This is a genomic window from Armatimonadota bacterium (assembly GCA_035527535.1).
Classification (GTDB): Bacteria; Armatimonadota; Hebobacteria.
In genome coordinates this window covers 1-46,916 of sequence record DATLAK010000179.1, presented here as the reverse complement: position 1 = coordinate 46,916, position 46,916 = coordinate 1, and the positions used below count along the sequence as shown (strand labels likewise).

Below are 46,916 nucleotides of genomic sequence, written 5' to 3'. Positions count from 1 at the left end.
TAGGGGCAAGGCATGCCTTGCCCCTACGAGGTCGTGCCCGGCGCGTCGCCCAACCATCCCCACTGGAATCGGTCACATCCGGCGCGGCTGCGAGTGGCCCACGGCGGGATGAACATCGAACAGGACTTCTGGCGGATGTTGCCGAACGACAAGCCGGACCGCAATCACATACGCCAGCACGGCGGGGGAGGAAACGTGCGATGCGCGGATGCTTGTGCGCCGGGTTCAGTGTAGTTCTGATGTTGGCCCTCACAGGCGGGGCGCATGCCCTGCAACTACGTTCCGGGGATACCATCGTCGTCGAGAAGGGCGTGACGATTGACGATGACCTGGTGGTGGCGGGCCAAGATGTAAGGATTGAGGGCACGGTCAACGGCAACCTGGTGGTGGCAGCGCAGACGCTCTCGATCCCTGGCGAGGTGGGCGGCAGTGTGGTTGCGATCGGGCAGAAGGTGTCCTGCTCGGGCCCGGTTGGCGGGAGTTTCCAGGGCGCGGGGCAGATGGTCACCCTCGATTCCTCGGTACGCCACAACTTCATAGCCGCCGGGCAGCGGGTCGTCCTGGGCGATAACGCAGTGGTGCGCCGCGACGCGCTGGCGGCGTGCAAGTCCCTGGCGACTTCAGGGGTGATCGGCGGCAACCTCAAGGCCGCGGGGGGGACCGCCACCGTGGCTGGGGGCGTCGGTGACAACGCATACCTGTGGGTCGAACGATTGCGCCTGGCTGAGGGCGCCAAGATCATGGGGAACCTGGTCTACGAGAGCGCGCGGCCCGCAATCGTGGCCACTGGCGCCAAGGTCATGGGAGACGTCGTTCATCGCTTGCCGCGACCGCGCCTGCGGACCCCGCGCCAGCCGGCGTCACCGTGGATCTGGCGATCTATCACGCTCGTATGGCTGGTGCTCTTCACCCTGGGGTTGACCGCCCTCCTGCCGCGTCATATGCACCACGCCGCCGATCGCATCCGGAGTTCCCCGCTGTGGAGTCTGCTCGTCGGCTTCCTGGCGATAGTCATCGGGCCGCTCGTGGTCTTGGTGCTGCTGGGCCCGGTGCTGCCTGCGGCGCTGATCGTGGCCGGAATCTGGGTTGCGTTTCTGTACACGGCAAAGGCAGTGTTCGGCGTGTTCCTGGGCTCGTGGCTGTTCAGGGGGTTCGCGGGGCGCGAGGTGGTTCGGCCGGTTATCGCCGGACTGGTCGGGGTCGTGATTCTGTGGGCGCTCATGCTGGCGCCGTATTTCGGGTTCATCTTGCGGATGGCAGTGACTCTCCTCGGCTTCGGGGCGATCACCATGTTCGTCGGCAGCCGCATCGCGGCAGGCTACCGGCGGGACGACCAGTCGCGCGCCGCCGGCTCCGGGACGTAGCGCGAATGGCGATCGTCGTGAGACGCTCTGTTGCAAACATATGGTTGCTGCATTGACGGCCTGGGCGCGCCCGCTCCAGATGGAAGGCCGCCGTCTCGGCATCCGAATCACCGACGGCCAGCTAAGGGCCTTCGATGCATACCTTCGAGCCCTATTGGAATCGAACCGTCGCGTCAACCTGACCTCTATCACCGACCCGCAGCAGGTTGCGACCACGCACTTCCTCGATTCTCTCACCTGCCTGCTCGCGGCTCCCTTTCCGCACGCCGCAGCCGTCGCGGACGTCGGCTCCGGAGCCGGCCTGCCCGGCATTCCGCTTGCCATCGCCAGGCCCGATCTCCGCGTGACGCTGATCGAGTCCACGGGAAAGAAGTGCCGCTTCCTCGAGCGCGTTGTTGGCATCCTCGGTCTCGGCAAGGCCGGGGTCGCGTGCGCGCGGGCGGAGGCCGTCGGACATGACCCCGAGCACCGGGAATCATATGACGTCGTCGTCGCGCGGGCGCTGGCGGAGGCGGCGGTGGCGGCTGAACTGTGCCTCCCGCTGGCGAAGGTTGGCGGGGCGGTGATGCTCATGAAGGGGCCGCACGCGGCGGAGGAGATTGACCGGGCGGGAGCGGCCATTTCGATCCTGGGTGGCGAGGTGGAGGCGGCGCGGAGGTTCACCATCAATGCTCCCGGGGAGGCGCTCTCGCGGACGATCATTGTTGTGCGCAAGAACCGGCCGACGCCGGATGCTTACCCCCGCGCGCCGGGCAGGCCGGGGAAACGCCCTCTGGGCATTGACACGCGCAGACGCGAAGGATAGAATACCCGCAGGTTCCCGCGCGGGGCGGTCCGTTGTCTTGACGGTTGAGCGTCATTGTGCAGTGTGCCGGCGCTTGGCCCCGCGCCGCGCGGGATCGGCACTTGGAGTCTGCAGCGGATGGCGACGGCTCAGGTAACGGCTATCCTCAACCAGAAGGGGGGCGTAGGCAAGACCACTACCGCCATCAACCTCGGCGCCTGTCTGGCAGCCGCCGGCAGGCGAGTGCTGGTGGTGGATATGGATCCCCAGGCCAACTGCACGAGCGGCCTGGGGATGGGGAGCGCTGACGGCAAGACGATTTATGACGTGCTGGTTGACGGAGTGGACATGGCGGAGGCGGTGCGGCCGACCCGGGTGGAGGGCCTGGCGGCGGTGCCGTCAACTATAGACCTGGCCGGGGCCGAGGTCGAACTGGTGACGGCGATCGCGAGGGAATCGCGCTTGCGCGAGGCATTGCGGGGGGTGAGCGACCGCTTCGACTACATCCTGCTGGACACGCCGCCGTCACTTGGGCTGCTGACGGTTAACTGCCTGACAGGGGCGCGGTGGGTGCTGATACCCATCCAGTGTGAATACTACGCGCTGGAGGGGCTGGCGCAATTGGGGCGGACGGTGGGGCTGGTGGAAAAGCACCTGAACCCCGGGCTGCGGCTGATGGGGGTGGTGCTGACGATGTTCGACGGGCGCACGAAGCTTTCGCGGGAGGTGGCAGAGCGGGTGCGAGAGCGGTTTGGGGCGCGGGTGTTCGAGGCGGTGATTCCGCGGTCGGTGCGGCTGTCCGAGTCGCCCAGCTACGGACAGCCGATCATCGTGTACGATCCGAGATCGAAGGGTGCCGAGGCTTACACAGAACTTGCGAAGGAAGTGATGAGGATTGGAGACGAAACACAGGGGACTGGGGTCGCTGATCCCGCAGATTGACGAAGCGTGGCCGGAGGCGGCGGAGGGAGTGCAGCAGGCCCGGGTGGACGACATCGCGCCAAACCCGTACCAGCCGCGTCAGCAGTACGATCCGGAGAAGATGGCGGAGCTGGCGGAATCGGTGCGGGAGCATGGAGTGATTCAGCCGCTGGTGGCGCGCAGGTGCGCGACTGGATATGAGCTCATAGCGGGGGAGCGGCGGCTGCAGGCGGCGCGGCAGGCTGGTTTGGTGCAGGTGCCGGTGGTGGTGCGGGAGTGCGGCGACCGGCAGATGCTGGAGTTGGCGCTGGTGGAGAACCTCCAGCGCGAGGACATCAACTGCGTGGAGGCGGGGAGAGCGTTCCAGCGGTTGATGGATGATTTTGGGTTGACACAGGAGCAGGTGGCTGAGCGCGTGGGAAAGAGCCGGTCAGCGGTGGCGAACACGCTGCGGCTGTTGGGGCTCCCGGAGGAGGTGCTGGATAGCCTGGGTGGGGGGCGAATCACTGAGGGTCATGGTCGGGCGCTACTCGCGTTTGGTGACGAGGAGACGATGGTCGTTGTCTGCCGCCGCATCGAGCGCGATGGGATGTCAGTCCGCCAGGTGGAGAGCCTCGCGCAGCGCGCAAAGGCGGCGCCCGTTGTTTCACGTGAAACGAATCACAGAGAGCAGGCACTTGACGCAAACCTCCGTTTGCTACAGGACCGTCTGCGCCACGCCCTGGAGACCAAGGTCACGCTCAAACCTCGTGGCGATGGCGGATCCATCGAGATCGAGTACTACTCGGACGAGGACCTCGACCGCATCGCCGCTCAAGTTCTGGGCGAAGAGGTATGCCAACCGGACGAACTGTCGTCATAGCGTTACATGGCGGGTCGCTGATAGCACATCGATGTATAGCCATGGCTACAGCCGTAGTGGGTCTTAAGCACATCGGTGACATAGAAGAGATGTTTCCACTGAGGGGTCGTTATCCCCATCGGCTCGGGGCATGTGAGGAGGCGAATAGGATTGGATAAGTCAACCTGGAGAACCAAAGTCGGCCTGGCGGAAATGCTCAAGGGCGGCGTCATCATGGACGTCACCAATGCCGAGCAGGCCAAAATCGCCGAGGAGGCGGGCGCGGTCGCGGTCATGGCCCTGGAACGCGTCCCGGCGGACATCCGCGCTCAGGGCGGGGTCGCGCGCATGGCCGACCCCGAGAAGATCAAGGACATCATGGCAACGGTCACCATCCCGGTCATGGCCAAGTGCCGCATCGGGCACTTCACGGAGGCGCGGGTGCTGGAGGCGCTGGGGGTGGACTTCGTTGACGAGAGCGAGGTGCTCACCCCCGCCGACGAGCAGTTCCACGTCGAGAAGCACCAGTTCCGCGTGCCCTTCGTGTGCGGCTGCCGCGACCTCGGCGAGGCGCTGCGCCGCATCGGCGAGGGCGCGGCCATGATCCGCACCAAGGGCGAGGCCGGCAGCGGCAATGTCGTCGAGGCGGTGCGCCACATGCGCCTGGTGATGACCGGGGTCCGACGCCTGACGACTCTGCGCCCCGAGGAGCTGATGACCGAGGCGAAAAACCTGGGCGCACCCTACGACCTGGTGGCCGAAATCGCCGGCACCGGCAAGCTCCCCGTGCCCAATTTCGCCGCCGGCGGCATCGCCACCCCCGCCGACGCCGCCCTGATGATGCATCTGGGCGCGGAGGCGGTGTTCGTCGGCTCCGGCATCTTCAAGTCCAAGGACCCCAAGTCCCGCGCGCGCGCCATCGTGGACGCCACCGCGCACTACGACGACCCCAAGCTGATCGCGGACGCCTGCGCCGGTCTGGGCGAGGCGATGCCGGGGCTGGAGATGAGCAAGCTCGCCGAGGGCGACCTGCTCCAGACAAGGGGCTGGTAGGTTGAGAATCGGCGTCTTGGCCCTGCAGGGGGCGGTGGGGGCGCACGTCGAGTGCCTGCGGCGCCTCGGCGTCGAGCCGCGGGAGGTGCGGACGCCCAGCGAGCTCGAGGGGTGCGCGGGCATCATCCTGCCGGGGGGCGAGAGCACGACCCTGGGCAAGCTGATGGCGCGCATCGGGCTGGACGCGGCGCTGCGCGAGTTCGCGACGGCGGAGGCGCCGATGCTGGGCACCTGCGCGGGGATGATCCTGATGGCGCGCGAGCTCGACGGCGATGAGCAGCCGCTGCTGGGGCTAATGAACATCGTGGTGCGGCGCAACGCCTTCGGCCGCCAGGTGGACAGCTTCGAGCACGATCTCGAGGTGGCGGGGCTGAACGGCGAGAAGTTCCGCGGGGTGTTCATCCGCGCGCCCTACGTGTGCGCGGTGGGCGAGGAGGTGGCGGTCATGGCCCGGGTCGAGAATCATCCGGTGCTGGTGCGCCAGGGCAAGCTGCTGGCGGCCGCCTTCCATCCCGAGCTGACCGACGACCTGCGGGTGCACCGGCTGTTGGTGGAGATGGCGGAACGGAGCAGCTAACCGCCGATTCACGCCGATGGACGCCGATGGGAGGAATGCGGCCCGATTGGACGGTCGCGCAAGCGCGCGTTGCTTCGCGGGGAGGCCGGCGGAGGAGCGAGATGCGGATTGAATACGATTCCGAGGTAGATGCTCTGTATATCCAGTTCCGCCCGGCGGCGCCCGGCACGGTGGAGAACCGGCGCGTTTCCGAGGATGTCACCGCTGACTACGGCCTCGACGGGAAGATCGTGGGGTTGGAGATTCTGGACGCGAGCGCCGTACTAGGCGAGGACGCGGGGCGCGTAGTCGTCGAGGTGGCGGGCGGCAAGATGGGCGTGGGCGCGGGCTAGCGCTCTTGCCGCGTCATGAGAAGGGCTTGCGGGGGACATGCTCAGGTGTCTTCGGTTTTCTCCAAGCCACTCGCAGAGATAACGCTTGAAGACCTGAATGGTCTGATAGAGGTCGAGGAATCGGATCGGCTCGACTTCAAGGGCAAGGCCTATCGGCACGACGACGAAGAGACCCGCGAGATGCTCCGGGACATCACGGCGTTAGCAAACGCCGTAGGTGGGCACTTGCTCATCGGGATTGAGGAGGACGGCGAGGACAAGGCCGCGCGGATCGTGGGCATCGCTAACGCCGAGGAAGAAGCGGCTCGCATGATGTCCTGCTGCCTGGCCAGCATTGGAGAGCGAATCCTCGGACTCAATTTCGCGGTGGTCCCCGCGACTGAAGGCAAGCAGGTGATTGTCTGGTTTGTCCCCAGGAGCACCCGCGCGCCACACATGATTACCTTCAAGGGCCTGTACCAATGCTGGAGGAGACAGGGCCGCCAGAAGCATAAGATGAGCATCGATGAGATACGGGAGGCATGCACCCGCACAGAGAACATCCGCCGCAGCCTTGAGGACTTCCTGGCGGAGCGGCGCGGCAAGATCATGGCGCAGATCGGAGATCAGCCACACCTCGTAGTGACGGCAACGCCGCTGATTGTCAAGGACGAAATCATAGACACCGCCTACCCGGCGGTGAGGAACTTGATGACCGGACCGGGACCGCTGGACCCTCTTGGAGATGATTGGACGATATGGTTCGAGGCGCAACACGTGCTGCCTTCCCTATATGGGTTGGTGGCTGAGTGCGAAGGCTGGCATAGGCTGGACGTGTTCCGCAACGGTCATGCAGAGTTCCGCGCCCGCATCTCCCGTGAGACCCGCTTCCTGGACAAGATGACTGGAGAGGACGAGCGAGAGTACACAACCATCAACCGCTGGCCACTCGTCCGATATCCGGCCAGCTTCTTGCGCTTCGTTGGGGCGCTCGCCGACCATGCGGGGTTAACGGAGCCCATCGTCGTCGGACTGAGCATATTCAATGCGCGGGGCCTACGGCTGCAGAACGGACGCCCAGACAGCGGCCGAAGGATGACGCCGCCGCATCGCCGTCGCTTCACTGCGTGGGAGCACGAACAGCATCTTGAGATTCCGCCGATGCAGTTCCCTTATCCGCTGCAAGTGGGCGCGGCCGCGAAGACCTTGTCCGATAGGCTCTGGATGGCGTTTCACTACGACTGTTGCCCGTTGCTCAACGAGGACGGCCAGCCGCCGCCCGACTCGTAGTGTTGCGAGAGAACGCGATGGATGTGAGACATTCCTTGAAGACATGGAGCATAGGCGCCCTCGCCTGTGCGGGCGGCCACACGGCCGGGGCGGCCATGTTCCGTGAAGTTCTCCTGGCGCCGGGAAGGTTGCTTGGCGATTGCTGCAACTTTACGTTAACTGAGCGCTGAGTCAGAGAGCAGTGGTGAGTAATTGACGACCGCGATCACATCATTGGGGCGGGCGGTAATCGAGGGGCTGCGCTGGCTAGGGGAGGCGCAGCTCCTGCTGCTGGCGGCGTTGGGCAACATCGCGCGGGGGCGCGTGCGCCGCGCGGAGACGACGGAACAGATGGCGGTGTTGGGGTTTGACTCGCTGCCCATCGTCGTCATCACCATGCTGGCGGTGGGCATGGTGGTCTCGCTCAACACCGCCCGGCAGATGGCCGGCATCGGGCTTTCGCAGTTTGCGGGGGGCGCGGTGGCGATCACGGTCGCGCGGGAGGCGGGGCCGGTGCTGGCGGCGGTGGTGGTGGCGGCGCGCGTGGGGTCGGCGATCGCGGCGGAGCTGGGCTCGATGAAGGTCACCGAGCAGGTGGACGCGCTGCGGGCGCTGGCGGTAAGCCCGGTGGAGTACCTGGTGGTGCCGCGGCTGGTGGCGGCGGTGGTGATGCTGCCGGTGCTGGTGGTGCTGGCGGATGCGAGCGGCGGGCTGGGGGCCTACCTGGTGGGGATGACGCAGGGGATCACCCCCGAGGAGTTCCTCTACAGCGTGCAGCGCTTCCTCACCGCCTCCGATCTCCTCGGCGGTCTCGCCAAGTCCGCGGTCTTCGGGTGCATCATCGGCCTGGTGGCATGTCACGTCGGTCTGCGCGCGCGCGGCGGCGCCGAGGGGGTGGGGCGAGCGACCACCTCCGCGGTCGTCATCAGCATCGTGCTGATCTATGTGAGCGACTACCCCATGACCTGGATCATGCTGTCGCTGATCGGGCATTGACATGACCGAGCAGGATGCAGCCATACGCCTGGAGCAAGTGGTGTACGAGATCGGGGGTCGGCGCATCCTCGACCGCGTGAGCTTGCGGGTGGAGCGCGGGGAAATCAAGGCGGTGATCGGCCTCTCCGGCTCGGGCAAGACGACGCTCCTGCGCAGCGTGATAGGGCTGGTGCGGCCGACGGCGGGGGCGGTTTACCTGGAGGGAGTGGAGATCACGCAGCTGGGGGAGGCGCGGTTGGACCAGATGCGCTGCCGCACCGGGTTCGTGTTCCAGGGAGCGGCGCTGTTCGACTCGTTGAACGTATTCGAGAACGTGGCGTTCGGGCCCCGCCATCACCGGCGGCTGTCGCGGCAGGAGTTGGAGCGGCTGGTGGGGGAGAAGCTGGAGCTGGTAGGGCTGCGAGGGATCGAGGAGCAGATGCCGTCGGAGCTGTCGGGGGGCATGCGCAAGCGGGTGGCGATCGCGCGGGCGCTGGCGATGGAGCCGGCGGTGATGCTGTTTGACGAGCCGACGGCGGGGCTGGATCCGATCACCTCGCGGGTGATCGAGAACCTGATTGCGCGGCTGCGGTCGCAGTTGGGGATGAGCTGCCTGGTGGTGTCGCACGACGTCGAGGGGCTGTTCCACTTTGTGGACCGGGCGGCGCTGCTGTACGAGGGGCGGATCGCGGCGACCGGGCGGCCGGCGGACCTGCGGTCGAGCGCGGATGAGATGGTGCGGCAATTCGTGACGGGGTCGGTGGAGGGGCCGATCCACGTGGTATGACACCCCGCGACGCGCTCACATCGCGCGCGGGGTGGATCTGAAAGGAGAAAGTGGAAAGGTGATGGCAGGCTCGTCGGCAGCAGTGCTTTTCACCTATCACCTTTCTACTCTCGCCTGCTCCAGCCCTAATCCGGGCTGGCGGAGGGAACGATGAAATCCGGCGCGGAGGTGAAAGTGGGCCTGGTGGTGGTGGCGGCGCTGGTGGTGCTGGCGCTGATCCTGTACTACTTCATCGGCCTCTACGCGGCGCGCGCGGGCTACCCCCTGGACGTCTTGTTCGAGCGCGCGGAGGTGCGGGCGGGCGACGGCGTGACGATGGCGGGGGTGACGGTGGGCCAGGTGGAGTCGGTCGGTCTGACGCCGGGCAATCGGGCATTGGTGCGGCTGCGCATCCGCGACGGGGTGGTGGTGCGCTGGGGCTACGACATCCGCGTCGCGCCGGGGGTGCTGCTGGGGGAGAAGTCGGTGGAGATCACGCCGGTGTCCGACGAGCGGGCGGGCGCGCCGCTGGAGCCGGGGGCGCAGGTGAAGGGTGAGTCCTCGCTGCGGGTCGAGGACTTGCTGGCGGATGCGCAGAGGCTGGTGGGACGGCTGACGGAGGCGGTGGAGTCAGTGACCGCGCTGGTGCAGAACCGGGAGATGCGGCTGTTGGTGGAGCAGTCGCTGGCGAGCCTGGGGCGGGCGGCGCGCGACATGGGGGATCTCGCGCGCACCCTGGGCGGCATGGCGCAGGAGACCCGCCCGCGGGTGCAGGCGACGCTGGCCAACGTCGAGGGGGTGACACGGGACTTGCGCGAAACCTCGCAGGCGGTGGCACGCGCCGCGACCGAGAGCGAGGTGCCCGCGGAGTTGGAGGAAACGGCGCGGCGGCTGCGCAGCGTCGTCGAGCGCGTGGATGACATCGCCGCCCAGTTCCAGGAGCTGGCGGCGGACCCGGAGATGAAGGACTTCGCCAAGGACGCCGCGCGCAGTCTGCGCGACAGTTCGGACCGCATCCGCGAGGCGGCCACCGTCATCGCGGAGGGAGCGCGCCAGGTGCCCGACATCATGTCCAATGCTCGCGCGGCCTCCGAGAACATCCGCGACGCCTCGGCCGAGATCAAGGAGATCACGCACGAGGCGCGCACCGGCTTGTCCCAGGTGACCGGCCGCGCCGCCGAGGCGGCCAAGGCGATCGGCGAGCTCCCCCCCGTCCGGGCCGATCTCAACGCTGGCGCCCAGTACCTGACCCGCGATGGCCGCTGGTGGGTGGATGCCAATGTTGACCTGTCCAGCCGCGATCGCCTGGTGCGCCTGGGAGCGGCCGATCTGGGGGAGACCAACCGCCTCAACTTCCAGATGGGACAGGGCCTGGGGCCGGGGCGGCTGCGCTACGGCCTCGTCGAGTCCGAGATCGGCCTGGGCTATGATTGGCCTGTGACTCCGTGGCTGACCCTGAGCGCCGAGGTCTTCGATCCCAATGACCTGCGGGCCAACGTCTTCGGGCGGTGGGGCCTGGGAGGGAGCCTCGACGGCTGGAGCGCGATCACCGGCTATCGCAAGGTGGGGGGCGACGGCAGCCCCGCCATCGGCATCCGCGCGGAGCGGTAGCAACATGTTGAGCATCCTGTTGGACGCTTTGAAGACGACAGGCGGGGCGGTCGCGGCCGCGGTGACCGTCGTATCGGGGGCCGTGTACCTCTGGCACGTTGCGCGAAAGTACAGGTCCCTCCTCGTGTTTGCGGCTGCATGCGGACTTTCGTATTTTGTATGGGCCATCCGCTGCACGGTATTGTCGCGGGCCCCCACGCAGGAGAACGCTATCCTGCGTTACGCGGCATCCTATTTCGCTATGGCTGTGATCGCCCTGCTACTCGTCGCGGCCCTGTTGGTCGTGTGGGGACTTCGCTCCTCGGACAAAGCGCGTGGTCTATCTGACACTCTTCATGTCGCACGGAGGGAGCACCAGGAGACAACAGCAAGCGCTCGGGAATCGGTGCTCGAGGTTGAACGGCTCGCCGTGCGCGAGGCGCTCCGGCAGTTCGCGGACTCCTTGGGGGCTCACGCTGACACGGCGCTCAAAGGGGTGATGGTGCGTCAGGCATGCGCCGAATGCGACGTGCTCAACTATTATTTCCGCGAGGATGGCTCACTTTGTGCAATACTTCACGCGGGCGAGCAGCATAATGTGAGTCCTGGATCTCTGTTCCGCGTATATCAGCGTCACAGCGTCGCCGGCCTGCCGGAACCCGCTGAGACGGAGGTCGGCCGAGCCGTTGTGGTGCACGTGCAGCACAAGATATCACACGCGGTTTTCGACCCGGAAGCTACGTCCGCGGCGGAAATGGATGCTGCGAGGCGTGCCCCGATTGCGGCTCCCGGCGCTCTGCAGCTGCGCCGCCTATCTCACCGCATAGCGAGGGCTCTGGTGCCAGAGCCGCTGGAGGGCTTGTCTCTTGACGCGCTTGCCGCACTCGTAAGGGTAGCCTCGCAGCTTGGGCAACGACTTGTGGGTGAATCCGAGTTGGATCAGAAGGAGCCAATCGACGATGCCTCTTACAGGTAGGATAGCGCGGATAGTGAGCCCAACGCAGGTTGTGCTGAACATCGGCCGCCAGCAGGGCGTAACGCGAGGGATGGCCTTCATCATCTACGAGGAAGGCGACATGATCAACGATCCCATTACCAACAACGATATCGAGAGGCTCGAGATAGTCAAGGGTAGAGTGGTGGCCGAGGAAGTGCAGGAAAGCCTGACGTTTGCGCTCACCGTCGTCCGAACGTACACGCGGACACAGGCGCCTCCCTTCGCGGCGCTTTCACTGCTTACTTCGCCGCGAGAGGTCAGCGTGCGACGCAGAGATCAGCTGCCCGTAGACGATGATGCTGTGGAGCCTCTGGCTAGCGAGCGGACAAAGGTCCGAAAGGGCGATCTTGTGAGGGAAGAACCGAAGAACGCGTGACGGATCGTCAAGGCCGAGAATTCGTAGGAGGTCGCACCTGGAACCGCCTGCGCGGTTCAGACGCCGATTGGTGTCCGATTCATCGCGTACATGCTCGCGCCGGATAGGGAGAGGTCGGCAGGGAAGCAGGGGATGATTGCAGAGACCCACGAGGAACAGGCGCAGCGGGCGCGGGCGATCCTGAGGAAGCTCAAGCGGCACCGGCCCGATGCGCGCATCGAACTGAACTTCAGCACCCCCCTGGAACTGCTGGTAGCAACGGTGCTGGCGGCGCAGTGCACCGACCAGCGAGTGAATGAGGTCACGCGCTCGCTTTTCACGCGCTACCGCAGCGCGCAGGACTACGCGCAGGCGGATCCGCATACCCTGGAGCGGGAGATCGAGGCCACGGGCTTCTTTCGCCAGAAGGCGAAGGCGCTGATCGGCATCGGCGGGGAGCTGGGGACGAAGCACGGCGGGAAGGTGCCGCAGACCCTGGAGGAGCTGGTGGCGCTGCCGGGGGTGGGGCGCAAGACCGCCAACGTCGTGCTGGGCAGCGCCCTGGGCATTGCCGCCGGGATTGTGGTGGATACCCACGTCCAGCGCGTGGCGCGGCGCACCGCGCTGTCCGCGCAGACCGCGCCGGAGAAGATCGAGGCCGACCTGATGGAGCTGCCGCCGAAGCGGGACTGGATCGCCTTCGGCATGCACTACACGCTGCACGGACGTTACCTGTGCATCGCGCGCAAGCCGCTGTGCAGCCGCTGCCCCATCCTCGACCTGTGCCCGCAATTCGAGGTCAGCAACCCGCAGTAGGACAACAGGGTTGAACCACAAGGGCACAGAGAACACAGAGGCAGGAGAAACAGGGGACTGTCCCCGGTTTCCCGGTTCCCCCGGTTTCCCCGAGGACTACAAGTGCGCCTCAGATACTGTCGTCGGCACGAGGGCGGTTAATAGAGGAACGGAGCGGGCACCACGTGCACCGCGTACCCGGACCGCGTGTCGCGCAGTTTCTCGCATAGCGTCTCCGGATCCGCCTCGGTCGTCTTAAGGTGACGCCGAACGAGGCGTATGGCGTACGCCTCCGCTGCTGCCTCGGCGGCGAACATGGTGGCCCGCGGTGGCGACTCGCTGACCTCCGTCTCTATGACAGCATAGACCGCACATCGTTGCATTCTTCAGCCTCCTGTTGTCTGCTATCATGGTCCGCAGCGGCCCACCGACTTCCTTGGCGGCGAAGGAATACTCGCCTACTCGACCGGTGTTGGTCGCATCCTTAGCAGATCACCTTTCTCGGTCAAGCGATAGCGTCCATAGCGGCCACCTACCCCGCCCTGCCGTTCGAAGAGGTCGTCCCCGCTTTTCCCGACAGTGTGTTCATTTAGCCGCCCGCGAACGCTATTGCGCAAAGTGTCCCACTTGAACTGCAGACGTCGACGTCGGGCCTCGTCTTCCACCCACGCCGCGATGTCTCTGAGATGGACGAACTCCTGCGCATCTCTTCTCAACGTGCGAATTGCCTCGGCAATCAATTGTCTCTGCGTCGGGACGGTCCCTGGCAACGCCTCTTGGCGGCGCTCCAGTTCGCGGCGCAGCCGGACGATCGCGGCGCGACTGGCCCCTGTCCCCCGTGCAGATCGAGACGCCTTGTATAGCTCGCCATACCGAACGACGTATTCCGCGTCGGGCGTGAACAGCGAGTCGTCGTTCCGCACATCGCGATAAAGATGTTCCGCCTCCACTATCGGCGGGTCCCTTGGTGCGCCTGATAGAAGAACGTTCGCCTCCAGGTTCTGGCGGAGCCCCCCGCGAGTAAGGTTTGACGAGCCCACAATCACGTGCGTGAGGACATCTTCGCGGAAGATGTAGAGCTTGGGATGATAGATGCCTTCCTCGCCCGCTTGGCCCAGGAACCCAAAGAAGCGCAGCCCCGGATGCGAGCGCGAGAGGTCCATAAGATCGGTGAGAGCCTCAGGCTCCGTGAACATGTAGTCGAAACCGAATATGCACTCCGCGTGCGTTCCGCGCTCGAGAAACCTCGCCAGAGGCTTCCCGACCATGCGCAAGCCTGAGCGGCGCAGGAAGGCTACAGCGAGGCTCGCAGATTGGGCGCAGCCCAGCCGCTCGCGGATCACGTCGGCCAGCGGGTGACTGACGTTGTCGGGAATCTTGACGTCAGGCATCTGAGATTCGCTCCAGCTACCGTTGCGTCGAGGTGGCACCGCTTGCAGGGCCAGGTGCTGGTGCGCAGTCGAGCAGGTGGACTGCGGACCTCGCCGCCTCACCGGTCTGTGTCACGACGTAAACGCGAAGCGGCCGAGCTTAAGCGCGGGCACGACGCTGCGGTCGCACAGCACCGGCTCGCTGCCGATGAGCTCGACCGTGTCCAGCGCCCCCAGGATGCTCTGGGTGAAGCGCAGGTTGCGCACCGGCTCGCCGAGCTTGCCGTTCTCGATCAGGAAGGTGCCGTCGCGGGTCATGCCGGTGATGACGGTTTCCTTGGGCTGGACGATGTTGGTGTAGTGGAAGCGGGTCACCAGCAGCCCCCGCTTGGTCGCTCGCAGCATGTCATCTCGCGACGCCGTGCCGGCGCCCAGGAGCATGTTCATGGGCAGGGGGCCGTAGGTGTTGGGGGCGGGCAGGGCATGGCCGGTGGATTGCTTGCCCTGCTTGTGGGCGTAGTAGGAGTCATAGACCACCGCGTTGGCGACGCCGTCCTTGATGAGGTCCACGCGCTGCCTGGGTACCCCCTCGAAATCGAACGGCAGCGGCACGCCGCGGGGGTCGAGGCCATCGTCCCAGATCGAGATCTGGCTGCCGGTGATGCGTTGGCCGAAGCGGTCGCACATGAAGGAGCGCCCCTCCTCGACGGCGTTGGCGCCGAAGCCCAGCCATGCCAGGAACATCAGCAGGTCCGCCACCGCCGGGGGCTCGAGGATAACCTCGTAATCGCGGGGATCGGCGGCGGCCGGGCGGCGGCCGAGGATGCACTTCTCGATGGCGGTCCAGGCGACGGCCCGGTGATCGAGGCGCGAGATGTCATGTCCCATCCACTGCCCGTAGCCGCTGGAGGTATCGTCGGAGACGATGACGTTGAGGTGGGCGTGGGTGGCGGGATGGTAAGCGCGGATGCCGAGGGTGCTGCCGACGATGAGCTCGCTGGTCTCGATGGTCAGGGCGCCGGAGGCCAGGCAGTTCTCCTGCCGGGCCATGGCGACGAGGTCGGCCACCAGCGCGGCGCGGGATTCGGGGGTGGAGGCGTCGGTGGTGACGCTGAAGGCGCGCACCGGGGTGATGGGCGCGGGCGCAGGCAATGACACGAAATCCCGATTCTCGGCCTGCATGCGCGCCAGCTCGGCGGAGCGCTCGGCGGTGGCGCGCAGTTGCTCTGATTCGAGGCGGTTGGTCGTCGCCGAGCCGACGCGCCGGCCGACCACCGAGCGCACCGACACGCGGGCCGCGCTCTCGGCCAGGTTCTGGTGGATCATCGAGTTGGCGAAGCGAGTAACGGCGCCGTCCTCGACCATGATGACGACCTCGGCCTGATCCGCCTTGGCGTGGGCGAGGGTCTCCTCCAGCAACTGCGATGCGCGATCTTTTCCGAGCATGTCTGCTCCCTGAGTTCAGCCGTCGAGCGCCGCGGGTTGGGTAGGATCAGCCACGGCAAGCTGGTGCGCGGTCATTTCTCCAGCACGCCGACTTGGACGCCGGCGAAGCGGGCGGGAGCGGAACCGTGGCCGACGTGCATGAGCTGCACCGGCTCGCCCTTGGCGCAGTTGGTGAGGCCCCACATGCGCCACGAATCGCGGTTGCCGATGGCATTGCACGAACCCCAGAACTGCGGGGTGATGCCGTGGTAGGTGGCGTCGCGCAGGACCGCCCCCAGCGACCCGTCCTTGATTTCCCACGCGATCTCGGTGGCGAACTGGAAGTTGAGGCGCTTGTCGTCTATGGACCAGCTCTTGGTGGTCTGCAAGAAGAGGCCGCGCTTGGTGTCCTTGATCATCTCGTCGAGGTCCCAGTCGCCGGGCTCGAGGTTGACGTTGGTCATGCGGACAAGCGGCAGGCGGTTGGCGCCGTCGGCGCGCATGGTGCCGGAGCTGGAGAGGCCCAGACGGCGCGCGGTCTCGCGCGAGCTGAGATAGCCGCAGAAGACGCCGTCCCGCACCAGGAAGGTGCGCTGAGCGGGCACCGCCTCGTCGTCCCAGCCGAAGGTGCCCAGGGCCCCCGGCACCGTGGCGTCGGCGGTGATATTGACCAGGCTGGAGCCGTAGCGCAGGACGCCGAGTTGGTCGGGGGTGAGGAAGGAGGTGCCGGCGTAGCTCGCCTCGGTGCCGAAGACGCGGTCGAGCTCGGCGGGATGGCCGCACGACTCGTGGATCTGCAGCGCCATCTGCGAGCTGTCAATGATGACGGTGGTGCGCTCGCGCGGGCACGCCGGCGCCGCCAGCAGCTCGACCGCCTCGGGGGCGATGGTCTCGGCGCCGCTCTTGAGCTCCATGCCCTCGATGATCTCCCAGCCCCCGGCGGCGTGGAAGCCGTCCAGCGACGACGGGAAGGAGCGCTCCTGCACGCGCGCACCGTCCGCCGCGGTGGCGCTGACCATGCCGCCGGATTCGAGCATGCGCTGGTGGATGTCGTCGCCCTCGGAACTGACGAAGTCCTTCTCCTCCTCGTGGAAGGCAAGGGTGCTGTTGGAGACCTTGATCTCCGGCCGCTGGCGCATGACGCGGTCGGCGTCGAGCAGGAGGCTGATCTTGTCCCCCAGGGGCACGTCGAAGGGGTTGACCTGGAACTGGGACTCCCAGGAGCCGCGCACCGGCGGGCGGGATTCGGGGGCGACGGGCTCTTCGCCCGGCACGGTGGCGGAGGCCTTCGCGACGCGCACCGCCAGTTCGGCCGCGCGCTCGAGGTCGGGGCGCTGCAGGCGGTCGGTGGCGGCAAAGCCCCACGCGCCGCCGGCGATGACGCGGATGCCGGCCGCGAATTGCTCGGAGCTCTCGAGCGCGTCCACGACGCTGTTCTTGACGTGCACCGACTCGCGGCGGCGCCGCGTGATGCGGCAGTCGGCATAGGACGCGCCGGCACGCATGGCGCGGTCCACGGCGAACTTCGCCAGATCGTTCATATTACCCCCCACGGGTATCGGTCCGGTACAACCTATCAGGCGCGCTCACGCCTCGCGCCGGCGACCACGGCGGCAAGGCAAACCATAATATAGCACGGAGCCACCTCCTTCGGCAAGCGATTGCCGCGCGGGCTCCTCACGCTTCGCAGGGAAGCGCCGCTTCGCAGAGTAGCAGGCGTCAGGAGATAACCCAGATGGGACTGGCCCACGCCATCTCGCCGTCGGCCTGGGTGACGCGCAGGTAGTAGAAGGTGAAGGGGCGAGCGGCTAGGCCGCTGGCCGCCGCCCCGGCCGCAGGCCTAGGGGTTGAGAACGGCGCCGGCGGCAGGTTGACCTGCGCCAGCGGCTCCGGGTCCTCCCATTCGAAGGCGAGGTCGGCGCCAGCGGGCCCGCGGCGATGGAGGTCCCGGTTGTTGCGCACGATCTCAATGCACCGGATGTCGTCCGTGCCGTGGACGGTGATGGCCAGCTTCCGCGCCGCGGCCAGCCCGGGGTCGTCGGCGAGAGACACCTGCGCGCCCATGGGATGGTCATTGAGCCGGAAATCAACGACCATCCTGGCGCCCGTCGTTCCATAGCAGCGCCGGTTCCACAGCGCCTCCCAGATGGCCTCGCGCGTGTTGGCCGCCGCCCACACCCCCAGCAGCCCGGCCGGGTACTGCCAGCCCGGCTTGTCGCCCACCACTTGGTCGCCGGGGTGGGCGAGGTGATCGTCGCCGCCGGCGGTGAAGCCTACGCGCCACCCCAGCTCCAGCGCGCGCTGCACGAAGCCCGCCGCCACCTCGCCGGCATCGGGGGGTTCGTCGCCGCTCACAGCTACCGGGCGCACCGGGAAGGGATTGCCCTGGTGCACGCTGCGCTCGGAATTGCCCCACACCGAGTAGATCTCGACCAGGCGCTCCTTCTCCGGGTCGTGGTCCTTCCAATCGCAGTGGTTGCCGACCTCGGCGCTGTGATGGGGGATGATGATGGCGGTTTCGTCCCGCAGCGCCCGGAACAGATCGGGCGGCGTGGGGTGGATGCCGTCCTCCGAACGGTACATCGGCCGGTGGTCGTGGAGGTAGTACACGTTGCGGTCGCCGTCACCGTTCTGCCGCCACTTGGCCCACTCGTAGCCGAGGAAGGTGGTGAAGCGCCCCGGCTGGTTGTACCTGGCCGCCTCCTCCTGGGTCAGGGTCCACATGTCATCGGGCGTCTCGTACACATGGTCGTGATCCCCGGAGGCGGCGAAATCGAGGCGACACTCGTCCCGCATGTAGCCGAAGTAGTGGTCGAGCGAACCCAGGCCGTCCGAGATCTCGGTGTGGCCGTGGATCATGCCCCACCATACCCGCTCCGACGCCGGCCCCGCAGAGCACCGGATGGGATTGGTGACCGCGCTCAGGCCGCGCGCGGTATCCTCGACGCGCAGACGACACACACCTTCATCCGGCACGACGATTCCCTCCAGCATGCAACAGGCGGAATTGGCCACCGCCACCCGCCGGGCCCGCAGCTCGCGGCCGTCAAGGGTTACCACCAGCGGTCCCGGCTCCTGCGAGGCCACGTTTCGGTTCTCGTCCTCGGGGCGAACGAGCAAGGACAACTCGGCGCCCGGCGCAACATGACTGGGGGCGTGGGCCACCAGCCGCGTCACCGCCCCGCCCACGATGTGCATCAGGCACGCGCCGACGATCCGCTCCCGCAGCTCCCCTGTCAGCGAGGGTACCCGCGGCTCCGCCTCCCGGGGCGCCGCCAGCAGCGCGAAGTACCGGTTGGCCAGGGACAGACGGGGAGCCGTCGTCCCCGCTGAGCCACCGAGATGCGCCATCAACTGCTCGCCTTCCTGCAGCCCGCCGGCGGGGACCTCGAAGGCGAACACGCCGCCATCGGCGCCGGCGCCCGCCGGTCGCAGTCGCTCCCCGGATGGCAGCTCCAGGGACACGTGTCCGGGGAGCGATTCATCGTCCGCCTGCAGGCCCGGCCATCGGTTCTTCATGTGGCGCCCGCCGTGGACGTAAAGCCATGCTCGGTCCCGCGGGGGCACCGGCTTGGCCAGGGTGAAGGTGAGAACCCACGCGCCCTTCTCGCCGGCGCGCGCGGTCGCCGGCTCGGCGACGCCGAGCTGAATATGCTCGGGTATCCGCAATGGGCGCTGGAAGTCCATGTCATGTGCCAAGCTCGTGCTCCTGGTCGTGATTCGCTTGGCGGCTAGGTCTGCTCTGCAGACCGCCGTGGCGGGCAAAGCCCTAGCCACACTGGAGAACGGTTCGGGGCCAGGCGCAGCAGCGGCCCGGCCCCGATGACCCTTTCCCTCGCTGCCCGGATGGCTTAGCGCGGGGGGACGATTACTTGCGGCGAACGAATGCGGGTACGTCGAGGTCCTGCGGTTCCTGCGGCTCCTGCGGCAGGTCCTCAGCGAAGGCTTCCACCATTCTCTGGGCGCCCTCCGCGTGCGGTTCGAAGCCGGTGGCGATGACCGTCACTCGCACCGCGTCGCCGATCTCCCGGTCAATGACGACGCCGAAAAGCACGTTGGTGTCGGGGGCGTCGGAGGCGCTGGCGATGATCTGCGCCGCTTCCTCGACCTCGGACAGCGCGAGGTCGGCGCCGCCGGTGATATTGAACAGGATGCGCTTGGCGCCCTCGACCGAGGTTTCGAGCAGGGGGCTGGAGATGGCGGCCTGAGCGGCCTCGGCGGCGCGGTGTTCGCCGGTGGCTTCGCCGATGCCCATGATCGCGGGCCCGGCGCCGGACATGACCGTCTTCACGTCGGCGAAGTCGAGGTTGATGCGGCCGGGAACGGTGATCAGATCCGAGATGCCCTGCACGCCCTGGCGCAGCACCTCATCCGCCTGGGCGAAAGCCTCATCGAGGGTCGCGTGCTTGTCCACGATCCCCAGCAGACGGTCGTTGGGGATGGTGATCAGCGTGTCCACCTGCTCGCGCAGGGATTGAATGCCGCGCTCGGCGATCGCCATGCGGCGGCCGCGCTCGAAGGCAAAGGGCTTGGTGACCACGGCGACGGTAAGCGCGCTCAGCTCCCGCGCGACCGCCGCCACCACCGGGCAGCCGCCGGTGCCGGTGCCGCCGCCCATGCCCGCGGCGACGAACACCATGTCCGCCCCTTCGAGCGCGTTCTTCAGCTCCTGGCGGCTCTCCTCCGCCGCGCGCAGACCGAGCTCGGCATCCCCCCCCGCACCCAGACCACGGGTGACCTCCTTGCCCAGCTGCAGCTTGCGTTCCGCCGCGCACAGGTTCAGCGCTTGGACGTCGGTGTTGGCGGCGATGAACTCCACTCCGCGCAGGTCGGCGGCGATCATGCGATCCACGGCATTGCTGCCGGCGCCGCCCATGCCGATCACCTTAATCTTGGCAAAACTCCCGCCCTCGTCCATCTGTTTCGTCCCCTCCTGGATGGCGAACAGAGTCGCCTCCGCGTCCGCTGCGTCAGGTCGCTCAAGGGTTGCTTCGAGCCGCGCCTGCTGCTGATCGGCGCCGATGTCCATGGAAACTGCGTTATTATAGGCAGCCGGCCGGAGGGTGTCAAGCACAACCGGACGGGGATCCCCCTGGGCACGCCCCGACGAGTCGGAGCGCGGATGTAGGGGCAAGGCATGCCTTGCCCCTACGAGGTCGCGCCCGGGTGTGCGCCCAGCCATCCCAACGAGAAACGGTCACGCTCCGGGCAGGCGACGCCGGGTGGCAGCCGCGCCTACTCGCCGCGCACCTCGCCCTCCAGCGCGCCGGGGGCGCGTTCCCCGGCGCGCCCAGCCGCCTGCGACGCCTGCTCGGCGGCATTGTAGCGATACAGCGCTTCCGTCACCTCGTAGCTCGCGCGCTCGAGTTCCGCGATCACCTGCCGCAGTCGCCCCAGGGAGGTCCCCGCGTCGGTCTCCCGCGCCCGACTCACGACATCGGCCAGCGGCTGGGTCGTCGCCTGCGGCAGCTTGCCGGCGGCATCGCTGAGCACGCGATCGGCGCTCGCCAGCAGATCATCCACGCGCAGGCGTAGTTGGGCGGCCTCTCGCTTGCGCCGGTCGCGATCGCGGTTGGCGTCGGCGTCGGCGATGAGGCGCTCGACTTGCGCCGGGCTCAGGCCGGAGGCGGGGGTTATCTCGACCTCGCGGCGACCTCCGGTGGCGACATCGCGCGCGGAGACGTGGAGGATGCCGTTGACGTCAATGTCGAAGGTGACCTGGATGCGGGGCACGCCCTTGGGCGCGGGGCGCAGGCCGCCGAGCTGGAAGCGGCCGAGGCTGATGTTGTCGGCGGCCATCTCGCGCTCGCCCTGCAGCACGTGGAGGTCCACCGCGGACTGGTTGTCAGCGGCGGTGGTGAAGGTCTCGGTCGTGCGCACGGGCATGGTGGTGTTGCGCATGATCAGGCGCTGGAAGACCCCGCCCGCGGTCTCGATGCCCATTGACAGCGGGGTCACGTCGAGCAGGACGATGTCGCGCACCTCCCCCGCCAGCACCGCCGCCTGGATGGCGGCGCCCACCGCGACCGCCTCATCCGGGTTGATCTCGCAATGGGGCGGCTGGCCGAAGAGCTGCGTCACCAGCGCTACCACCGCCGGCATGCGCGTGAGGCCGCCGACCAGGATGATGCGGTCGAGGTCCTCCGGGGTGACGCGGGCGTCGGCCATGGCAGTGCGGGTGGGTACCACCACGCGCTCGAGCAGGTCGGCGCTCAGGTGCTCGAAATGGGCGCGGGTGAGCTCGCGCTCGAGGTGCCTGGGGGCGGGTCCGGAGGCGCTGATGAAGGGCAGGCTGATGCGCGTGGCGACCAGGGTCGAGAGCTCGATCTTGGCGCGCTCCGCCGCCTCGCGCAGGCGCTGCATGGCGGTCGCGTCCGCGCGCAGGTCGAGGCCGTGCTCGGCCTTGAACTCGTCCGCCAGCCAGCCGACGATGCGCTCGTCCCAGTCATCGCCGCCGAGGTGGGTATCACCGCTGGTGGCCTTGACCTCGAAGACGCCGTCTCCCAGCTCCAGCACCGACACGTCGAAGGTGCCCCCGCCGAGATCCCACACCAGCACGGTGTGGAGGTCCTGCGCTTGCAGGCCGTAAGCGAGGGCGGCGGCGGTGGGTTCATTGATGATGCGCGCGACGTCGAGGCCGGCGATACGGCCGGCGTCACGGGTCGCCTGGCGCTGGGCGTCGGAGAAGTAGGCGGGGACGGTGATGACGGCGCGAGCGACCGCCTCGCCCAGGAAGGCCTCGGCGTCGGCGCGCAGCTTCTCCAGGATGGCGGCGGACACCTCGGGAGCGCTGTAGGGCTTGCCGTCAATGTTGATGCTCCAGTCGGTGCCCATCCGCCGCTTGGCGGAGCAGATAGTGCGCGCGGCGTTGGTCACGCACTGGCGCTTGGCGATCTCGCCGACGAGGCGCTCGCCGGCGGCGGTGAAGGCGACCACCGACGGGCACAGGCGCTCGCCCTCGGCGGTGGGGATGATGACGGGCTCCCCGCCGTGCATGGCGGCGACGGCGGAATTGGTGGTGCCCAGGTCAATGCCGATGATCTGCGCCAACTATGACTCCTCGCGGCGCGGGCGCGGGGGGTGACCATCATCCGCCGCCGGCGGCGCCGCCACGATCACCCGCGCCGGGCGCAGCACGCGATCGCCATGCAGGTAGCCCTTTTGCACCTCGACCACGACCGTACCTTCCGGCTGCTCGGCCGTCGGCACCTGGCCTACCGCGTCGTGGTAGCGGGGATCGAACTGCTTGCCCGCGGCGGCGATTGGACGCACTCCCTTGCGCGCCAGCGCCGCGTGCAGTTGGTCGTAGCTCATCTTGACGCCGTCCATCAGCGCCTGCGCGTCGTTGGCGTCCCGCGCCGCCGCCATCGCGCGCGCGAAGTTGTCGAGCACCGGCAGCACCTCCAGCAGAATCGCGGCCTCGCCATCGCGCACCGCATTGCCGCGCTCGTGGCGCGCGCGGCGACGGAAGTTGTCGAGGTCGGCGAGGGCGCGCAGGTACTTGTCATGCAGCTCCTGCGCCGCCGCTTGCGCCGCCGCCAACTCCTGCTGCAGGTGCGCCACGCGCTCCGGCGCCGGCTCGACGAGGGCGCCCTCCTGCGCGCCCTCCGGGCCCGCGCCTTCGGCGGGCGCCGCCGCGGCCGCGGGCGTTATCTCGAGCTTGTGTCGCTTGGGCATGGAACCACCTATTGGGTATTCCGCAATCGCCGCCGACGCCTCATGCCGGCGGCGGCTGGTCGGCGTCGCGCCGGCGGATGATGGTGCTGATGCGCAGCACGGCCTGGGCCACCTCCCCGGCGGCGCGCAGGGCGTGCACCTTGACCGCGGTCGGATCCACCACCCCCAAGCTTAGCATGTCCGCGACCTCGCCGGTGTCACAGTCTATCGCCAGCGCGTCGCTCCCGGCGCTGGCGGTTTCCGCCATCAGGTTGCCCATCTTCTCCAGCGGGTTGAAGCCGGCGTTGGCGATGATCTGCGCCAGCGGGCGCCGCAGCGCCTCGACCACGCACTCGGCGCCGTAGGCCGCCATGCCGCGCATCGAGGCGCGCAGCCGCTGCACCTCGACCGCGGCCGCCGCCTCGGCCGCGCCGCCGCCGGGGACCACCCCGCTCAGGAGCGCTTGCTGGGCGCCGCTCGCGGCGTCCTGGGCGATGCGCCGGCGCTCGTCGCGGACCTCAGCCGTGGCCGCCCCCACCAGGATCGTCGCCGCGCGTCGCCCGCCGCCGCCCTCAAAGCGAACGTGGCCCAGCCGCTCGTCTTGCGCCACCAGGCGGGCGCGGCCCAGGCAGCGCGCGAGGTCATCCGCCGCCCGCGCCAGGCCGGTGCGCTTGACCGGGCGCGCGCCGGTGTGTTCGGCGATGCGCGCGAGGTCGCGCGCTGACACCCGCCGCAGCACCATCGCGCCCGCCGCCGTCAGCGCCTCCTCGGCATCGTCGCTGACCCCGCGCTCCGCCACCACCACGTTGACGCCGAGTCCCGCCACCCGCTCCAGCGCCTCGGCGAAGCGGCGCTTGAGCTCCAGGTAGCGGGCGAACCCCGCCTCCGTCGCCAGCGCCTGCTCCCCCAGCTGCTCCGGCTCCAGCGCGTCATCGAGCAGCAGCACCCGCGCGCGCCGCACCTGCCGCGGCATGCGGCGGTTCATCCGCTCCTTGTCAATGATGAGGCCGGCCACGACCTCGTTGTCCGCTCCCTCCCGCGCGATGATCCATTCGCTCAGCCGGAACCCCGGCTCAGCCAGAGCCGCGCGCCCGATCAGCCGCGCCGCCTCGACGACGAGATCGGCGACCTGCGCGTCCCCGCGGCCGGCGATGAGGGCCGCCCGCGCCAGCAGGGGATCGTCGAATCCCTCGATCTCCCGGCGATGTCCTTCGATCACCTCGACGGCGCGCGCCAGCGCCGCGCGCATGCCTTCGATGAGCCGGGTCACCGGCACCCCCCTGGCCGCGCGGTTGACCGCCTCTGTCACCAACGTGCTCGCCAGGATCGTGGCGGTGGTGGTGCCGTCGCCGACCTGGCGATCCTGCGCCTGGGCGGTGTTGATCAGCATGCGGGCGGCGGGGTGGGCAACGTCTATCTGGTCGAGAATGGCGAATCCGTCGTTGGTGATGGTGACACCGCCGAAGCGGTCCACCAGCATGCAGTCGAGCCCCTTGGGCCCGAGCGTGCCTTCGACCGCCGCCGCCACGGTGCGGATGGCGCTGGCGTTGCTGACGAGCGCGGACAGGCGCTCGTCAGCGGCGCCTTGCTTGTTCTCGCCCTCGACCTCGGGCATGGCTAGCCTCGCCTGCCTCAGAATAGGGAACCGACGGCAACCGGCGCCCCGACCGATCGGGGCGAGATGACCCCCCCTTGGGCGGCTAACCCGATGGGCCGCTGGCTAGGCGGCTAGGTCTGCTCTGCAGACCGCCGTGGCGGGCCGATGCGTCGGCCCTAGCCACCTAAAGGCCGCCATCCCGGTCACTGACCTAGGGACGTGGCGGGCCGGCTCGTCGGCCCTAGCCCACTTCGCTCGGAACAGGGACTTCAGCGAAGTCGCGCCCGGGCTCAGCCGGCGGCCGTGCTACTTGCGGGCCTTGCTCGCGAACGCCGCCCCCAAGGCGCGCGCGGCCAGCAGCAGCGCCGACATCACCGATCCGTACGGCATGCGCTTGGGGCCCAGCACCCCGAGGCAGCCGCAGGCGCCTCCCGGCGCCTGGTAGGTGGCCGACACCAGCGCGCAGTGACGCAAGGCGGGATGGCCGGTGTCGTCGCCGATCATCACCGACACGCCGGGGCGCTGGCGCGCCAGCAGCTCACTCAGATAGGAACGCTCTTCGATCACGCCGAACACCTCGCGCGCGACTTCCGCTTGCTGGAACTCCTGTGTCTCCAGCAGGCGGCTGCCGCCCTCAATCACCAGGGGGCTGCCCGCGGTCACCGGCAGGCTGGCGGACAGCAACTCGACCGCTTGGTCGGCAAAGGGCGTGCGCGACCACAGCTCGCGCACCGCGCGCAGCAGCCGATCGCGATCGAGCTCGACCAGCGCGACCCCGCGCAAGCGATCGCTGATGACCGCCCCCAGCGCCCGCAATTGCCCGGTGCTGGGCAGGCGGTTGAACTCGAGCAGGGCATGGTGCACGCGCCCGGTCTCGGTCACCACCACCACCAGCACGCGGCGCGGGTTGAGCCGCGAAAGCTGCAGGTAGCGCAGCTTCTCATGGCGCCAACTCGGCGGCTGCGCCAGCGACAGGAAACGCGTCAGGCGCGCCAGCGCGCGACAGGTTGCCTCCAGCGCCGTCTCCGCTTCTTGGCTGCACTCCAGATCCGCAAACGGACCCGGGTCGGCGCCGGGTTGCGCTCGGGACACCACGCTCTCGGCGTAAACGCGATAGCCGCGATCGGTCGGCACCCGCCCGGCCGAGGTATGGGGGTGACCCAGGTAGCCCGCCCGTTCGAGCTCGGACATCTCATTGCGCACCGTCGCCGAGCATACCGCGAGGTCCCCGCAACCCACGACCCACGCCGACCCCACCGGTTCTCCGGTGGCGATGTAGCGCTCGACCACCACTCCGAGAATCGCGCGCTTGCGCTCGTCCAGCGTCCGCGCCACCGTTGCACCTCTCATGCAAGAACTACCATCGGCGCGCCGGTTTGTCAAGCCTTCTACTCTTTGACCGTTACCCAGTTTCCGGCGAGGTGACACCGAGATGCTTCACTGCGCGTGCCGACGCGGTCGCGCAAGCACGCTTCGTTCTGCATGACCGGAGCCGCGACGTATCATCCAGAGCGTCAGCGAAGAATCTCGCCTTCGCGACGAGCAAAGTGGGTAAGCGTCAGTTCTACTCTGCGAACAGGGGATCCGTCTTTACCGAGCTTTCCTCGAAACGCAGTGATTTGCCGCGGTTCGCCCGGCAACCCCTCCCCCTTCAAGAGCCTGCCCTACTGTCGAATGGGGGAGGTTGGGTGAGGCTTGTCCGCCGTAGGCGGGGTGCATTGGTAGGGCAGGCGTCTCGCCTGCCAATCGTCTCGCAGCCGAGACGGCATGGACGCAATCTGGTACGCCCAACACCTCACCTTCGTCATCCGACTCGTTTTCTACCCACGTGCGCCGGGCCGCCCACCTCAGCGCGACGCCACGCCACACCCCGGCGCGTTATCAGCGCAGGAAGAAGGAGGGTAATGGCGAATATACGAGTCAAGAGGCATTGTCTGGGCCAAGGGGGAACTCCTATGCGCGCTGCAGCCGCATCGGTTACGTTCGTCATCCTGTATGTTGCCGCTATGGTGACCGCCCCGGCACCAATGGCCTGGGCCGCAGCTAGTCCGGAGCAGGCTGTCCCTCTTCCGGCAGCCTCCGCAGGAGGACCGGTTCCACCGCCGTTTCCGTTCTGGCAGACGCCAGCGGTCATCGCCGCGACCTACGGCGCGGGCCTTTTCTCGGATCGCTATCGAACGGAGGTGAATGGCCTCAAGATCGAGGTGCACGTTTCGTATCTTGAGCTCGTGGATACCAGCCAGTCGAGGCTTGACCCCGTTCGTACCCTTAGGGCCAATTGCATCAGGATCTTATTGGATCGACCGGTTCCGTTATCCGTTCTTCCGGCGTACTTTCCACGGCTGAAGTATGATGCAAGTCAGGAAAGATCTATCTGGCGCTTCCGATTCCCTCCACGATATAGCCCAGTAGGAGGCGACCAGGAGTGGAAACACGAGCAGTACGCATCTGATTTTGGGATTAACCGGACGCTTGTCGTTGGCGACTCCCGTGTGGGTTATGTCGCGTATGGGCTAGAAGCTGCCCAGCCGGGGGATCGCGGAGAGTATCTGTATGAGATCTCGTTCGTTGCGGAGGACCCAACTCAAGATGCCCATGGCGACCGCACCCTTGGCCTCTATACGCCTCGGGCAAAGCCTTCGGGTAATGCTCCAGTTGCGTGGCTGATAATCCGGGCCCCAGAGAGCTGCTTCAAGAGCAACAATAATCTTCCGCCCCAGTGGGATCCCTGGCAAGTCAAGGCAGGCGGAAAGTCGGCCAGGCAATAGCCGAAGCGTTTGGCATACCACATGCTTCAGATCGGTTAACGTGGTGCCCCTCGCGAGGAGATGCAAGCTATCAACCGCCGTCTGGTAGAGAGGATACTATGCTTGTCGGTGACAAGTCTCTTGGCCATGCCATGGCAGCACCCGGCACTGCCTGAGGTCCACCAGCATTTGATCCCCCGGCAATGCCGTTCTGGAGATCATGAGCACATAGCTGACAAAGTATACGGGCACCTCCTCTCCCAACGTGCCCAGGTGCAAGCAAGCGGCACCGTGCCGTGGGACAGTGAGTACCTCACAAGTGTCGTCCGCGAGATGCCCCGCGTCTTCCGCCCCTACTGATGTATTGATATTAGAGGAGGGCTGGGAATCAGTCGAAACACGGGAAAAACAGGCGATTTGCAGCCCTCCGCTAATGCCAGGAAGTCAGTGAACACGTGACCAGTTTCCCGCTATAGTGAAACCGGGGCAACTGGGGGCAGTCCCCCATTTCCAGATGTCGTTCGCAGCCGAGCATCGTGAGGCACTCCTACGAGTTCCACCAGAACGCCGTCGCGTCCGCAGCGCCCTCTTCACCGCCACAAGACCGGTACAAAGCCATCGCCGCTTCATTTGACCTGCTCGTGGGCACGAAAACCTTCCCGCACGCATCGGCCCTGGCGAGACGCTTGAGCTCTTCGACGAGAGCGCGCCCGATGCCGTGCCTACGATGGTGTTCTGCCACGGCGACCTCATAGAAGAAGAACATCACGGGATTCCTACCGTCGAGACGGCTGCGCTACCATACTTACCGTCACCTTCATCCTCCCCCTGGAAGGGGGAGGAGTTTTTTCCCAGTCCCCACGCTCCGCGAACATACCCAATCCTACGGTTGCCTCGACTTGCCCGCGGCGCGGTGATATACTGGACCCATGCAAGCGGTGCTGCCCGCGCTCGGGCAGTGGCAAAGATTCGAGGAGCTTCTTCACAACCTTCGCCGCGACGGTTTTCATGGCGCCGTAGAGGGCCTGACCGGCGCCGCCAAGAGCTGCGTCATCGCCGGCCTGGCGGCCCGCCTCGGGCAGCCGCTGCTCATCGTGACCCACAGCAACGAGCAGGCGGAGCAACTGTACGACGACATCGTTTCCTTCACCGACTCGGCGCCGGATCAACACGCCTGCCCTGAGCGGCTAGGTCGCGCCGCGACCGCCACCCCGGCCCAGCGGGCTCAGGGGCCTGCCGAACGGGTCTCCTTCCTGCCGTCGCTGGAGATCCTGCTCTACGAGGACTTCTCCCCCGACTTCGACATCATCCGCGACCGCCTCAACTCCCTGCGCCGCCTGCTGCGCGGGGAGGCGGTGACCGTCGTCGCCACCGCCGCCGCCGTCCTCCACCAGACGGTGCCCCCCGGGGTGCTGGCGCGCGCGCACCTCTCTCTGCGCAAGGGGCAGCCGCTCGACCTGGGCCGCCTCGCCGCCCACCTGGTGAGCCTGGGCTATGTCCGCGAGGAGATGGTCGAGCATCCCGGCCAGTTCAGCATCCGCGGCGACATCATTGACATCTATCCCTCCACCGCCCTGCAGCCCCTGCGCCTGGAGCTCTTCGGCGACGAGGTCGAGCGCCTGGCCGCGCTCGATATCGAGACCCAGCGCTCGGGCGCGGCGCTGCTGGAGTTCGATCTCATGCCCGCGCAGGAGCTGGTGCTTCCCGGCGCGCATGATCCGGGAGCCGTGCTCGCTGGCTTCGCCGACCGCGAGCGCGTCATGCGCGCGGCGCTGGCGGAGCAGGCCGCCATCCTCGATCAGCAGGGCAGACCCGAGGCGGCGCGCCGCCTGCGCCGCAAGCTCGAGCACGACCTCGAGCGCATGTCCCAGGGCGTCTACTTCCAGGGCATCGAGTATTACCTGCCGTTTATGCACGACGGCACCTATACCGCCCTCGATTACCTTGCCGTGGGCGGCGCCGTCATCCTCGACGAGCCGGCCCTCATCGCCGAGCACTACCAGCGCTTCGAGCAGGAGATCGCGGACGCCTACCGCATGCGCGTGCAGGAGGGATCGCTGCTGCCGCTGTCCGACGCGCTCTACCTGCCACTGGAGGAAGGGCGGCGGCGGCTGCAGGAGCGGGCGACCCTGAGCTTTCAGGTGCTGGAGCCGGGAACTGAAGGCTTCGCCCCGGGGCCGCCCGAGAGCACGGTCGCCGCGGAGGTGCCGCCGCCACCGCGCTTCGGAGAGCGGGGGGACGACCTGGCGCGGGCGCTGCGGGGTTGGCAGGAAGAGAAGCAGCTCGTCATCATCTCGACCATGCAGGGGGCGCGGCTGGTCGAGCTGCTGGAGGAGGCCGGGGTGCGCGGCGTCGTGCGCGCCGACGATGGCGGCGCCGGACGCGGGCAGATCCTCATCACCTCGCGCAAGCTGTCCGCGGGCTTCACCTTGCCTGAGGCCCGGCTGGTATGCCTGACCGACCAGGAGGTCTTCGGCTGGCAGAAGATCCGCTGGTCGCTGCGGCGGCGCCACACCGAGGGCGCGCCCCTCAGCTCCGTCACCGAGCTGGCGCCGGGGGACTACGTGGTGCACATCAACCACGGCGTCGGCGTCTTTGAGGGGCTGGTGCGACGGCAGGTGGACGCTGCCGAGCGCGAGTACATGGCGGTGCGCTATGCGGCGGAGGACCGCCTGTACGTGCCGATTGACCAGCTCGACCGGGTGCAGAAGTACATTGGCGACGAGGACGCGGCGCCGCCGGTGCACCGCCTGGGGGGCAGCGAGTGGGAGCGCGCACGGCGGCGGGCGGCGAAGTCGGCGCGAGAGCTGGCGCAGGAGCTGGTGGCGCTGCACGCGGCGCGCCAATCGCACCCGGGGCACGCCTTCAGCCCCGACACGCCGTGGCAGCAGGAGATGGAGGCGGGCTTCCCCTACGAGGAGACCGCGGATCAGCTGCAGGCGATCGCCGACGTCAAAGCGGACATGGAGCAGCCGCCGCCGATGGACCGGCTGGTGTGCGGCGACGTCGGCTACGGCAAGACCGAGGTTGCCATCCGCGCCTGCTTCAAGGCGGTGATGGAGGCGCGGCAGGCGGCGGTGCTGGTGCCGACGACGGTGCTGGCGCAGCAGCACTTCGCGACCTTCAGCGAGCGCCTCAAGCCCTACCCGCTGCGGGTGGAGATGCTGAGCCGTTTTCGCTCGCGGGCGGAGCAGGCGCAGGTCGCGCAGGGCCTGGCCGACGGCACGGTGGATATCGTCATCGGCACCCACCGCCTGCTGTCGCGCGACGTCAAGTTCAAGGCCCTGGGCCTGGTGGTGGTGGACGAGGAACACCGCTTCGGCGTGCGCCACAAGGAGCGCCTCAAGCAACTGCGCACGACGGTGGACGTGCTGACGCTGACGGCGACGCCCATCCCGCGCACCCTGCACATGGCGCTGTCCGGCCTGCGCGACATGAGCGTCATCAACCAGCCGCCGGAGGGGCGCCTGCCCATCCGCACTCGCGCCCTGCAAAAGGACGACGAGGTCGTCCGCGAAGCCCTGCTGCGCGAGCTCGACCGCGGGGGGCAGATCTATTTCGTGCACAACCGGGTGGAGTCCATCGCCCACGTCGCCGAGCACGTGCGCCAGCTCGTCCCCCACGCCCGCATCGCCATCGGCCACGGCCAGCTGCGCGAGGGCGAGCTGGAAAAGGTCATGTTCGACTTCTACGCCGGCGACTACGACGTCCTGGTGTGCACCACCATCATCGAGAGCGGGCTCGACCTCCCCAACGTCAACACCATGGTGGTGGACCGGGCGGACCTGCTCGGCCTGGCGCAGCTCTATCAACTGCGGGGGCGCGTCGGGCGCTCCGACCGCCAGGCCTACGCCTATCTCACGTGGACCCCGCACAAGCGCCTCACCGACCGCGCGCACAAGCGCATCGCCGCCATCAAGGAGTTCTCGCACCTGGGCTCGGGCTTCCGCATCGCCTTGCGCGACCTCGAGATCCGCGGCGCCGGCAACCTGCTGGGGCCGGAGCAGCACGGGTTCATGGTGACGGTGGGGTTCGAGCTCTACACGCAGATGCTGGCGCAGGCGGTGCAGGAGGTCAAGGGCGAAACCGCCGCCCCCGAACGCCAGGTTTCCCTCGACCTGCCGGTGGACGCTTACCTGCCGGAGCAGTATGTGCCGAGCCTCAACCAGCGCATAGATTTCTACCGCCGCATGGCCGCCGTGCGGCGCCCGGCACAGATGGCGGAGCTGCGGGCGGAGCTGCTCGACCGCTTCGGCGCGCCGCTGCCGGAGCCAACGGAGAACCTGTTCGAGCTGATCCAGCTCAAGCTCGACTGCCTGGCGGCCGGCGTCGCCAGCGTCACCAGCGAGCGGCTCCAGCTCCGCATCCGCTTTGCCGACGACCGCCGCCTGCAGCCAGCCCAGATGCGCAAGCTCCAGGCCCAGTTCTCCGCCGTGCGCGATCCCGAGTTTCGCCGGGCGAGCCCGGTGGTCAGCCACGACCGCATCCAACTGCTGACCCTGGGCCTGAGCCCGCGGCGCCTGCCCTCCCTGGTCGGCGAGATCGTGCGCCATGTGGGGGAAATGCTATCGCGCGGCGAAGTCTCATAGGTCGCAGGATCGGCACGGAGGCCAAGCGATGTCCGCGTCGAACACAGTAGGCATGGAGCAGCACGTGGCACAGCCGCCCTCGGCTGTGATGATTCATAATGCGCTGAGGATAGATTCATGCCAACCGCAGTCGGTGTGACGTTTCGCTCCGCCGGGCAGGTGCACTACTACGATCCCGGGGAGCTGGAGCTGAAGGAGGGCGACGCGGTGATCGCCCCCACCCCGCACGGCATCGAAATCGGTCAGGTCATGACCGAGCCGCGCGAGCTCGAGGCCGACCATCCCGACCAGCCTCTGCGCCCCGTCACGCGCAAGGCCACCGCCGATGACCTGCGCCGCGAGCAGGAGAATCGCGAGCGCGAGCGGCGCGCCTTCGACACCTGCGCCGAGCGCATCCAGCAGCACGGCCTGCCGATGAAGTTGATCGAGGCGCACTACACCTTCGACCGCAGCCGCGCCATCTTCTACTTCAGCGCCGAGGGGCGGGTGGATTTTCGCTGCCTGGTGCGCGATCTCGCCCGGGAGTTGCGCGCGCGGGTGGAGCTCCATCAGGTCGGGGTGCGCGACGAGGCCAAGCTCATCGGCGGCTTCGGCCCCTGCGGGCGCCCGCTGTGCTGCGCGACCTTCCTCTCGCGCCTGCAGCCGGTCGCCATCAAGATGGCCAAAGAGCAGAACCTCGCCCTCAACCCCTTGAAGATCTCGGGCGTGTGCGGCCGCCTCATGTGTTGCCTGAGCTACGAGTACGAGGGCTACCGCCGCGCCAAGGCCGAGCTCCCGCGCGTGGGCTCCCGGATCACGCTGCCGCAGGGCGCGGGCAAGGTGACGGAGGTCAACATCATCAAGGGCACGCTCAGCGTCGCCCTCGAAGACGGCACTCGCGTCGAGGTCGCGGCTCACCAGTGCGCGTGTGGAGCGGAGCGCCCGTGCGCGCCCCCGGCGCCGCCGGCCGAGGGCGAAATCGGCGGCGGCGAGGTGGCGCCCGTAGCCGGTGGCGACCCCGCCGCGCCGCCGCGCCCGACGGCCTCGGACCAGCAGGCGCCCCCGCGCCCCCGCCGGCGGCGCTCGCGCCGCGGCGGCTCGCGCAAGCCCAAGCCGGACGCGCCGCAGCAGGGGTAGGGGCAAGGCATGCCTTGCCCCTACCGAGGACACCCCCACGGGATTCCCCGTGCCGGGCGCGGCTTGTGTGCCCGCGGCACCATCGCCGCCAAAGGAAAGACCCCCGCGTGCCGAAACTATCCCGCGCCCGATGGTCAATCACTCGCGCAGGAGGACGATTATGCCCAACCCGGTAGTGCACTTCGAGATTCCGGCGGACGACATGGAGCGGCTCATGCGGTTCTACACCGACCTGTTCGGGTGGAAGATGGAGGCCGCGCCCGGCATGGATGATTTCGCGATGGTTACGACCATGACCGACGGCGCGGGCATCAACGGCGCGATCATGAAGAAGCGCGTGCCCGAGCAGACCATCATCAACTACGTGATGGTGGCCTCCGTCGCCGATTTCGCCGACAAGCTTCAGAAGCTGGGGGGAATGATGGTAGTGCCCAAGACCGCGGTGCCGGGGATGGGCTACTTCGCCGTCGGCCTCGACCCCGATCACAACCCCGTCGGCCTCTGGGAAACCGACGCCAACGCGGGGTAGTGGCGACGGCCAACCACTTGCCTCAGTCCAGCCGGTAATGGCAGCCGCGGCTTTCGGGGTTGCGGCGGGCGGCCTCGGTCACCATGAGCGCGACCTGGATGGCGTTGCGCAGGCCGACGATGGCGTCGGAGAGCTTGGTCTCGCGGTAGAATTGCTCGATGCGGTGGGCGAGGTAGCTGAGGTCGGCCTGCGCGCGATCGAGGCGCCGGCGCGAGCGCACGATGCCGGCGTAGTTCCACATCGTGGTCTTGATGGAGGACCAGTCCTGGATGACCAGCGCCGGGTCGAGCTCGTCGGTGAGGCCGACGTCATGCCACCCGGCGACGTGGTCGTAGGGCGGCTGATCGGCGGCGAGCTCGCGGCGGGCGACGTCTTGCCCCGCGCGCCGCCCCCACACCAGCGCCTCCAGCAGGCTGGTGCTGGCCAGGCGGTTGGCGCCGTGCAGGCCGGTGCAGCTCACTTCCCCCACCGCGTAGAGGCGCTCGATGTCGGTGCGCCCCGACAGGTCAACCTTCACCCCCCCGCACCCGTAATGGGCGGCCGGCACCACCGGGATCGCCTGGCGGGTGATGTCAACGCCGAAGCGCGCGCAGGTCTCGTAGATGGTCGGGAAGCGCTCGCGCGGGTCCACGTGCACGTCGCTCAGGTCGAGCAGGACATAGGCGTCGCCGCGCTTCAGCATCTCCTGGTGGATGGCGCGCGCGACGACGTCGCGCGGGGCGAGGTCGGCCAGCGGGTGGTACTGGCGCATGAACAGCTCGCCGCGCCGGGTGCGCAGCACCGCCCCCTCGCCGCGCAGGGACTCGGAGATGAGGAAGCCCTCGGCGTCGCGGTGGTAGAGGGCGGTGGGGTGGAACTGGACGTATTCGAGGTTGAGCACCTGCGCCCCCGCGCGCGCGGCCATGGCGATGCCGTCGCCGCGCACGACGCGGGGGTTGGTGGTGTGCAGGTAGATCTGGCCGAAGCCGCCGGTGGCAAGCACGGTGGCGGCGGCGAAGATGCGGCCGATGACGCCGCGCGCCCCGTCAAGCACGTAAGCGCCCAGGCAGCGATTGGGGCCGTAGCGATCAAGGGGCTCCAGGGAATGGTGGGGGATGGTGATGAGGTCCACCGCGGTGCGCGCGGCGAGCAGGCTCACCCCCGGGTGCGCGCGCACCGCGGCGATCAGCGGCCCGGCGATGGCGCGGCCGGTGGCGTCGTCGGCGTGCAAGATGCGGCGGGTGGAATGCGCGGCCTCCTGGGTCAGGTCGAGGTCGCCGCGTTCGTTGCGCGAGAACTCGACGCCCAGGCGCTGCACCAACAGCTCCTCCACCAGCGGCGGCCCCTCCCGCGCGAGCACCGCCACCGCCGCTGGCTCGCACAGGCCGTCGCCGGTGGCGAGGATGTCGCGCGCCAGCAGCTCGGGAGAATCGTCGAGGCCGTGGCCGATGATGCCGCCCTGGGCCTGGGCGGTGCCGGAGTCGAAGAAGTCCGCGGCGCCGCTGATGACGATGACCTTGAGGCCCGCGTCGGCGGCGGCGAGCGCCGCCGCGCAGCCCCCCGCGCCGGCACCGATGACCAGCAAATCCGCTGCGAAGTCCTCTGACACAACCGCTCCTCTCCGCCGCAGGCGGACAAGTAGACGCTGCGGCGGACCCGCTGACAGGTCCGCCGGCGCCATCGGCTGTGGTTTTCGGCGGCGGGCGCATCGTTTCCTGCGGGGGCCCGTCGCAGGGGCGGCCATCCCCCACGGCGAACAGAAACCGCGGAGGACATCCGGGGCGTGGCAATGGAAAGTCCTGCGGTCTGGCCGCCGCCGCTGACGACCTACGTGACACAGCGACTGCAGTGCGCCCCCGAGGCGCTGACGGAACCGGGGGTGCATTTCGTGGTCGCGCGCGAGCGGCGGCTGCGGGTATGGCGCTACGTGATCCCGCTGTGGCTTATGGTCTTCGACCGGGCGGCCGTGGTGTCGAGCGCGCCCGAGCTGGCGCGGTCGGTCGAGGAATTGCTGCAGGCGGCGACGCTGGCGGACCTGCTGACCGAGGGCACGAAAGCGACGCTGGAGCGAGTCATCGTCGAGTCGGGTCCGCGGGAGTGGTTTCGGCGCGCGCTGTGGCTCTACTGCACGCGGGAGATGTTCGCGCCGCGCGCAGCCGCGAAGGTGCTGCCGGTGCCGCCGGATCACCCGGAGGGACGCGCCCTGCGCGAGCGCCACCGGGGCGAAGTTTTCGGCGTGTTTCGGGGACGCGAGCTGATCTCGCGCTCGAGCATCAAGACCGAGAGCGACGTCGCTTGGGAGGTTGCGGTCGCCACCGCCGAGCGCCATCGCCGCCGCGGGCTGGGGGCGAGCGTGGTTTCGCGCGCCACCGAGTTCATCCTCGACCACGGCCGGCTCGCGCTCTATCACTGCGAGGACACCAACGAGGCCTCGCGCCGCCTGGCGGAGTCGCTCGGCTACCGGGTATTCGCGCGCGAGCTGGCGTGGTCGGTGGACGCGATGTGGGTGCCGTGGTTCTGGGAGGGCGCGCCCTCGAGCTAGCAGCGGGGAGCGCGTGCCGCGGTTGGGGCGGACGGGCAGGACCCAACCTGCAGCGAGAGGATGTCCGGTGAAGCCAGGATGGTTACGGGTAGGGGCGCTTGCAGGTGCGGCCGTGCTGCTGGCGGCGGGCTGCGCCAAGGGGCCGTCACGCGGCCCCGGCGGGAGCGGTCAGGTCACCCTGACCGGGGCGGGGGCGACGTTCCCCTACCCGCTGTATTCGAAGTGGTTCGATGAGTATGAGTTCGCGGCCGGGGTGCGCATCAACTACCAATCCATCGGCAGCGGCGGCGGCATTCAGCAGCTCAAGGCCGGCACCGTGGACTTCGGCGGCAGCGACACCCCGCTGTCGGACCAGGAGGCCGCCGCCATGCCCGGCCCGGTGGTGCACATCCCCACCGTCGCGGGGGCGGTGGTCATCGCGCACAATCTGCCCAAGGTGACGGAGTTGCGCCTGAGCGGCGAGACCATCGCCGACATCTACCTCGGCGAAATCAGGCGCTGGAACGACTCGCGCATCGCCGAGCTCAATCCCGGCGTGCGCTTCCCCGACGCGCCGATTGCGGTCGTCTATCGCTCCGACGGCAGCGGCACCACCTCCATCTTCACCCACTACCTGGCCGCCGTCAGCCGGCCTTGGGCCGGCCGCGTCGGCGCCGGCAAGTCGGTCAACTGGCCGGTCGGCATCGGCGGCAAGGGCAATGAGGGCGTCGCCGGCGTGGTCAAGCAGACCCCCGCCAGCATCGGCTACGTCGAGCTGGCATACGCGGAACACAACCGACTGCCCTACGCCCGCGTGCGCAACGCCGCCGGCAGCTTCGTCGCGCCCACCATCGAGGCCACCGCCGCCGCCGCGGCCGGCGCCGCCGCGGCCATGAAGCAGGACCTGCGTGTGAGCATCGTCAATTCGCCCGCCCCCAACGCCTACCCCATCGCCGGCTTCACCTACCTGCTGGTCTATCGCGACCAGCGCGACCGGGCCAAGGGCGAGGCGCTGGCGAAGTTCCTGGACTGGGCGCTTGACGACGGCCAGGCCTTCGCCGAACCGCTGCTCTACGCGCCCCTGCCGGCCGCCGCGGTCGAGCTCACCCGGGCTGCCCTGCGCACTTTGACCTTCCGGGGCAAGCCGCTGCTCGCGGAGAAATGAGAGATGGCCGCCCCCTCCGCGCCCCAGACCTCCGTGCGGCGCCGCGGGCTGTTCGGCGCTAACGCGGGGGATCGCGCCTTCCGCTGGGGGACGCTGCTGGTTGCGAGCAGCGTGCTGGCGCTCATCGGGGTGCTGGCCTACGAGTTGACGACCGCCTCGCTGCCCGCGATGCGTCAGTTCGGCTGGCGGTTCCTCACTACCTCGACCTGGGATCCGGTGCATCGCGTCTTCGGCGCGCTGCCATTCATCTACGGGACGCTCGTGTCATCTTTTCTGGCGCTGCTGCTGGCGGTGCCGGTGAGCCTGGGGGCGGCATTGTTCCTGGCCGAGCTGGTGCCCCGTTGGCTGCGCGGCCCGGTGTCCTTCCTGGTCGAATTGCTGGCGGCGGTGCCGAGCGTGGTGTACGGACTGTGGGGCATCTTCGTGCTGGTGCCGCTGCTGCGCCCCGCCCAGGCCTGGTTGGGGCAACACCTGGGGTTTCTGCCGTTGTTCCAGGGGCCGCCTTATGGCATCGGCATGTTGGCTGGCGGCTTGATTCTGGCGATCATGATCACCCCCATTATCACCGCCGTCTCGCGCGAGGTGCTGCAGGCGGTGCCGGTCTCCCAGCGCGAGGCCGCCTACGCGCTGGGCTCCACGCGCTGGGAGGCGATCCGCGGCCCGGTGTGGCGCTACGCCCGCGCCGGCATCTTGGGTGCGATCATCCTCGGCTTCGGTCGCGCCGCCGGCGAAACCATGGCCGTGACCATGGTCATCGGCAACCGACCGGAGATCTCCGCCTCGCTCTTCAGCCCCGGCTACACCCTTGCCAGCGCGCTCGCCAACGAATTCCTGGAGGCGACGCAAACGCTCCACACCGCGGCGCTGCTGGAGCTGGCCCTCATCCTGTTCGCCATCACCATCATCATCAACGCGCTCGCGCGCCTGCTGCTGTGGAGCACGGCGCAAGGGATGGCGCGCGGAGTGCGCGAATGAGCCGCCGCCAGTCGCTATCCCGCAGCCGCGCCCGCGAGGCCCGGCGGGCGGCCGCTAACGGCCTGATGTGGGCATTCGCGGCGTTGGCGACCATCGCCGCCCTGGTGCCGCTGGGGATGGTGCTCTACTACATCGTCATCCAGGGGCTGCCGGCCCTCAACCTGGCCTTTTTCACTCATCTGGCCCGGCCCGTGGGAGAGCCCGGCGGAGGCATGGCCAACGCCATCGTCGGCACCCTCATCCTCATCGGGCTGGCGAGCGCGGTGGGGCTGCCCGTCGGCATCCTGGGCGGCATCTACCTCGCCGAGTTCGGCAACCACCGCTTCGGCGCGGGGGTGCGCTTCGCCGCCGACGTTCTCGCCGGCGTGCCCTCGATCGTCGTCGGCATCCTGGTGTGGGTGATCGTCGTCGTCCCCATGCAAGGCTTCTCCGCGCTGGCGGGGGGGCTAGCGCTGGGTATCATGATGATCCCCACCGTCATCCGCACCACCGAGGAGCTGGTGCGCCTGGTGCCGGTGTCCCAGCGCGAGGCGGCGTTGTCCCTGGGCGCTACTCACTGGCGCACCGTCTTCAAGGTCGTGCTGGTGGCGGCGCGGGGCGGCGTCATCACCGGCGTGCTGCTGGCGGTCGCCCGCATCGCCGGCGAGACCGCGCCGCTGCTGTTCACCGCGTTCGGCAATCGCTTCTGGAGCGCGCGCCTCGACCAACCCATCGCCAGCCTGCCGGTGCAGATCTACTACTATGCGATCGCCCCCTATGACGACTGGCACGCCCAGGCGTGGGCGGGGGCGCTGGTGCTGGTGCTCATCATCCTGATTCTGAGCGCGGCCGCGCGCTATGCCACCCGCGGGCGCCTGCGCGCCATTCGCTGAGGTACAATGTCCGACACCATCAGACGAGACATGTCCCCCGCGACGCCCGCCGCCGGCGCCGCCAAGGTTGAGGTGCAGGGGCTACACTTCTACTACGGTCATTTCCACGCCCTGCGCGGGCTCGACCTGGTGATCCGCGAGCGCGAAATCACCGCCTTCATCGGGCCCTCCGGCTGCGGCAAGTCCACCTTCCTGCGCGCCATCAACCGCATGAACGACATCATCGAGGGCGCCCGCACGCGCGGGCGCGTGCTGCTCGACGGCGAAGACATCTACCGCCCGGAAGTGGACGTGGTGGCGCTGCGCAAGCGGGTGGGCATGGTCTTTCAGCGGCCCAACCCCTTTCCCATGTCGGTCTTCGATAACATCGCCTTCGGGCCGCGCATTCACCGCCTCGCCCGCGGCGCCGGCCTGGAGGCGCTGGTGGAGCGCAGCCTGCGCCGGGCGGCGCTGTGGGACGAGGTCAAGGACCAGCTGCGCCAGTCCGCGTTCTCGCTCTCCGGCGGACAGCAGCAGCGCCTGTGCATCGCCCGCCTGCTGGCGGTGGACCCCGAGGTCGTGCTCATGGACGAGCCGTGCTCGGCACTGGATCCCATCTCGACGCTGCGCATCGAGGAGCTGATGGTCGAGCTCAAGCAGGACTACACCATCGTCATCGTCACCCACAATATGCAGCAGGCGGCGCGCGTATCCGACCGCACCGGCTTCTTCTTGAGCGGCGAGCTGATCGAGTTCGATGTCAGCGAGAAGGTCTTCACGCGCCCCGCGGACAAGCGCACCGAGGACTACGTGACGGGCCGCTTCGGGTAGGGCGGGGACTGACTGTACCCGCCCGGAAGGGGACCGTGCCCATTCGTAAGGGGACAGTCCCCATTCGGGGACCGTCCCTATTCGGGGACCGTCCCTGGCGCGGGCGCCGAAAGGAGAGCCGATGGAGCACTTGCGCAAAGGCTTCGATGAGCAGCTTCAGGAGCTCCAGCAGGAGGTGGTGCGCATGGGTTCGCTGGCGGGCCAGGCGCTGGGCGTCGCCATGCGCATCTTGGTCGAGCGCGCGCCCGCGCTGGAGCGCGAGGTCTTCGATTACGAGAACCAGGTGGACGCCCTCAACCTCGACATCGAGCGCCGCGGGGTGCAGCTCCTGGCGACGCAGCAGCCGATGGCGCGCGACCTGCGCACCCTGGCCGCCGTGCTCAAGATCATCAGCGACCTCGAGCGCATCGGCGACTACAGCGTAGATCTCGCCCACCAGGCGGTGGAGCTGTCGGCGCGGCCGCTGTTCAAGCCGCTGATTGACCTGCCGCAGATGGCCGACATCGCCCAGGAGATGCTGCGGCAGGTGCTGGCGGCGTTCGTCGCGCGCGACATCGAAGCGGCGGTGGCGACCATCGAGCGCGACCACGAGGTGGATCGCCTCTACCGGCTGCTGCACACCGAGATCGTGGAGTACCTGGAGCGCGACCCCCAGGTCGCCTTCCAGGCGGTGCGCCTGATTATGATCGGCACCTACCTGGAGCGCATCGCCGACCACATCACCAACGTCGGCGAGCGCATCTGGTACATGGAGACGGGCGAGCTCAAGGAGCTGCACGAGTAGGGCGGGCGGGGACTGTCCCTACGTGGACTGGGGCGGGCGGGGACTGTCCCTACGTGGACTGTACCCGCCCGGAAGGGGACCGTCCCTGGGCGCAGGACGGCGGGTGCGCCGCAGCAGGAACTTGCGCCGCCCCAGTACCGTCACCATCCGCTGGGCGAGATCGCCCGCCTCGGCGGGTTCGAGCCGGCGCCCGCCGTATTCGGCGGCGAGGTAGGCGCTCACAATGTCGCGCATGGGCGCCGCCTGCGGGCCCAGGGTGCGCCCCAGCCAGCGCGCGTATTCGCTGGCGGTGGCGTCCGGCGCCTTGGGCAGGCCCCAGGTTCGCAGCCACCGGCACATGCGCTCGTAGCAGCAATGCGCGTATCGCTGGAGCTGCTCGGTATCGCCGGCGCGCGGCAGGGAAGGCGGCCGCTCGCGGCGCGCGCGGCGAACGCCTAGCAGCAGCAGCGCCAACGCTGCCAGCCCCGCGGGCGCTTTCCACCGCCACCCCGGTATCGCCGCCAGGGCGCGAAACGGTGCCCCGGCCGCGCGCCTGATGGCATCAACCGCGCGGCCGAAGGTCTTTGTCGCCCGCTCCAGCACTGGGGGAGCAGCCTCCACCGGCGGGCTGGGGTCCAGCTCCAGCCAGCCGTAGCCGTCAAGGAAGACCTCAACCCAACTGTGGGCGTGCTTCTCGCGCACCACCCACCACCCGGTCTCCGTCTCCACTTCGTCGCTGCGGAAGCCGGTGACCACGCGCGCGGGGAGGCCGTTGAGGCGCGCCAGCACCGCCAGCGCGCTGGCGAAGTAGTCGCAGTAGGCGCCGTCCATGTGATGCAGGAAGTAATCCACGTGATCCACGCCCGCGGGCGGCGGGGTGACGCGATCGCGATACACGAACTCGCGCTGAAGATAGGCGTTGAGAGCAAGCGCGCGGTGGAGGTCGGAGCGCTCGCCGGCGGTGATGCGCCGGGCCAGGCGGCGCGTGCGCTGCGGCAGGCGCGGCAGCGACAGAAGGCGCTCCCGCTCGGTCGCCGGAAGCGTCGCGCGCGGACGATAGACGGCGACGCCGGGCGGCGCCTTGCGTCGAGAGATGACACCGTAGGACGCGCCCGGCCGCATCGGCGCGGACTGGCCGAGGACCGAGGAGTCGCTCACTTTGGCGTGCCACAGGCGCCCGCGCAGGGACTGCGCCTCATAGGCGGCGACGAGCACGCCCTGCATGGGCGCCGCCAGGTGAAAGACCTGCTTCAGCTCCGAACTCGGCACCCCCGCGAGCAGCCCCGGATCGTGGGACCCCACCCTCCATTCGCCGTCTCGCGAGTCGAGGGATTGCGAGCGTGGTCGCGTACGGGGTGCGCGCCGGGAGCGCGCATCGCCTGCCGCCACCCGCGGCGGCGAGTTGCTCCACCCGCTGCCGGTGTAGGTGTCGAGCGTGCTCGCGCGCCACAGCGCGTCTGCCGGCGAGTCCACGCGGAAGAGCACGGTCTTGCGCAGCGACCGCCCGCTGCCCAAGTTGATCGAGTTGTCGGGCACGACCCAGCCGGGGGCGACAAGCTGATAGACCTTGAGTGCGATCAGCAGGTCTGCCTGCGACCCGTAGCGCTTCATCAGCAAGCGGGGAAGGTTGATCCACCCGAAAGCGACGCTGACCGCCAAGGTGATCGGCACCAGCTTGAGCCACGTTGCGGCGACGGCATTGGCCAGCACCAGGAGGCGACGCCGCGAGCGCAGCCGGCGCCGCGCCCGCACCCCCACCGCCCACCGCTCGCCGTGGTTGAAGGCAAGCAGATAGAGCGCGCCCAGGAAGAACAGCAGCAGCCCGACGATGACCGACGCGTTGCGCACCGCGATCGCCGACAGCAGGATGGTGCTGAGCGCGGGGATGACGGATAGGACGAGGTCGCGGTCGGTGAGCAGGGTGAAGGAGCGCAACATCGCGACCGTCAGGAATGCCTGGATCACGAGGGCGATGGCGTCCCGATCGTCGAAGGTCACAAAGACGCTCCACAGGTCTCCCCCCGCTTGCGGCAGCGGCAGGCGCAGCGCTATGGCGAAGAAGAAAAGCAGGGCGACGCCGACCATGCCCAGGTTCAGCAACCGCCGGTCGGCGCCCGTGGACCGCAGATACATGCTCGCCGGCGTCCCCAGCAGCACCAGCCCCAGCGCCAGGTATGGGAATGCCGGCATCAGGTAGATCGGCCACGCCGAGATGATGGCCGCGATCGTCACCAGCGCCGCGGCGCCGTAGGGCAGGGCCTGGCGGGCCCACCATGGTTGCTCGGGGACTTGCGTTACAGCCATAAGCGGGCGGCTCCCAGGGCGGAAGCGAGGTCCTCCCCCCGGCGCACGGGGCAGACTGCGTTAGCCGCGCCGAAGGCGGCCGCCAGCAGCTCGCCGTACGCTGCCTCGAGGCGGGGATCGGGCGCGGCGGCGAAGCTGTGGGGGGCGATGAGAACCGCGGTGACGTGGGTGCCGGCGCTGCGGAGCATGAGCATGGGATGCGCCGCATGGGGATCGGCCGACGGCGTGACGAGCAGCACCGTGGAGGCGGCGGGGAGCTGGGCCAGGCGGCTGGCGAGCGCCGAGGCGAAACCGGCGTCGCCGTCGGCGCGGGCGACGGCGAGATGCTCGAGCGCCTGGTGGAGCTGATGCTCGCCGCGATCCATGGGCAGGAGGAAACCGTCGGCGCCGGTGGTGATCAGGCTCAGGGCGTTGCCGGCGTCAATCACGTGCTGGGCCAGGGAGGCGGCGATGGTCACCGCATACTCCAGGGTGGAGTGAGCGCCCGCGCCCCGGTGCGCGTCGCGGTGCAGGTCGAGCACGATGGTGGCCGCCGCGGACAGGCGCTGCTCGTACTCGCGGACCGCAAGCCGGCCGGTGCGGGCGGTGGACCTCCAGTGGATGCGCCGCAAGTCGTCGCCGTGCTGATAGGGGCGAATGCCGTAGAACTCCTGGGCGGCGCCGGCCGCGGGCGCCGTTCGCAGCTCGCGCAGGCGGTATGCTGACAGCCCCCGCATGGTCAGGTGCGGGAGCGGCAGGGGCCGCGGGTACACGATCAGCTCGGCGGGCGGGCCCAGCGCCTGCGAGCGCACGAAGATCCCGACCGCATCCGCTCCCTGCATGGTCAGCGGCCCCAGCCGGTAGTGGCCGCGCAGGGGGAAGGCAAGCTCGTGGCGGAGTTCATCCGCCCCGGCGTCGGGCTCGGCCTGAATGAGGTACTGCGACTCCTCGGTCTCATCGCGCGTGAGGCAGCGCACCGGGTCCTTGATGAGGACGGTCGGCGCCGAACCCGGCGGGTGATGCAGGGTCAGGGTCATCGCCAGCGGCTGGTGCTGGAAGATGCGGTTTCCTGCCAGGCGCCGCGTCAGCGACAGGCCGCGCAGCGAGCGCCGCGCGGAGATGTAGGCGCCCACCAGCAAGCTGACGGTTGCCCACCACAGCAGGTATGCGGCGTAGGCGTCGTTGAGCAGGGCGACCACGTAAAACGCGACCGAAACGGCGGCCAGCCTTTTCGCGTTACGCGTCCACATCGGGGTCATCCCAGCCCGCATTCACTTCGAGCCGGGCTCGCCTCGCGGCCGCCCCGGACCGCTCCCCGAGCCATGAGCGCCTTCGCCCCCGACTCGTCGGGGCGCCGCGATGACGCCGGGGACGCCCCCGGCTAGTCCGCCCGGGAGTCGTCGCCGCCGGGCCGCCGCTCCATGCAGCTGCGGTAGAGCTCCGGCAGGTGCAGGCGCACCTGCTCCGCCAGCTCCTGGTCGGAGATGCCGGTGAGGCGCTCGTGCACCTCGTACTGGTCGGCGACCCAGCGCGCGATCTTGAGCACGTCGCGCCGGCGCACCTGGTGATCGCCCTCCAGCCCCAGGAAGTCGCATACCCAGCGGGTGACGCCATCCACCCCGCTCTTGTCGGTGATGGCGACCCGCGGCGGCCGCCCCAGCAGGGCGCAGGTGTCGAAGATATTGTAGATGCGCTCGTCGCGGCGCAGGCCGTGGGCGTGGATGCCGGCCATGGTGCGGTTGAAGTTGGCGCCGACGAAGGGCTGGCCCGGCGGAATCAGCGCCCCGACCTCGGTCTCGAAGTAGCGGGCGAGGTCGGTCAGCACCCGCAGGTCGGCGCCGTTGAGCGTGCCCTTGAGGCCCGCGTACTCGACCAGCGCCCCCTCCAGCGGTGGATTGCCCGTGCGCTCGCCGAAGCTGAAGAGAGTGGTGTTGACAGCGTCACAGCCGTAGAGCCAGCAGGTGACGGCGTTGATGTGCGCCTTGTGGAAGTCGTTGTGCCCGTGCCACTCCAGCCGCTCCGGCGGGATGCCGCCCTCGTGCGTCACCAGGTAGATGAGCTTGGGGATGCTGCGCGGCAGCGCCGCCCCGGGGTAGGTGACCCCGTAGCCGAGGGTGTCGCACAGCCGCACCTTGGGCTTGAGGTCGTCGCCCACTTGCTCGCCCAGCTCCGCCAGCTTCTGCACGAACGGCAGCACGAAGCCCTCGAGGTCCGCGCGCGTCACGTCCTCCAGGTGGCAGCGCGGCCGCACCCCCGTCGCCAGCGCCTGCTCCACCACGCGCAGGTACTGGTCGAAGGCCTCGCGCCGCGTCATCTTTTGCTTGTGGAAGATGTGGTAGTCGCTGGCCGAGGTCAACATGCCGGTCTCGGTCAGGCCCAGGTCCTTGACCAACTGAAAATCGCCCTCGTCGGCGCGGATCCAGCCGGAGATGCGCGGGTAGGGGTGCCCCAGCTCGCGGCACAGCTCGACCGCGCGCCGGTCCTTGGCGGTGTAGAGGAAGAACTCGGTCAGGCGGATGACGCCGTTGGGGCCGCTGAGGCGCGCGAGCAGGTCGTAGATGTCGCGGATCTGCTCCGGCGAATAGGGCGGCCGCGCCTGCTGGCCGTCGCGGAAGGTGGTGTCGGTGATGAAGATATCGCGCTTGACCGCCGCGCGGGGATCGAACTCGACGACCTGGCCGGCGATCTCCTCGCGGATGACGCCGTCGAAGGTTATCAACGGTACCTGGTGGTAGGGGAAGATGTCCTCCAGCAGGTTGGGCTGCTCCACCTCCCGCACTTCGCGCCGATGATTCATCAAGCGACCTCCCGTGGGATGCCCCGAGTATATACTATCGGGCCGGTTCAAGGCAACCGCGAGGGCCGCCTCAGGCTCTTGACAAACGCGCGGGGGGGTATAATCTGGACGCTTGAGCTCCGACCGGGGTCTGGCTCTACGATTTCGAGCGTTCACGCGATGGAAGGGGTCCACGAGCGTGAGCAGGCCCTGCCGGGAAACCGATAATCTGAATCGTCGGGCGCTCAATCCGCCTGGGCGATATGGTGCGGCTCGTATTCCTTATTGGGGTGCGGGCCGCTCTTGTCTTGCCAATATCAGTAGGGCAGGCGTCTCGTGGCTAGGTCGCCGTTGGCGACCGCCACCCCGGCCCTGTCGGGCTTAGGGGCCTGCCGGCATTCTCGCCCCGACATGTCGGGGCGCCACCGGATATTGTGCAAACGAGGAGGGCGGTGCCCTGACCTTGCCCCCTAGAACGAGTCCAGGTGAAATGTTAGTATTTGGGGGCTGGACCGTCAAGGAGGAGCAAGGGAGATGAGTCAGAAGCGTTACACGCCGGAGCAGATCATCCATAAGTTGCGGGAAGCAGAGGTGGAGATCAGCAAGGGGGGAACCGTTGGGCAAGCGTGCAAGAAGATCGGGGTGACGGAACAGACGTTTTATCGCTGGCGGGCCGAATACGGTGGCCTGCGGCTAGACCAGGCGAAGCGGTTGAAGGGGCTGGAGGCGGAGAACGCACGGCTGAAGCGCATGGTGGCGGATCAAGCGCTGGATATCGCGATCTTGAAGGAAGCGGCCTCGGGAAACTTCTGAGCCCGGCCAAACGCCGGGCGGCGGTGGAGCATGTGCGTGACGCCCTGGGTCGGGCGCGAGTGTCAGAGCGACGTGCGTGTCGGGTGTTGGGTCAAGCGCGGTGTACGCAGCGGTGGGAGCGCTGCGTGCCCAGCGACGAACCCCGACTGGTGAGGCGGATGGTGGAGCTGGCGAGCGACTACGGGCGGTACGGATATCGCCGCATCACCGCCTTGCTGGGGCAGGAAGGCTTCCGGGTCAACCACAAGCGGGTGGAGCGCCTGTGGCGCCTGGAGGGCCTGAAAGTGCCACAGAAGCAGCCTAAGCGGGGTCGGCTGTGGCTGAATGACGGT

Annotated in this window: 38 protein-coding genes and 1 pseudogene; 24 read left to right on the top strand and 15 right to left on the bottom strand. The window is 68.4% G+C overall.

What is annotated here, in order from left to right; genetic code table 11:
* Positions 1 to 200: 200 nt before the first annotated feature.
* The 14 genes from VM221_13200 to nth all read left to right on the top strand — a co-directional run bounded on the left by VM221_13200 (position 201) and on the right by nth (position 12,619).
* Entirely contained in the window at positions 201 to 1,364 is a 1,164-nt protein-coding gene (locus VM221_13200; GenBank protein ID HUT75778.1) for a hypothetical protein, read from the top strand.
* A gap of 40 nt (positions 1,365 to 1,404) precedes the next feature.
* Entirely contained in the window at positions 1,405 to 2,169 is a 765-nt protein-coding gene (rsmG, locus tag VM221_13195; protein ID HUT75777.1) for a 16S rRNA (guanine(527)-N(7))-methyltransferase RsmG, read from the top strand.
* A gap of 117 nt (positions 2,170 to 2,286) precedes the next feature.
* Entirely contained in the window at positions 2,287 to 3,090 is an 804-nt protein-coding gene (locus tag VM221_13190; GenBank protein HUT75776.1) for a ParA family protein, read from the top strand.
* The gene (locus VM221_13185) at positions 3,044 to 3,931 is read left to right on the top strand and encodes a ParB/RepB/Spo0J family partition protein (GenBank protein HUT75775.1); all 888 of its coding nucleotides are present in this window, start codon (positions 3,044 to 3,046) and stop codon (positions 3,929 to 3,931) included. Before VM221_13190 ends, VM221_13185 begins: the two co-directional genes overlap by 47 nt.
* A 150-nt stretch (positions 3,932 to 4,081) precedes the next feature.
* On the top strand, positions 4,082 to 4,963 hold the full coding sequence (gene pdxS / locus VM221_13180; GenBank protein HUT75774.1) for a pyridoxal 5'-phosphate synthase lyase subunit PdxS: 882 nt from the start codon (positions 4,082 to 4,084) through the stop codon (positions 4,961 to 4,963).
* A gap of 1 nt (position 4,964) precedes the next feature.
* The gene (gene pdxT / locus VM221_13175; GenBank protein ID HUT75773.1) at positions 4,965 to 5,540 is read left to right on the top strand and encodes a pyridoxal 5'-phosphate synthase glutaminase subunit PdxT; all 576 of its coding nucleotides are present in this window, start codon (positions 4,965 to 4,967) and stop codon (positions 5,538 to 5,540) included.
* 101 nt (positions 5,541 to 5,641) lie between these two features.
* Positions 5,642 to 5,872 (top strand): DUF2283 domain-containing protein, encoded by a 231-nt coding sequence (locus VM221_13170; protein HUT75772.1) that lies wholly within the window; start codon positions 5,642 to 5,644, stop codon positions 5,870 to 5,872.
* Positions 5,873 to 5,917: 45 nt separating this feature from the next.
* Positions 5,918 to 7,141, top strand: coding sequence for an ATP-binding protein (locus tag VM221_13165; protein HUT75771.1), 1,224 nt, complete (start codon positions 5,918 to 5,920; stop codon positions 7,139 to 7,141).
* 192 nt (positions 7,142 to 7,333) lie between these two features.
* Positions 7,334 to 8,116: an ABC transporter permease gene (locus tag VM221_13160; protein ID HUT75770.1), complete on the top strand. Its 783-nt coding sequence runs from the start codon at positions 7,334 to 7,336 to the stop codon at positions 8,114 to 8,116.
* A gap of 1 nt (position 8,117) precedes the next feature.
* The gene (locus tag VM221_13155) at positions 8,118 to 8,882 is read left to right on the top strand and encodes an ATP-binding cassette domain-containing protein (protein ID HUT75769.1); all 765 of its coding nucleotides are present in this window, start codon (positions 8,118 to 8,120) and stop codon (positions 8,880 to 8,882) included.
* A gap of 150 nt (positions 8,883 to 9,032) precedes the next feature.
* On the top strand, positions 9,033 to 10,472 hold the full coding sequence (locus VM221_13150; GenBank protein ID HUT75768.1) for an MlaD family protein: 1,440 nt from the start codon (positions 9,033 to 9,035) through the stop codon (positions 10,470 to 10,472).
* A 4-nt stretch (positions 10,473 to 10,476) separates the two neighbouring features.
* Complete coding sequence (locus tag VM221_13145) at positions 10,477 to 11,427, top strand: hypothetical protein (protein ID HUT75767.1); 951 nt, start codon at positions 10,477 to 10,479, stop codon at positions 11,425 to 11,427.
* Complete coding sequence (locus tag VM221_13140) at positions 11,411 to 11,824, top strand: hypothetical protein (GenBank protein ID HUT75766.1); 414 nt, start codon at positions 11,411 to 11,413, stop codon at positions 11,822 to 11,824. Before VM221_13145 ends, VM221_13140 begins: the two co-directional genes overlap by 17 nt.
* A 132-nt stretch (positions 11,825 to 11,956) precedes the next feature.
* Positions 11,957 to 12,619 (top strand): endonuclease III, encoded by a 663-nt coding sequence (gene nth, locus VM221_13135; protein ID HUT75765.1) that lies wholly within the window; start codon positions 11,957 to 11,959, stop codon positions 12,617 to 12,619.
* A 137-nt stretch (positions 12,620 to 12,756) separates the two neighbouring features.
* Here the strand turns inward: nth and VM221_13130 are convergent, their stop codons facing one another.
* From VM221_13130 to VM221_13080, 11 genes are all read right to left on the bottom strand, one after another.
* Positions 12,757 to 12,981 carry a hypothetical protein gene (locus VM221_13130; protein ID HUT75764.1) on the bottom strand — a complete coding sequence of 75 codons (225 nt, stop codon included), beginning with the start codon at positions 12,979 to 12,981 and terminating at the stop codon, positions 12,757 to 12,759.
* A gap of 75 nt (positions 12,982 to 13,056) precedes the next feature.
* Positions 13,057 to 13,989: a phospholipase D-like domain-containing protein gene (locus VM221_13125; protein HUT75763.1), complete on the bottom strand. Its 933-nt coding sequence runs from the start codon at positions 13,987 to 13,989 to the stop codon at positions 13,057 to 13,059.
* 111 nt (positions 13,990 to 14,100) lie between these two features.
* Positions 14,101 to 15,414: a TldD/PmbA family protein gene (locus VM221_13120; protein HUT75762.1), complete on the bottom strand. Its 1,314-nt coding sequence runs from the start codon at positions 15,412 to 15,414 to the stop codon at positions 14,101 to 14,103.
* Between the two features lie 71 nt (positions 15,415 to 15,485).
* Positions 15,486 to 16,934, bottom strand: coding sequence for a TldD/PmbA family protein (locus tag VM221_13115; GenBank protein HUT75761.1), 1,449 nt, complete (start codon positions 16,932 to 16,934; stop codon positions 15,486 to 15,488).
* A 178-nt stretch (positions 16,935 to 17,112) separates the two neighbouring features.
* Positions 17,113 to 19,092 carry a DUF3604 domain-containing protein gene (locus VM221_13110; protein ID HUT75760.1) on the bottom strand — a complete coding sequence of 660 codons (1,980 nt, stop codon included), beginning with the start codon at positions 19,090 to 19,092 and terminating at the stop codon, positions 17,113 to 17,115.
* A 169-nt stretch (positions 19,093 to 19,261) separates the two neighbouring features.
* Positions 19,262 to 20,311: a cell division protein FtsZ gene (gene ftsZ, locus VM221_13105; GenBank protein HUT75759.1), complete on the bottom strand. Its 1,050-nt coding sequence runs from the start codon at positions 20,309 to 20,311 to the stop codon at positions 19,262 to 19,264.
* Positions 20,312 to 20,628: 317 nt separating this feature from the next.
* Complete coding sequence (gene dnaK, locus VM221_13100) at positions 20,629 to 22,443, bottom strand: molecular chaperone DnaK (protein HUT75758.1); 1,815 nt, start codon at positions 22,441 to 22,443, stop codon at positions 20,629 to 20,631.
* Positions 22,444 to 23,070: a nucleotide exchange factor GrpE gene (gene grpE, locus VM221_13095; GenBank protein HUT75757.1), complete on the bottom strand. Its 627-nt coding sequence runs from the start codon at positions 23,068 to 23,070 to the stop codon at positions 22,444 to 22,446.
* Between the two features lie 40 nt (positions 23,071 to 23,110).
* Positions 23,111 to 24,664 (bottom strand): TCP-1/cpn60 chaperonin family protein, encoded by a 1,554-nt coding sequence (locus tag VM221_13090; GenBank protein ID HUT75756.1) that lies wholly within the window; start codon positions 24,662 to 24,664, stop codon positions 23,111 to 23,113.
* A gap of 288 nt (positions 24,665 to 24,952) precedes the next feature.
* Positions 24,953 to 25,996 carry a heat-inducible transcriptional repressor HrcA gene (gene hrcA, locus VM221_13085; GenBank protein ID HUT75755.1) on the bottom strand — a complete coding sequence of 348 codons (1,044 nt, stop codon included), beginning with the start codon at positions 25,994 to 25,996 and terminating at the stop codon, positions 24,953 to 24,955.
* A gap of 1,944 nt (positions 25,997 to 27,940) precedes the next feature.
* A complete protein-coding gene (locus tag VM221_13080) occupies positions 27,941 to 28,159 on the bottom strand; it encodes a GNAT family N-acetyltransferase (protein HUT75754.1) in 219 nt (72 codons plus the stop codon).
* A gap of 163 nt (positions 28,160 to 28,322) precedes the next feature.
* Here VM221_13080 and mfd point away from each other — a divergent pair, with 163 nt between their 5' ends.
* The 3 genes from mfd (at position 28,323) to VM221_13065 (ending at position 33,627) form a co-directional block, all read left to right on the top strand.
* Positions 28,323 to 31,982 (top strand): transcription-repair coupling factor, encoded by a 3,660-nt coding sequence (gene mfd, locus VM221_13075; protein ID HUT75753.1) that lies wholly within the window; start codon positions 28,323 to 28,325, stop codon positions 31,980 to 31,982.
* Positions 31,983 to 32,099: 117 nt separating this feature from the next.
* The gene (locus VM221_13070; GenBank protein ID HUT75752.1) at positions 32,100 to 33,098 is read left to right on the top strand and encodes a stage 0 sporulation family protein; all 999 of its coding nucleotides are present in this window, start codon (positions 32,100 to 32,102) and stop codon (positions 33,096 to 33,098) included.
* A gap of 160 nt (positions 33,099 to 33,258) precedes the next feature.
* Positions 33,259 to 33,627, top strand: a complete 369-nt coding sequence (locus VM221_13065; GenBank protein ID HUT75751.1) for a VOC family protein — start codon at positions 33,259 to 33,261, stop codon at positions 33,625 to 33,627.
* Positions 33,628 to 33,649: 22 nt separating this feature from the next.
* Here VM221_13065 and nadB read toward each other — a convergent pair whose 3' ends face one another.
* A complete protein-coding gene (gene nadB / locus VM221_13060) occupies positions 33,650 to 35,215 on the bottom strand; it encodes an L-aspartate oxidase (protein HUT75750.1) in 1,566 nt (521 codons plus the stop codon).
* A 180-nt stretch (positions 35,216 to 35,395) separates the two neighbouring features.
* Between nadB and VM221_13055 the strand changes: the two genes are divergently transcribed.
* The 6 genes from VM221_13055 (at position 35,396) to phoU (ending at position 40,733) form a co-directional block, all read left to right on the top strand.
* Positions 35,396 to 36,148, top strand: coding sequence for a GNAT family N-acetyltransferase (locus VM221_13055; GenBank protein HUT75749.1), 753 nt, complete (start codon positions 35,396 to 35,398; stop codon positions 36,146 to 36,148).
* A 67-nt stretch (positions 36,149 to 36,215) separates the two neighbouring features.
* Complete coding sequence (gene pstS / locus VM221_13050) at positions 36,216 to 37,292, top strand: phosphate ABC transporter substrate-binding protein PstS (GenBank protein ID HUT75748.1); 1,077 nt, start codon at positions 36,216 to 36,218, stop codon at positions 37,290 to 37,292.
* A 3-nt stretch (positions 37,293 to 37,295) separates the two neighbouring features.
* Positions 37,296 to 38,267 (top strand): phosphate ABC transporter permease subunit PstC, encoded by a 972-nt coding sequence (gene pstC / locus VM221_13045; protein HUT75747.1) that lies wholly within the window; start codon positions 37,296 to 37,298, stop codon positions 38,265 to 38,267.
* Positions 38,264 to 39,139: a phosphate ABC transporter permease PstA gene (gene pstA / locus VM221_13040; protein HUT75746.1), complete on the top strand. Its 876-nt coding sequence runs from the start codon at positions 38,264 to 38,266 to the stop codon at positions 39,137 to 39,139. The genes pstC and pstA overlap by 4 nt, the downstream gene beginning before the upstream one ends.
* Positions 39,140 to 39,145: 6 nt before the next feature.
* A complete protein-coding gene (pstB, locus tag VM221_13035; GenBank protein HUT75745.1) occupies positions 39,146 to 39,949 on the top strand; it encodes a phosphate ABC transporter ATP-binding protein PstB in 804 nt (267 codons plus the stop codon).
* Between the two features lie 121 nt (positions 39,950 to 40,070).
* Positions 40,071 to 40,733: a phosphate signaling complex protein PhoU gene (gene phoU, locus VM221_13030; protein HUT75744.1), complete on the top strand. Its 663-nt coding sequence runs from the start codon at positions 40,071 to 40,073 to the stop codon at positions 40,731 to 40,733.
* A gap of 18 nt (positions 40,734 to 40,751) precedes the next feature.
* Here phoU and VM221_13025 read toward each other — a convergent pair whose 3' ends face one another.
* The 3 genes from VM221_13025 to VM221_13015 form a co-directional block, all read right to left on the bottom strand.
* Complete coding sequence (locus VM221_13025; protein ID HUT75743.1) at positions 40,752 to 43,016, bottom strand: transglutaminase domain-containing protein; 2,265 nt, start codon at positions 43,014 to 43,016, stop codon at positions 40,752 to 40,754.
* Positions 43,007 to 44,245, bottom strand: a complete 1,239-nt coding sequence (locus VM221_13020) for a DUF58 domain-containing protein (GenBank protein ID HUT75742.1) — start codon at positions 44,243 to 44,245, stop codon at positions 43,007 to 43,009. The genes VM221_13025 and VM221_13020 overlap by 10 nt, the downstream gene beginning before the upstream one ends.
* A gap of 131 nt (positions 44,246 to 44,376) precedes the next feature.
* Positions 44,377 to 45,792, bottom strand: coding sequence for a 2-isopropylmalate synthase (locus VM221_13015; GenBank protein ID HUT75741.1), 1,416 nt, complete (start codon positions 45,790 to 45,792; stop codon positions 44,377 to 44,379).
* Positions 45,793 to 46,305: 513 nt separating this feature from the next.
* Between VM221_13015 and VM221_13010 the strand changes: the two are divergent.
* Positions 46,306 to 46,916, top strand: a pseudogene (locus VM221_13010) (transposase).

Bases quoted from the DNA above. Each gene is read 5' to 3' on its own strand.
- VM221_13200 (HUT75778.1), top strand. From the start codon at position 201: ATGCGCGGATGCTTGTGCGCCGGGTTCAGTGTAGTTCTGATGTTGGCC.
- rsmG (HUT75777.1), top strand. From the start codon at position 1,405: ATGGTTGCTGCATTGACGGCCTGGGCGCGCCCGCTCCAGATGGAAGGC.
- VM221_13190 (HUT75776.1), top strand. From the start codon at position 2,287: ATGGCGACGGCTCAGGTAACGGCTATCCTCAACCAGAAGGGGGGCGTA.
- VM221_13170 (HUT75772.1), top strand. From the start codon at position 5,642: ATGCGGATTGAATACGATTCCGAGGTAGATGCTCTGTATATCCAGTTC.
- VM221_13155 (HUT75769.1), top strand. From the start codon at position 8,118: ATGACCGAGCAGGATGCAGCCATACGCCTGGAGCAAGTGGTGTACGAG.
- VM221_13150 (HUT75768.1), top strand. From the start codon at position 9,033: ATGAAATCCGGCGCGGAGGTGAAAGTGGGCCTGGTGGTGGTGGCGGCG.
- VM221_13145 (HUT75767.1), top strand. From the start codon at position 10,477: ATGTTGAGCATCCTGTTGGACGCTTTGAAGACGACAGGCGGGGCGGTC.
- VM221_13140 (HUT75766.1), top strand. From the start codon at position 11,411: ATGCCTCTTACAGGTAGGATAGCGCGGATAGTGAGCCCAACGCAGGTT.
- nth (HUT75765.1), top strand. From the start codon at position 11,957: ATGATTGCAGAGACCCACGAGGAACAGGCGCAGCGGGCGCGGGCGATC.
- VM221_13130 (HUT75764.1), bottom strand. From the start codon at position 12,981: ATGCAACGATGTGCGGTCTATGCTGTCATAGAGACGGAGGTCAGCGAG.
- VM221_13125 (HUT75763.1), bottom strand. From the start codon at position 13,989: ATGCCTGACGTCAAGATTCCCGACAACGTCAGTCACCCGCTGGCCGAC.
- VM221_13120 (HUT75762.1), bottom strand. From the start codon at position 15,414: ATGCTCGGAAAAGATCGCGCATCGCAGTTGCTGGAGGAGACCCTCGCC.
- VM221_13115 (HUT75761.1), bottom strand. From the start codon at position 16,934: ATGAACGATCTGGCGAAGTTCGCCGTGGACCGCGCCATGCGTGCCGGC.
- ftsZ (HUT75759.1), bottom strand. From the start codon at position 20,311: ATGGACGAGGGCGGGAGTTTTGCCAAGATTAAGGTGATCGGCATGGGC.
- grpE (HUT75757.1), bottom strand. From the start codon at position 23,070: ATGCCCAAGCGACACAAGCTCGAGATAACGCCCGCGGCCGCGGCGGCG.
- VM221_13090 (HUT75756.1), bottom strand. From the start codon at position 24,664: ATGCCCGAGGTCGAGGGCGAGAACAAGCAAGGCGCCGCTGACGAGCGC.
- hrcA (HUT75755.1), bottom strand. From the start codon at position 25,996: ATGAGAGGTGCAACGGTGGCGCGGACGCTGGACGAGCGCAAGCGCGCG.
- VM221_13080 (HUT75754.1), bottom strand. From the start codon at position 28,159: ATGTTCTTCTTCTATGAGGTCGCCGTGGCAGAACACCATCGTAGGCAC.
- mfd (HUT75753.1), top strand. From the start codon at position 28,323: ATGCAAGCGGTGCTGCCCGCGCTCGGGCAGTGGCAAAGATTCGAGGAG.
- VM221_13070 (HUT75752.1), top strand. From the start codon at position 32,100: ATGCCAACCGCAGTCGGTGTGACGTTTCGCTCCGCCGGGCAGGTGCAC.
- VM221_13065 (HUT75751.1), top strand. From the start codon at position 33,259: ATGCCCAACCCGGTAGTGCACTTCGAGATTCCGGCGGACGACATGGAG.
- VM221_13055 (HUT75749.1), top strand. From the start codon at position 35,396: ATGGAAAGTCCTGCGGTCTGGCCGCCGCCGCTGACGACCTACGTGACA.
- pstC (HUT75747.1), top strand. From the start codon at position 37,296: ATGGCCGCCCCCTCCGCGCCCCAGACCTCCGTGCGGCGCCGCGGGCTG.
- pstA (HUT75746.1), top strand. From the start codon at position 38,264: ATGAGCCGCCGCCAGTCGCTATCCCGCAGCCGCGCCCGCGAGGCCCGG.
- pstB (HUT75745.1), top strand. From the start codon at position 39,146: ATGTCCGACACCATCAGACGAGACATGTCCCCCGCGACGCCCGCCGCC.
- phoU (HUT75744.1), top strand. From the start codon at position 40,071: ATGGAGCACTTGCGCAAAGGCTTCGATGAGCAGCTTCAGGAGCTCCAG.
- VM221_13025 (HUT75743.1), bottom strand. From the start codon at position 43,016: ATGGCTGTAACGCAAGTCCCCGAGCAACCATGGTGGGCCCGCCAGGCC.
- VM221_13020 (HUT75742.1), bottom strand. From the start codon at position 44,245: ATGTGGACGCGTAACGCGAAAAGGCTGGCCGCCGTTTCGGTCGCGTTT.
- VM221_13015 (HUT75741.1), bottom strand. From the start codon at position 45,792: ATGAATCATCGGCGCGAAGTGCGGGAGGTGGAGCAGCCCAACCTGCTG.